Here is a 53,506-nt window from a genome sequence, read left to right as displayed (position 1 = left end):
ATGTCCATCGCCACCACCCGCTGGCGCGGCGCGTCCTTGTTGGTCTGCCAGTAGAAGCGGGTGCCCTGGTTGCCGAGATAGGACCAGTCGTTCTGCGCCTCGCTCACGATCCGCCGCGGCTGCGCGTTCGGCTGGGTGAGGTCGATCAGCGTGATCTCGTAGCGGGCGTCGGTGCCCTCGTTCGAATAGACGATCAGCCAGCGGCCGTCGTCGGTGACCTCGCCATTGTTGCTGAGCCGCGGCCGGTCGGGCTGGGCGAAGACCAGCCGGTCCTCGCTCTGCGGCGTGCCGATGCGGTGGAAGTAGATGGCGTGGTTCTCGTTGGTCGACTGGAACTGCTGGGCGGCGGTCGGCTCGGGGAAGCGCGAATAGTAGAAGCCGCTGCCGTCCCTGGCCCACTCGATTCCGGTGAACTTGGCCCAGCGCACCTCGTCGTCGAGCACCCGGCCGGTCGCCGCGTCGAGCACCCGGATGATGCGCCAGTCGGTGCCGCCTTCCTGCACGCCATAGGCGACGTAGCGGCCATCCTTCGACGGCTCCCATTCGGCCAGCGCGGTGGCGCCGTCCTGGCTCCAGCTATTGGGGTCGATCAGCTGGCGCTGGGCGCCGGTGAGTCCGTCGCGGACATAGAGCACCGACTGGTTCTGGAGGCCGTCATTGCGGGTGTAGAAATAGCGGCTTCCGGCCTTCTGCGGCACGCTGAACCGCTCATAATCGTAGAGCTCGCGCATGCGGGCTCGGAACGCGTCGCGGTGCGGCAGCTGGGCGAGGAAGGCGTTGGTGACCTGGTTCTGGGCGGTCACCCACTGGCGCACCCGAGGGTCCTGGCGGACGTCATTCTCGAGCCAGCGATAGGGATCCTGGACCGCGACCCCGAACTGGGTGTCGACCACATTTTCACGCGCCGTCTCGGGGTAGGCGATCCGGGCCGCGGCGGCGGTCGAGCTCTGCTGGGCGGCGACCGCGAACGGCGAAACGGCAACGGATAGGGCGGTCAGGCACAACAGGGCACGGCGCATCGGCAAGCTCTCTCTCGGTTCTGGTTGTGGGGCGGGGGTCTAGCACCCGCCCCACCCGAGTCAAAGCTTGCGCCGGCCGGGACTTAGCCGAGCCAGCCGCGCCTCCGCGCGATGTGCGCGAACAGGAGAACGCCGCCGCCGACGATGATGATCGCCGCCGCCATCGGCGTGTCCGCCGGTGTCAGCGTGCCCTGCACCGCGGCATAGCCATATTGGAACGCCGCCGCGACCAGCGATAGGAGCAGGAACAGCGTCGCCCAGCTCTTCCTCAGCAGCAGCCCGACCGCGCCGATCAGGCCGGTCCACACCGCCACCGCGAACACGCCCCATTGCCAGCTCGCCATCGCCGCATAGCCGGCCTCGCGCTGGCCTTCCGGAGTCATCGTCTGCATCAGATAGACCGCGCAGCCCATGCCTTCCCACAACAGGGCGAGCCCCGCCACGACCCAATACCAGGCGGGCACCGCGCCCCGCGTCGTCGTCACATCGTCCATGAGAGCCCCTCCTCTTGATCGATCGTTCAACTGTGCGCCCGATCGACAGCGAAGGCAACGAAAAAGGGCCCGCGGTTACCCGCGAGCCCTTTTCAGGTTCGGTGCCGAAGCGGCGCTTACGCGGCCTCGTCGAAATCCTCGTCGCTCTGGACCGGACCGCTGTCTTGGCCCTTGGCCGAGGTGTCGCGGTCGACCAGCTCGATGATCGCGATCGGGGCGGCGTCCGAGGCGCGGATGCCGGCCTTGATGATGCGGGTGTAGCCGCCGTTGCGCTCCGCGTAGCGCGGCGCCAGCGTGTCGAACAGCTTCACCAGCTGGGCGTCGTCGAGCAGCCGGGCATGGGCGAGGCGGCGGTTGGAAAGGCCGCCCTTCTTGGCGAGCGTGATCAGCTTCTCGACATAGGGCCGAAGCTCCTTGGCCTTGGCCACCGTCGTGGTGATCTGCTCGTGCTTGATGAGGGCCGCGGCCATGTTGCGGAACAGGGCCGCGCGATGGCTGGAAGTACGCTGCAGCTTGCGGCCGCCGACGCGATGACGCATGTCTCTTCTCCGTTCGTACGGGCTCCGTGTCAGGTAAGCCCGGCCAGGCCGTCGAAGGGGACGGCCCATACCCATATATGAAAACAGCGGACGCCTGAGGCCCCGCCGGACGCGCGCCCTAGACCCGAAATGCCCGGCAAAGTCAAGGCCGCGGCAGCGTCCTCAGCCCAGCGTCGCCCGCTGCTCGTCCACCCACTGCTTGCCTTCGTCGCCGCCCCACAGCAGCCAGGCGATGAACCCGGCGGACGGGTCCTCGGTCGACCCCCACAGGTGCCGGGTGGTGTTCTTGTCGACCGCGTGGCGGGCGAAATAGCTGTACATCGACTTGATGTCGGCCGGCGCCAGCGCCTCGCGCGCCGCGAGCTGGCGCGCCCGCGCCACGCCGACCTCGGTGCCGCCACGCCCGAACCGCTCGCGCAGCTCCAGCCCGAGCCGCGCATTCTCGGCCATCTTCGCGGTCGGCCTGAAGCCCCCGTTCGGCATCAAGTGTCGCGGCGCGCGCCCAGCCGCTCGAGCAGCTCGGGCTCGCACACGGGGTCCTCGGGGGTGCCGAAGGCGCGCTGGAGGAGCATCCGCGCGCGGTGCATCCGGGTGAAGGCATGGCGCCCGCGAGTCGCCTCGCGCTGGTTGCGGACGCGCTCCCTGCGCATGCCGAAGGCGGCGCGCCAGAACATGTATGCGACCATGCCGAGGACGGCGGCGGGCAAGAGCGCGTAGATCATGCCGTTCGAACGACAGCGCGCCGCGCCGGTTCCGGGCAGCCCTCACAGCGCCCGCACGCCCGGCTCCCGTCGCTCGCCGGGCATCAGCGCGCGAAGCGCCCACACCATCGCGTCGGCGCGGTCCGGCGACCGGGACCCCATCGAAGTACCACTTCGATGGGCACCCGATCGGCCCGGCCCCTGATAGGGCTGGTCGTAGCTCAGCCCGACCAGCTCGTCCTCGAGCGCCGGGAAGGTCCCCGCGAACCGCGCCCGCTTGCCCTCGAACATCGCCGCCACCTCCGCCGCCCGAGCCACCTTGTGCCCGCGCGCATGGACCAGCTTCACGTTGAGGTCCGCCGCCGCCGCGCGAAGCACCGCCGCGATCATGTCCCCGCCATTGTTCGCCTCGGCCACCACCAGCCCCGCGCCCCACGCCGCCGCCGTCCCGGCGACCTTGCGCGCCCACCCCTCCGGCGACAGCCCGCCCGCCGACGCGTCGGCGAGCACATAGCCGACCCCGTCCGCGCCGAGCCCGCACACCACGATCCCGCACGCATCCCCCATCTCCGAAGCCGGCGGATCCACCCCCACGACAATGCGAACGAAAAAATCCTCCCCGGTACGGGCGGAGCCGGCTTCAAGGCTCCGCCGGCGCTCTGGCGCCGGTGGAATGCCGGCGGAGGGTGGGGGACCATGCGAAGCATGGTGGAGGGGGCCCTCCGTCCGAGCGAGTCCCGGGGCCCCCTCCGTCAGGCCTTCGGCCTGCCACCTCCCCGTGCCGGGGAGGATTACCCGCGCCGCCTCGATCCCCTCCCGGGTCCACAGCGCCCCCTTCACCTCGTCGATCAGTTCGCCGTCCAGCTCCTGCCGCTTGAGCCATCCGGTCAGCCGCGCCGCCTGAGCCGCGACCCATCCCTCGGGCAGATGCGGGTTCCTCGCGCTCGCGCCGCCCGTCTGCACGACCCCGTCCTCGCCGAGCAGCGCCGTCAGCGCAGCGCCGCGCCGCGGGGTCGTCGTCACGAGCGCGCGCGGCCGCGCCCCGCGCCGAAGCCCGAGCTGCAGATTGTCCCACGCCTCCTGGGCGTAGCGCCACTTGGCGAGCTCGTCGCACCAGGCGAAGTCATGCTCCGGCCCGCGCAGCCCGTCCGGATGCGCCCCCGAGAACAGCGTCGCCTCCGCCCCGCTCGCGAACAGGATCCGCCGCCGCTGAAACGACCACTCCCGAACCTCCCCCGGCCTCGCGACGGCCAGAATGCCGGAGGGCCCCTCCACCATCACCCGCCGCGCCTCGTCCAGCGAAGCCGCCACCAGCGCGATGCGAACAGCCCCTCTTCCGCTCCATCGCCGCCACCTTGCGCAGCACCTCGGCCCGCACCTCCTCGATGTCCGGCTCGGCCGCGCGCCAGTCATAGCGCTGCAGCGCGCCGCCCTTCACGCTCGCCCGGTGAAGCTTCAGGATGTTGATCGCGTCGCCGACGCTCATCTCGCCCGTCAGCCGCCCCGCTTCGGGCACCGCCGGCGCTCCGCCCAGCACCGCCTTGGCATTCTCGATCAGCAGCGCCTCGACGTCGAGATAGCCGCCCCGCACTGCGGAAGCCCAAGATTCCGCAAACGCCGGCTCCCGCCGCCGCCGCGCGTAGAGCGCGGTCGTCGAGAGGCCCGCCGCCGCCGCCGCGCGGCTGACGTTGGCGCCCTCCTCGAGCGCGGTCAGGAACAAAGCCTCCTTCGCCGCCGACCAGCGCCCCGGCCCCGCCCGCATCACGCACGGCCGCCCGTGGCGCGACGACCGCACGATCTCGTCCCGCGCCAGCGCCGGCGTCTCGCCGCGCACGAGCCTTCCGCGCCCCTCGGCCAGCGCCGCCGCCCATTGCGCGGCAAAGTGAGCATCCCGCTTTCGCGCCTCATAGGCGGTGGTCCGGTCGACCCCGGCGGCCGCCGCCGCGCCCTTCACGCTCCCGCCCCGCGCCAGCGCGGCGAGAAACCCCGCCCGCCACGCCGCTTCCTGTTTCGCCATGTCCGCCCCACAGCAAAAGGGCCGGCGCAACCCGCAAAGGTCGCCCGGCCCACTTGTTCGATCATGTGCGCCTAGTACCAGATCAGCGTGACGATGTCAAGCCAATAGTGCCAATCCGGTTATGAGATGAATCCTCAAATGGCCGTTTCAAGGCCCAGATGCCGAGTGAACGGGTCGAAATCGCGGTCGCTGTAGAGAAGGGGGACTCGATGCTCGATGCACCAGGTCGCAATCAGGGTGTCGATGGTCTTGCGCACTGTGACGGCCTTGGCGCGCAGGCGGCGGAAGTTACGGGCGGCCTCGAGCGCGATGTCCCGACCCCCGATCTCGACCATTGTCAGGGTGTCGAAAAGGCCGAGCGCCGTCCGGAAATCCTGTTCCGCATCGAAGCCTTGCAGAACCTCGGTCAGCACCAGGTCGCCGACGATCAACTCCTGCTGGCCGAGCAACGCGTCGAGGCGGTCTGTCTCCGGCGTCGCGCTGCCGCGGAAATAATCGATCCAGACGCTGGAATCGACGAAGATCACGGGACGCTAGCGGCCGTCGCTGCGCATGGCGTCAAGATCGCCCTGCCAGTCGAGCTTGCCGCGCCAGGCGCGAAAAGCCGTTTGCCGCCTCAGCCGGACCAGCGCCCGGAGCCCCAGCTCGACGGCCTCGCGCTTGGTCGAAGCGCCGCTTGCCTCCATCGCCTCGGTCATCAGTCGGTCGTCGATCACGATATTGGTCCGCATGTGTACGCCTCCTGCTTCCCATACACATAGGCGCAATGCCACCGGGCGCAAGGCATAAGGAAAGGGCCGCCCCTCGCGGGACGGCCCTTGCGCTTTTCGTTACCCGCCCGCTCCGGCCTCGACGGCCGAAGCGTGGTGATCGCCCGGATCAGTGCCCCGCACTGATCCGAACGGCGATCACCCCATCAGCTCCTGCTCGAGCTTCTTGGCCATTTCCTCGATATTCTCGGGCGGCCAGCCGGGGATGTCCATGCCGAGGCGGAGGCCCATCGAGGCAAGGACTTCCTTGATCTCGTTGAGGCTCTTGCGGCCGAAGTTCGGCGTTCGGAGCATCTCGGCCTCGGTCTTCTGGACGAGGTCGCCGATGTAGATGATGTTGTCGTTCTTGAGGCAGTTGGCGCTGCGCACCGACAGCTCCAGCTCGTCGACCTTCTTGAGGAGGTAGCGGTTGAGCTGGTTGGCGTCGGCCTCGGTCTCCATCGCGCCCATGCCGCCGCCGACCATGCCGGAGCTCGGCATGCTGACGGCCATGCCGTCGTCGAAGTGGACGAACAGCTGGAGCTGGTCCTGGAGGATCCGCGCCGCATAGGCGACCGCGTCCTCGGGGCTCACCGTGCCGTCGGTCTCGATGGTCAGCGTGAGCTTGTCATAGTCGAGCTCCTGGCCGACTCGGGTGTTCTCGACCTTGTAGCTGACCTGGCGGACCGGGCTGTACAAAGCGTCGATCGGGATGAGGCCGATCGGCGCGTCGACCGGGCGGTTCGACGCGGCCGGGACATAGCCCTTGCCGGTCTCGGCGGTCAGCTCCATGTTGAGCGTCGCGCCCTCGTCGAGGTGGCAGATGACCAGGTTCGGGTTCATCACCTCGATGTCGCCGGTGGTGGCGATCTGGCCGGCGGTGACTTCGCCCGGACCGGTCGCCGACAGCTGAAGCCGCTTGGGGCCTTCGCCTTCCATCCTCAGCGCGATCTGCTTCACGTTGAGGACGATGTCGGTGACGTCCTCGCGCACTCCGGCGAGCGAGGAGAATTCATGCAGCACGCCCTCGATCTTGATCGCGGTGACGGCGGCGCCCTGAAGCGAGGAAAGCAAGACCCGGCGGAGCGAATTGCCGAGAGTCAGGCCGAAGCCCCGCTCGAGCGGCTCGGCAACGAAGGTCGCCTTGCGGCGGCTGTCGCCAGCGGTCTTCTTCTCGAGCGCGTTGGGCTTCTTCATTTCCTGCCAGTTCTTTGCGTTGACGGCCATGGTGTTCCCTTGGGCTCATGGACGACGGCAGATCCGCCGCCCGAATTTCTAACTTCTTCTGTCTGTCCTCGGCCGAAGTACCACTTCGGCCGAAAAATCAGACGCGGCGGCGCTTGGACGGGCGCACGCCGTTGTGCGGGATCGGGGTCACGTCGCGGATCGACGTGATCGTGAAGCCGACCGCCTGCAGCGCCCGAAGCGCGCTCTCGCGGCCCGAACCCGGGCCCTTCACTTCGACCTCGAGGGTGCGCACGCCGTGCTCGGCGGCCTTGCGGCCGGCGTCCTCGGCGGCGACCTGGGCCGCGTAAGGGGTCGACTTGCGCGAGCCCTTGAAGCCCATCATTCCGGCCGAGCTCCACGCGATGGCGTTGCCCTGGGCGTCGGTGATGGTGATCATGGTGTTGTTGAAGCTGGCGTTCACATGGGCGACGCCGGCGGTGATGTTCTTGCGCTCGCGGCGGCGAAGGCGCTGGGGTGCTTGTGCCATTGGAGATCCTGTTCCTTGCTAAAGAAGGCCGGGAGCCGCTGGTTCCACCCGAAGGCGGGCCGCGGCTCGAACCGGGGCCTTTCTTACTTCTTCTTGCCGGCGATCGGCTTGGCCTTGCCCTTGCGGGTGCGCGCGTTGGTGTGCGTGCGCTGGCCGCGGACCGGGAGGCCGCGACGGTGACGAAGGCCGCGGTAGCAGGCGAGGTCCATCAGGCGCTTGATGTTCATCGCGACTTCGCGGCGAAGGTCGCCCTCGACCTGATAGTCGGCGTCGATCGTCTCGCGGATCTGAAGGACCTCCTGGTCGGTCAGGTCCTGGACCCGGCGCTCGGCCGGGATGTTGAGCTTGGTAACGATCTCCTTGGCCTTGGCCTGGCCAATGCCGTGGATATACTGAAGCGCGATCACCACGCGCTTGTTGGTCGGGATGTTCACACCCGCAATACGTGCCATGTCCTTTTTCTCCTAGCTCCACAGGGGAGGATGGCTCGCTCCCCTATCTCGTCGCGTTGGCCCGAAACAGGCAAAGCCGGCGCGCGCACGAATGCGCTGCCGGGGCACCGGTTAGCGGGATAGCGCGCAGATAGGAGGGGGGAGGGGCGGTGTCAACTACTCCTCCAGCGATCTGTGCCGGGTTTCGGGCAGAAAGACGAGCCCGATCAGCAGCGTGATAGCCGCGATGGCTATCGGATACCACAGCCCGGCATAGATGTCGCCCGTCGCCGCGACGATCGCGAAGCTGGTGGTGGGCAGGAAGCCGCCGAACCAGCCGTTGCCGATATGGTAGGGCAGCGACATCGACGTGTAGCGAATCCGGGTCGGGAAGAGCTCGACCAACAGGGCCGCGATCGGGCCGTAGACCATCGTCACGTAGAGGACGAGGACGAACAGGATCGCCACGACCAGTGGCTTGTCGATGCGGGCTGGATCGGCGCGGGCGGGATAGCCGGCGCGGTCGAGCGACGCCTGGATCGCGGTCCGGAACCCCTGCGGATTCCCGGCATAGTCGATCCGGTCGAGGCCGATGCGGACCTGCGCCGCCCACGCCACGTCGGCGGGAATGGCGAAACGGTGCGGATCGCCCTCCGGCGGCTCGAGCACGGCGATCCCGCCCTGACCGTAGACGCTGCGGTAGCTGATCCCCGCCCGCGCCAGCATCGACTTGGCGATGTCGCAGCCGCTGCTCTCGAACCTGTTGCGGCCGATCGGATCGAACTGGATCGAGCAGCTCGCCGAATCGGCGACGATGATCACGCCGGACCGCTGCTGGGCGGCGGCCAGCGCCGGATTGGCCGCTTCGGTGAGCAGGCCGAACAATGGGAAATAGGTTAGGGCGGCGAGTGCGCAGCCGGCGAGGATGATCGGCTTGCGGCCGATCCGGTCCGACAGCCAGCCGAAGAAGACGAAGAAGGGCGTGGCGAGCGCCAGCGCGATGGCGATCAGGATGTTGGCGGTGGCACCGTCGACCCGGAGCGTCCGCTCGAGGAAGAACAGCGCGTAGAACTGGCCAGCATACCAGACCACCGCCTGGCCGGCGACAGCGCCGAACAGGGCGATCAGGACCAGCTTGAGGTTGGGCCAGCGGCCGAACGCCTCGGTGAGCGGCGCTTTCGATGCTTTACCCTCCTCCTTCATCCGGCGGAAGACCGGACTCTCGTCGAGGGAGAGCCGACTCCACAGCGACACGGCCAGCAGGACGATCGAGACGAGGAAGGGCAGGCGCCAGCCCCAGTCGGCGAATGCTTCCTCGCCGATCCAGGTGCGGATTCCGATGACGACGAGCAGGGCCGCGAACAGGCCGAGAGTCGCCGTGGTCTGGATGAAGCTGGTGTAGAAGCCGCGCTTATGGTCCGGCGCGTGCTCGGCGACATACGTCGCGGCGCCGCCATATTCGCCGCCGAGCGCCAGACCCTGGAGCAGGCGAAGCGTCACCAGGAGGACCGGCGCCGCGACTCCGGCCGAGGCGTAGCTCGGCAGCAGTCCGACCGCGAAGGTCGACAGGCCCATGATCGCCATGGTCACGAGGAAGGTGTTTTTGCGTCCGACGAGGTCGCCGATGCGGCCGAACAGCAGAGCGCCGAACGGGCGCACCGCGAAGCCGACGGCGAAGGCGGCGAGGGCGAAGATGAATCCGGTCGTCTCGTTGACGCCCGAGAAGAACTGGGCGGAGATGATCGCGGCGAGCAGTCCGTAAAGGTAGAAGTCGTACCATTCGAACACGGTGCCGAGCGACGAGGCGAGGATGACGCGTCGCTCGGACTGGGTCGGCTCGTGATGCTTGGGAAGGTCGTCCGCGGCCGTCGCCATTCATTTCCCCCTCGTCGCTCGGCGCCAAGTGAGCGGGAACGGGTGTCGGATGCAAGCTCGGGCTTCGGCGCGGGCCGCCGCCGTGTTCTGGACGAAAAAAAGCGCGAGACTTTTCATGATGTTGAACAAGGAGCTACAAAAGTAGCGGCCGAGGATCGGGGTTCATCCCGCGTTCACCTGAGAAAGCCTTCCATGGCCCGATCAAGCACGAGGGCGACCGCCAAGGGAGGACGTGCGTGAGGAAGCTTTCGATCATCATCCTTGCTGCTACCGCGGCCGTGGCCGCGAGCCCCGCCGCGGCGCAGGACAATCGCCGCCAGGATTCGCGCACCAGCTGCACCGAGCAGAATCCGTGCAGCGAGAGCCGCGGGCGGTTCCTGTGGTTCTATGTCGGCCAGGACGAAGGCCAGCGCCCTACAAGGCGGGTCGTTCGCAGGCTGGCGCTGGACGACTAGACGGCCGGCGGGCGCGGAAGACCGCTAGTGCGGTCTTCCACGCGTCCGCGGCCCTCACACCACTCCGAACGCCAGCATGGCGTCGGCGACCTTCTTGAAGCCGGCGATGTTGGCGCCCTTCACATAGTCGACGTAGTCGTCCGACTTGCGGCCATATTCCAGGCAGCGGTCGTGAATGCCGTCCATGATGTCGCGCAGGAGCTGCTGGAGCTCCGATTCCTTCCACGAGCGGCGCTCGCTATTCTGGCTCATCTCGAGGCCGGACACCGCGACGCCGCCGGCGTTGGAGGCCTTGCCGGGCGCGTAGAGGAGCTGCGCATCCTTGAAGACGTGCACGCCTTCGAGGTCGGTCGGCATGTTGGCGCCTTCCGAGACCGCGAAGCAGCCGTTCTTGACGAGCGTTCGGGCATCCTCGCCGTTGAGCTCGTTCTGGGTCGCGCAGGGCATGGCGACGTCGCAGGGAACCGCCCAGGGACGGGCGCGGTCGCCGTGGAAAGTCGCGCCCTTGAACTCCTCGGCATATTGGCTGATGCGGCCGCGGCGGTGGGTCTTGTGGTCCTTGACCCACTGGATCTTCTCCAGCCCGATGCCATCGGGATCGTGAATGAACCCTTCCGAATCCGACAGGGTGACGACCTTGCCGCCGAGCTGCGTGATCTTCTCCGCCGCATGGGTGGCGACGTTGCCGGAGCCGGAGATCACCGCGGTGACTCCGGCCAGGTCACGGCCGCGGGTCTTGACCATGTTCTCGAGGAAATAGACCGCACCGTAGCCGGTCGCCTCGGGCCGGATCAGCGAGCCGCCATATTCGAGGCCCTTGCCGGTGAGCACGCCTTCCCAAGCATTGGTGATGCGCTTGTACTGGCCGAACATGAAGCCGATCTCGCGCGCGCCAACGCCGATGTCGCCGGCGGGCACGTCGACGTTCGCGCCGATATGGCGGTAGAGCTCGGTCATGAAGCTCTGGCAGAAGCGCATGATCTCGTTGACGCTCTTGCCCTTGGGATTGAAGTTCGCGCCGCCCTTGCCGCCGCCCATGGGCAGGCCGGTGAGCGCGTTCTTGAACGTCTGCTCGAAGGCGAGGAACTTGAGGATCGACTCGTTGACGCTCGGGTGGAAGCGGATGCCGCCCTTGTAGGGGCCGATCGCATTATTGTTCTGGACGCGGTAGCCGCGGTTCACGCGGATGCTGCCGTTGTCGTCCTCCCAGCAGACCCGGAACGAGACGACCCGGTCGGGCTCGGCGATTCGGCGCAGGATCTGCGCTTCGTGATATTCGACCTTGTCCTCGATGAAGTCGAAAATGTCCTCGGCCACCTCGCGGACAGCCTGGATGAACTCGGACTGGCCTGGATTGCGCCGGGCGACGCCCTCCATGAAGCCTTCAAGGTCGACGTGATCGGTAACGCTGGTCCTGTGCATTTGCATGACGCTGCTCCCCCACAGAGCGTGTTGCGGATGGGCACGGCGCCGCGGACGCGGAGTCGCGCTCTAAGTCCTGCATAGCACTTTTTACGGGAATGCCAGTGCGCCGCCGGAGCGGCGGTCGTGCCAGAATGCAGCTTGGTCGCCCGATCACCTCCCGCAAGCGGCAGCGAAGGACCTTAACCCGCCAGTATCGTCTCGATGCCGGCGCTGACTTCGGCGATCGGGGCCATGCCGTCGACCCGCTTCACCAGGCCGCGCGCCTCGTAGAAGGGGAGGATCGGCGCGGTCTTGGCGCGATATTCGGCCATGCGCTGGCGCACCGTCGCCTCATTGTCGTCGGCGCGGCGCTTGAACTGGTCGGAGCCGCATACGTCGCACAGGGTCGGGGTCCTGGGCAGCTTGTAGCGGTCGTGATAGCCCTCGCCGCACTTGGCGCAGGTGAAGCGGCCGGTGATCCGGTCGACCAGTGCGTCCTCGTCGACCTCCAGCTCGATGACGTGGTCAAGCTTGCGGCCGTGCTTGGCGAGCAGCCCTTCGAGCGATTCGGCCTGGGCGGCAGTTCGCGGATAGCCATCGAAGATCACGCCGCGGACCGGGCCGATCTGGGTCAGCTCGTCGTCGATCAGGCGGGTGACGATGTCGTCGGAGACGAGCTCGCCGGCTTCCATCACCGCCTTGGCCTCGAGGCCGACGGGCGTCTCGGCCTTGACCGCGGCACGAAGCATGTCGCCGGTCGACAGCTGGACCATGGCATGGTCCTTGACGAGGCGGCTCGCCTGCGTGCCCTTGCCCGCGCCCGGCGGGCCCAGAAGGATGATGTTCACCTGGAAGCCGTCCCCTGTTGCCCGCCCGGCCTTAGCGCCGGATCGTGCCGCCCTTCAACTTCGCCTTCTTGATGAGGTCGCCATATTGGTGGGCGAGCAGGTGGCTCTGGATCTGGGTCACCGTGTCCATGGTCACGTTGACCACGATCAGCAGGCTGGTGCCGCCGAGGTAGAAGGGGATGCCCGCCCGGGCGATCAGATATTCGGGCACCAGACAGATGATGGTGAGGTAGGCGGCACCGATCACGGTGATCCGGGTCAGCACGTAATCGAGATATTCCTCGGTGCGCTTGCCGGGACGGATGCCGGGGATGAAGCCGCCATGCTTCTTCAGATTGTCCGCCGTCTCCTCGGGATTGAACACCACCGAAACGTAGAAGAAGGTGAAGAAGATGATGCCGGCGCCGTAGAGCAGCATGTAGAGCGGCGCGCCGTGCTGCAGCCACTGGGTGAGCTGGATGACGAAATCGCCCCAGGCGCTCTCGCCGGTCTGCTGAGTGCCCGCGAACTGCGCGATCGTAAGCGGCATCAGCAGCAGCGACGAGGCGAAGATCGGCGGAATGACGTTGGCGGTGTTGACCTTCAAGGGCAGGTGAGAGCGCTCCTGCTGGATCTGGCCGCGCGCGGTCTGGCGCTTGGGATATTGGATCAGGATGCGGCGCTGGGCGCGCTCCACGAAGCAGATGAAGAGCACGAGGCTGGTGGCCAGCGCGATCAGCATGATGATCGTAACCGGCTGGAGGCTGCCCGTGCGGCCGCCTTCGAACAATTGCGCGAGGCTGGTCGGGAAGCTGGCGACGATGCCGGCCATGATGATCAGCGAGATGCCGTTGCCGATGCCGCGGCTGGTGATCTGCTCGCCGAGCCACATCAGGAACATGGTGCCGCCGACCAGGCTGATGACCGCGCTGATGCGGAACATCATGCCGGGATCGACGACCGCCGACTGGCCGCTGCCGGCGCCCCAGCTCTCGAGGCCGACGGCCATGAAATAGCCCTGCACGGCGCACAGCAGCACGGTGCCGTAGCGGGTGTACTGGTTCAGTTTTTTGCGCCCGCTCTCGCCCTCTTTCTTGAGGGCGGCGAGGGTGGGGGACATGCTCGAGGCGAGCTGGATGACGATCGAGGCGGTGATGTAGGGCATCACGCCCAGGGCGATGATCGACATGCGCTCGAGGCTGCCGCCCGAGAACATGTTGAAGAAATCGAGCACTCCACCGCGCGTGGTGTTGAACAGCGTCGTCAGCGCGCGCGGATCGAGGCCGGGCAGCGGGACGTAGCTGAGCAGGCGGAAGACGATCAGCGCGCCGAGGGTGAACCACAGCCTCTTCTTGAGGTCGGTCGCCTTGGCGAAGTTCGCCAGGCTGATGTTGGCGGCCATCTGTTCGGCTGCGGATGCCATGTTCGTCCTACTGCTGATTCACCGGGGCCGGTCGACCGACGCCCCGATATAGTGCTTTTGTCGGCGCTGCGAAGGGCCGCGCGTGGAATGGCTGGTCCCTATTGCAACGAAGCAACCCAACCCCGTTTCGCGAGGATGGATTGCTTCGTGTGTTTCGCAATGTGGGATCCGGCGAGGCCTTAGGCCTCGGCCTTCGCCTTGGCTTGCGAGCGAGCGCCCTTGCGGTGCTTCGCCTTCGCCTTGTCAGCCGCGGCCACCACTTCAATCACCTCGACCGAACCGCCGGCCTTTTCGATCGCCTCGCGGGCGCCGGCGCTGACGCCGGCGACGCGGAACGACAGCTTGGTCTTGAGCTCGCCCTTGCCGAGGATGCGGACGCCGTCCTTGCCGCCGCGGACCAGGCCGGCCTCGCGCAGCGCCGCCTGGTCGAGCGTCGCCTTGGCGTCGAGCTTCTTGGCATCGACCGCCTTCTGGATCGCGCCGATGTTCAGCTCGGCATAGTCCTTGGCGAACGGATTGTTGAAGCCGCGCTTCGGGAGCCGCATGTGGAGCGGCATCTGGCCGCCCTCGAAGCCGTTGATCGAGACGCCCGAGCGGCTGGTCTGGCCCTTCTGACCACGGCCGGCAGTCTTGCCGAGGCCGGAGCCGATGCCGCGGCCGACACGGACGCGGGACTTGCGGGCGCCAGGATTGTCGCGGAGATCGTTGAGTTTCATTGTCTGCACTCGCTTTCGCTTTTGTCGCGCTAAAAGGAAATCCCTCTCCCGCGCGAGCGGGAGAGGGGATTGGGACTTAGCCCTCGACCTGCACCATGTGCTGGACCTTGCGGATCATGCCGCGGACCTCGGGGGTGTCCTCGAGCTCCACCGTGCGGTGGCGCTTGTTGAGGCCGAGGCCGATCAGCGTCTTGCGCTGGCTCGGGTCGCGGCGGATCGGCGATCCGGTCTGGGTGATCTTCACTTTGGCCATGACGCTTACTCCGAAACCGCGAGGGCTTCCGCCTCGGCCGCCTCGGCCGAAGCGCCGCCGCGGCTGAGCAGGTCAGCGACCTTCTTGCCGCGGCGCTGGGCGACGGCCTTCGGGCTCGACTGATCCTTCAGCGCCTCGAAGGTCGCGCGGATCATGTTGTAGGGGTTGGACGTGCCGACCGACTTGGTCACCACGTCGGCGACGCCAAGGCTCTCGAACACGGCGCGCATCGGACCGCCGGCGATGATGCCGGTACCCGCCGGAGCGGTACGGACGTGGACCCTGCCGGCGCCGAAATGGCCGTTGCCGTCGTGATGAAGGGTGCGGCCCTCGCGCAGCGGCACGCGGACCATCGCCTTCTTGGCAGCCGCGGTCGCCTTGGAGATCGCCTCCGGCACTTCGCGCGCCTTGCCATGGCCGAAGCCGACCCGGCCCTTGCCGTCGCCAACGACGACCAAAGCCGCGAAGCCGAAGCGCTTGCCGCCCTTCACGGTCTTGGAGACGCGGTTGATGTGGACGAGCTTCTCGATGAGCTCCTCGCCACCATCGTCGTCGCCGCGTCCGCGCCGGTCGTCGCGCCGGCCACGGTTGCCGTCACGGCCGCCGCGACCGCGATTGTCGCCGCCGCCACCACGTCCGCCACGTCCGCGGCGCTGCTGCTGCTGCGGCTGCTGGTCGGTCGCCGGAGCCTCGGCGGCGGGAGCGCCGGCCTGGACTTCGGTGCCCTGCACTTCGGTATTCTCGTCAGCCATCATCAGAACTCCAGGCCGCCTTCGCGGGCGGCATCGGCGAGCGCCTTGACGCGCCCGTGGAAGAGGAAGCCGCCGCGATCGAAGATCACGCGGCTGACGCCGGCGGCCTTGGCGCGCTCGGCGATTCGCTTGCCGACTTCCTGCGCGGAGGCGACGGTGGCGCCGGGGCCCTTCGCGTCCTTCTCCAGGGTGGAGGCGGCGGCGAGGGTCTTGCCGGCGCGGTCGTCGATGACCTGCGCATAGATGTGGCGGCCGGAACGGTGCACCGACAGGCGCAGGCGGTCGCCGGCGCGCTTGCGAAGCGCGGTGCGGACTCGCTGGCGGCGGCGGTCGAAGAGGGAGAGCTTTGCCATCTTACTTCTTCTTGCCTTCTTTGCGGAAGATATACTCGCCGCGATACTTGATGCCCTTGCCCTTATAGGGCTCCGGCTTGCGCCAGCGGCGGATCTCGGCCGCGATCTGGCCGACACGCTGCTTGTCGATGCCGCTGATCTCGACCGTGGTCGGATCCGGGGTCTTGATGTCGATCCCCTCCGGCACCGGGATGTTCACGTCGTGGCTGTAGCCGAGCTGCAGCTTCAGGTTCTTGCCCTGGGCCGCGGCGCGGTAGCCGACGCCGGTGATCTCCAGCGTCTTGGTGAACCCTTCGGTGACGCCGGTGACGAGGTTCTGCACCAGGGTGCGCTGCATGCCCCAGAAGGCTCGCGCCGCCTTGGTGTCGTTCGCCGGCTTGACGACAATGCCGTCGCCTTCGACCTCGTAGCTGATCTCGTCACGCAGCTGCAGGGAGAGGGTGCCCTTGGGACCCTTCACGCTGAGCTGGCCGCCCTCGATCGTCGCGGTGACGCCGGCCGGGACCGGAATTGGTCGCTTGCCAATGCGGGACATTAGAAGACCTCCGCGAGCACTTCGCCGCCGACATTCTGGGCGCGCGCCTCGGCGTCGCTCAGAACGCCCTTCGGCGTCGACACGATGGTGATGCCCAGGCCGTTGCGGATGCGCGGCAGCTCCTGGGCGCCCGAATAGACCCGGCGGCCGGGCTTCGAGACACGGGAGACGTGCTGGATCGCGGGCTGGCCCTCGAAATATTTCAGCTCGATGCGCAGGCTCTTGTGAGCGCCCTGCTCATCTTCCTGATAGCCGCGGATGTAGCCCTCGCGCTGGAGCACGTCGAGCACGCGGGCGCGCAGCTTCGACGCCGGGCTCACCACGGAGTCCTTGCGCGCCTGCTGGCCGTTGCGGATGCGGGTGAGCATATCACCCAGGGGATCGGTCAATGGCATCGGTCTACCTTACCAGCTCGACTTCGTGAGGCCCGGGATCAGGCCCTTGTTGCCCAGTTCGCGCAGCATGACGCGCGACAGCCGGAACTTGCGATAATAAGCGCGCGGACGGCCCGTGAGCTCGCACCGATTGCGGATGCGGGTCGGGTTGCCGTTGCGCGGCACTTCGGCGAGCTTCAGGCGGGCCATCAGCCGCTCGGTCTCGTCCAGGCTTTCGTCGTTCGCCTGTGCCTTGAGCTTCGAAATGCGGCCGGCATACTTCTTCGCCAGCTTCTTGCGACGCTCGTTCTTGTTGATGGAACTCAGTTTCGCCATGACTTAAGTTCTCTTCCTTCTCGTGGAGCAGGTCCGCTTACGCGGCCTGCTTCTGATCCTGGTCCTGCGGGAACGGGAAGTTGAAGAGGCGCAGCAGCTCGCGCGCTTCCTCGTCCGTCTTCGCGGTGGTGGTGACGATGATGTCCATGCCCCGGACCTTGTCGACCTTGTCGTAGCTGATCTCCGGGAAGACCAGCTGCTCCTTGAGGCCCATGGCGTAGTTGCCACGGCCGTCGAACGACTTCGGGTTGAGGCCGCGGAAGTCGCGGACGCGCGGGAGCGCGATCGTGACCAGGCGGTCCAGGAACTCGTACATGCGCTCGCGGCGCAGCGTGACCTTGCAGCCGATCGCCATGCCTTCGCGCAGCTTGAACTGGGCGATCGACTTTTTGGCCTTGGCGATCACCGGCTTCTGGCCAGCGATCAGCTCCATCTCGGCCGCAGCGGTCTCGACCTTCTTCTTGTCCTGGGTCGCCTCGCCGATGCCCATGTTGAGCACGATCTTGTCGATCCGCGGGATTTCCATCCGGTTCTTGTAACCGAACTTCTCCATCATCGCGGGGGCGATGCGGTCGTCATAGTCCTTGCGCAGGCGCGGGGTGTATTTGTCAGCCATTGATCAGCTCTCCGGACTTCACGGCCACGCGGACCTTCTTGCCGTCGCGCTCCTCGAAGCGGACACGGGTCGGCTTGCCGGTCTTCGGGTCCTCGAGAGCGACCTTGGACACGTGCATCGGCGCTTCCGAGCGCTCGAGGCCGCCCTGCGGGTTGGCCTGGGACGGCTTGCGGTGACGGACGGCGATGTTCACGCCGGCAACCACGACCTTGCCTTCCTTCGGCATCGACTTCACGACTTCGCCGTGCTTGCCCTTGTCCTTGCCGGACAGGACCACGACCTTGTCGCCCTTCTTGATCTTGGCAGCAGCCATCACAGCACCTCGGGCGCGAGCGAAATGATCTTCATGTGCTTCTTCGCGCGCAGTTCGCGGACGACCGGCCCGAAGATACGGGTGCCGATCGGCTCCTGGTTGTTGTTCACGAGCACCGCGGCGTTGGAATCGAACCGGATGGTCGATCCGTCGGCACGGTGGATGTCCTTCGCGGTGCGAACGATGACGGCCTTGTGGACGTCGCCCTTCTTCACGCGGCCGCGCGGCGCGGCTTCCTTGACGGAGACGACGATGATGTCGCCAACGCCGGCGAAGCGCCGTTTGGAGCCGCCCAGCACCTTGATGCACTGGACGCGCTTGGCGCCGCTGTTGTCGGCGACGTCCAGGTTTGACTGCATCTGGATCATAGATCCATTCCTTTCACTTCAACCGGAACGGGTCCGGCGATCAGCTTCAACTCACCCGCTTGCGCGGAACTCAAACGTTGGCGTCGTCCGTGGCTCGGCCGGTGGCGCGGGTTCCGATCCGCTCCACGACCGTCCAAGTCTTCAGCTTCGAGATCGGCTTGGTCTCTTCGATCCGCACCGTCTCGCCCGCGCGGACCTCGTTGGTCTCGTCATGGGCATGATACTTCTTCGACCGGCGAATGATCTTGCCGTACAGCGGGTGCTTCACCCGCCGCTCGACCAGGACCACCACGGTCTTGTCGGTCTTGTCGGACACCACGGTCCCGGTCATGACGCGCTTCGGCATCTGGCGTTCTCCTTAAGCCTGCGCCTGGGCGGCACTGGCGCGCTGCGTCTGCAGCGTCTTGATCTGGGCGATGGAGCGACGCACCTCGCGAACGCGGCTCGGCTTCTCCAGCTGGTTGGTCGCCGCCTGGAAGCGCAGGTTGAACTGCTCACGCTTCAGGTCGGCGAGACGCTGGGCGAGCTCGTCGTCGGTGCGGGTGCGAAGGTCTTTGATGTCGGACATCTTGCTTAACCCTCAATCTGCTCGCCGAGGCGAGCAACGAACTTGACCTTGATCGGCAGCTTTTCAGCGGCACGCTCGAAGGCGACCTTGGCGAGCTCGCCGGGTACGCCGTCCAGCTCGAACAGGATGCGGCCCGGCTTCACGCGGGCGACCCAATATTCGGGCGAGCCCTTACCCTTACCCATGCGGACCTCGGTCGGCTTCGACGAGACCGGCACGTCCGGGAAGATGCGGATCCACAACCGGCCCTGACGGCGGATGTGGCGGGTGATGGCGCGGCGCGCCGCCTCGATCTGGCGGGCGGTGATCCGCTCCGGCTCCATGGCCTTGAGGCCGAAGGCGCCGAAGTTGAGCGCCGTGCCGCCCTTGGCGTCGCCATGGATGCGGCCCTTGAACGCCTTGCGGAATTTGGTGCGCTTTGGTTGCAGCATTTCTCTTATTCCTTAGCGGCGGTCGTCGCGGGCCGGGCGGACTCCGGAGGTCTGAGCCTCCATCATCAGCCGGTCCTGCGCGAGCGGGTCGTGACCGAGGATCTCGCCCTTGAAGATCCACACCTTCACGCCGCACACGCCGTAAGCGGTGTGGGCCGTGGCCTCCGCATAATCGACGTTCGCGCGCAGCGTGTGGAGCGGCACCCGGCCCTCACGGTACCATTCGGTGCGCGCGATCTCCGCGCCGCCGAGCCGGCCGCTACATGTAATACGGATTCCCTCGGCGCCAAGACGCAGCGCCGACTGAACCGCGCGCTTCATCGCGCGGCGGAAGGCGATGCGGCGCTCGAGTTGGTCGGCGACGCCCTGGGCGACGAGCTTGGAGTCGATCTCCGGCTTGCGGATCTCGACGATGTTGAGGCTGACGTCCGACGAGGTGAACTCGCGCAGCTTGCTGCGCAGCTTCTCGATGTCGGCGCCCTTCTTGCCGATGATCACGCCGGGGCGCGCGGCATAGATGGACACGCGGCACAGCTTGGCCGGACGCTCGATGACCACCTTGGAGATCGCCGCCTGCGGCAGCGTCTTCATGATGTACTGCCGCATCTTGAGATCTTCGAGCAGCAGCCGGCCATAATCGTCGCCGCGGGCGAACCAGCGGCTGTCCCAGGTCCGGTTGATCTGCAGGCGCAGACCGATGGGGGAGGTTTTCTGACCCATATGCTTATGCTTCCTGCTGCTCGCGCACGACAATGCGCAGCCGGCTGAACGGCTTGACGATGCGGGTGCCGCGGCCGCGGGCGCGGGCGGCGAAGCGCTTCATGGTGATCGACTTGCCCACGCTCGCCTCGGCAACCACCAGGCTGTCGACGTCGAGATTGTGGTTGTTCTCGGCATTGGCGATCGCGGAGGCGAGCACCTTGCGCGCATCCACCGCCATCGCCTTCGGCGAGAAGGAGAGGATGTTGAGAGCCTCTTCGGCCTTCTTGCCGCGGATCATCTGAGCGACGAGGTTGAGCTTCTGGGCCGAGCCACGGATCATCGTGCCCACGGCCAGCGCCTCGTTCTCCGCCACGCGGCGGGGATTCTTGGCCTGTCCCATTAGCGCTTGCCCTTCTTGTCGGCAGCGTGACCCGGGAAGTAGCGGGTCGGCGCGAACTCGCCGAGCTTCATGCCGACCATCTCCTCGGAGACGGACACGGGCACGAACTTGCGGCCGTTATAAACATTGAAGGTGAGGCCGACGAAGTCGGGCAGGATGGTGGAACGGCGCGACCAGGTCTTGATCGGCGCACGGGCATTGGTCTCCTGCGCGGTCTGAGCCTTTTTCAGCAGGCTCAGCTCGACGAACGGACCTTTCCAGACGGAACGGGCCATGACTTACCTCTTCTTCTTCGCGTGACGTGACCGGATGATCATCTTGTCCGTCGCCTTGTTGGAACGGGTGCGGGCACCCTTGGTCGGCTTGCCCCACGGAGTGACCGGATGACGGCCGCCCGAGGTGCGGCCTTCACCGCCGCCGTGCGGGTGGTCGACCGGGTTCTTAGCGACGCCGCGGGTGAGCGGACGGCGACCCTGCCAGCGGGTGCGGCCGGCCTTGCCGAAATTCTGGTTCTGGTTGTCGGGGTTCGAGACCGCGCCAACCGTGCCCATGCAATCGCTGCGGATGTAGCGCTGCTCACCCGAATTCAGGCGGACGATCACCATTCCGCGGTCGCGGCCGACAACCTGGACATAGGTCCCGGCGGCGCGGGCGATCTGGCCGCCCTTGCCCGGCTTCATCTCCACGTTGTGGACGATGGTGCCGACCGGCATCTGGCCCAGCTCCATCGCGTTGCCCGGCTTCACGTCGACCTTCTTGCCGGCGATCACCTGGTCGCCGACGGCAAGCCGCTGCGGCGCGAGGATGTAGGCGAGCTCGCCGTCCTCGTACTTAACGAGGGCGATGAACGCAGTGCGGTTCGGGTCATATTCCAGACGCTCGACGGTCGCGACCATGTCCCACTTGCGGCGCTTGAAATCGACGTAGCGATAGCGCTGCTTGTGGCCGCCGGCGATTCCGCGCGACGTGACGTGGCCCTTGTTGTTGCGGCCGCCGGTCTTGCGCTTGCCCTCGGTGAGAGCCTTGACCGGCTTGCCCTTCCACAGGGACGACTTGTCGACCAGGATCAGGCCGCGCTGCGACGAGGTGGTCGGATTGTAGGTCTTGAGTGCCATGGTCCGCCTCAGATCCCGGTGGTGATGTCGATCGACTGGCCTTCGGCCAGGGTCACGACAGCCTTCTTGAAGTCAGACCGGCGGTAGGGGGTGCCCTTCCAACGCTTGGTCTTGCCCTTCTGGGTGATGGTGTTCACGCCGGTGACGTTCACGTTGAACAGGGCCTCGACCGCAGCCTTGATCTGCGGCTTGGAGGCACCTCCGGCGACCTTGAACACGACCGCGTTCTGCTCGGAGAGCAGGGTCGCCTTCTCGGTGATGTGCGGCGCGAGGACGACATCATAATGATTGATGTCGACCGCCGCCTGCTTGGTCGGCTTCTTAGCCATTGAAGCGGGCCTCCAGCTTCTCGACCGCGGCGCGGGTCAGCACCAGCGTCTCGTGGTTGAGGATGTCGTAAACGTTGGCGCCGATCGCCGGCAGGAGATTGATCTCCGCCAGGTTCGACGAGGCACGGGCGAAGCCGACGCTGACCGCGTCACCGTCGATCACCAGCGCCTTGCGGCCGAAGCCGAGGCCGGCGAGGTTGCCCTTGAGCACCTTGGTCTTGGCGTCGCTCATGTCGAGATTGTCGAGCACGACCAGCTGGCCGTCGCGGGCCTTGGCCGAGAGCGCCATCTTGAGACCGAGCGCGCGGACCTTCTTGTTCAGCGACGGATTGAAGTCGCGGACCCGCGGGCCGTGCGCCTTGCCGCCGCCGATGAAGATCGGCGCCTTGCGATCGCCGTGACGGGCGGTGCCGCCGCCCTTCTGGCGACCGAACTTCTTGCCGGTGCGGGCGACGTCGGAGCGCTCGCGGGCGGCGCGGGCGGTGCCGCGGCGCTTCTCGAGCTGCCAGGTGACGACACGGTGCAGGATGTCGGCGCGCGGCTCGATGCCGAACACGTCGTCATTGAGCTCGATGACCGAGCCCTTGCCGCCGTCGAGGGTTTTGGTGGTGACCTTCATGGCTTAACCTTCCTGGCCCGCGGTTTCGGCCGGAGCTTCGGCAGCGGGCGCCTCGTTGGCGGCAGCGGCCTGGCGAATGCCGGCAGGGTAGGGGACATTGTCCGGACGCGAGACCTTCACGGCGTCGCGAACGAGCAGCCAGCTGCCCTTGTGACCGGGCACGGAGCCCTTCACGAAGAGGAGGCCGCGCTCGACGTCGGTGCGGACGATCTCGAGATTCTGCTGGGTACGGGTGCGAGCACCCATGTGGCCGGCCATCTTCTTGTTCTTGAAGACCTTGCCGGGATCCTGGCGCTGACCGGTCGAACCGTGCGAACGGTGCGAGACCGAGACGCCGTGGGTGGCGCGAAGACCGCCGAAGCCCCAGCGCTTCATGGCGCCGGCGAAGCCCTTACCCTGGGTGACGCCCTGGACGTCGACCATCTGGCCGGCGATGAAATGGTCGGCCGAAATGGTCGCGCCGACGTCGAGGAGGGCATCCTCGGCGACACGGAATTCGGCCAGACGCGCCTTCGGCTCCACCTCGGCCTTGCCGAAGTGACCGCGCTCGGGCTTGGTCAGGTTCTTGGCCTTGGCGCTGCCAGCGCCAAGCTGGACGGCAACATAGCCATCACGATCGGTTTCGCGACGGGCGACGACCTGGACATTGTCGAGAGCCAGAACGGTTACCGGCACGTGCCGGCCGTCGTCCTGGAACAGACGGGTCATCCCCATTTTCTTCGCGATCACGCCAGTGCGCATGATCCACTCACTCCTATGCATAGGCCCCCGACGACATGCCGGGGGCGTGCAAGCCCGAATGTGATGCGTGCCCCGCCTGGGCTTGTGCCTCGCGTGTGAAGCGAGACGGCGGGGACGCAGGCCGCAGCGTCGCTGCGCGGTATCACCCTAGTCGCGCGCTTCCGATGGAAGCGCTGCCGGCCGTCAGGCCAGCTTGATCTCGACGTCGACGCCGGCGGCCAGATCGAGCTTCATCAGCGCGTCGACCGTCTGCGGCGTGGGCTGCACGATGTCGAGCAGCCGCTTGTAGGTCCGGACCTCGAACTGCTCGCGCGACTTCTTGTCGACGTGCGGCGAACGGTTGACCGTGAACTTCTCGATCAGCGTCGGCAGTGGAATGGGTCCGCGGATGAGCGCGCCGGTGCGGCGGGCGGTGTCGGCGATGTCGCCGGTCGCCTGATCGAGGACGCGATGGTCGAACGCCTTCAGGCGAATGCGGATGTTGTTGGTATCCATTTCCACTTTACCGATGCGAAAGAGCCTGGGCCCGTGACCGGGCCTCTTGCTGTTCAAATTCCAGAAGAAGCGCGCCCCTGCCAGAGGCGTGGTTCGAAATCAACCCCTTTCGAGCCGGATCGGCCCGGCTCGCGGTCGAATTCGGGCCACGCCCGATGTGGGGTGCCTTCATAAAAAGGGAAGGCCCGGCTCCCTTGCGGGAACCGGGCCTCCTGAACCCTTACGAAGTAGCGTGACGCTTACTTCGTGATGGTGCCGACGACGCCGGCGCCAACCGTGCGGCCGCCTTCGCGAATGGCGAAGCGCAGACCCTGGTCCATGGCGATCGGAGCGATCAGCTTCACGGCGAGCGTCACGTTGTCGCCCGGCATGACCATCTCGGTGCCTTCCGGCAGGACCACTTCGCCCGTCACGTCGGTCGTGCGGAAGTAGAACTGCGGACGGTAGTTGGCGAAGAACGGCGTGTGACGGCCGCCCTCGTCCTTCGACAGGACGTACACCTCGGCCGAGAAGTCGGTGTGCGGGGTGATCGAGCCCGGCTTGGCCAGAACCTGGCCACGCTCGACTTCCTCACGGCCGACGCCGCGGATCAGAGCGCCGATGTTGTCGCCGGCCTGGCCCTGGTCGAGCAGCTTGCGGAACATCTCGACGCCGGTGACGACGGTCTTGCGGGTGTCCTTGATGCCGACGATCTCGACTTCCTCGCCAACCTTGACGATTCCGGTCTCGACGCGACCGGTGACGACGGTGCCGCGGCCCGAGATCGAGAACACGTCCTCGATCGGCATCAGGAACGGCTTGTCGAGCGGGCGCTCCGGCTGCGGGATCCACTCGTCGACCGCCTTCATCAGCTCCAGAATCGCGTCCTGGCCGAGCTTCTTGTCCGAACCCGACAGCGCGGCAGTGGCCGAGCCGCGGATGATCGGAATGTTGTCGCCGTCGAAATCGCGCTTGGACAGCTCCTCGCGGATTTCCATCTCGACCAGCTCGAGGATTTCCTCGTCGTCGACCAGGTCGGCCTTGTTCATGAACACGACCATGGTCGGAACGCCGACCTGCTTGGCGAGCAGGATGTGCTCCTTGGTCTGCGGCATCGGACCGTCGGTGGCCGACACGACCAGGATCGCGCCGTCCATTTGCGCCGCGCCGGTGATCATGTTCTTCACATAGTCGGCGTGGCCCGGGCAGTCGACGTGCGCGTAGTGGCGGGCGTCGGTCTCATACTCGACGTGCGCGGTCGAGATGGTGATGCCGCGCTCACGCTCTTCCGGCGCCTTGTCGATGTTGGCGAAGTCGACCGCCGCGTTGCCCGCGACGTTCTCCGACAGCACCTTGGTGATGGCCGCGGTCAGCGAGGTCTTGCCGTGGTCGACGTGACCGATGGTGCCGATGTTGCAGTGCGGCTTGTTCCGCTCAAACTTAGCTTTCGCCATTATGCCAAACCCTTCGTTTTCTTACGTAAAATCAACTCGATAAGCTCGGACGGGCTTACGCCAGCTTCGCCTTGACCTCTTCAGCCACGTTTGCAGGGACCTCGTCATAGTGCGAGAACTGCATCGAGTACTGAGCGCGGCCCTGGGTGAAGGACCGAAGCTCATTAACGTAGCCGAACATATTCGCAAGCGGCACCAGCGCCTCGACGACCTGCGCGTTGCCGCGGCTGTCGGTGCCCTGGATCTGCCCGCGCCGGCTGTTGATGTCGCCGATCACGTCGCCGAGATAGTCCTCGGGGGTCACGACCTCAACCTTCATCACCGGCTCGAGCAGGGTGATTCCCGCCTTCTGGGCCGCTTCGCGCATCGCCGCGCGGGCGGTGATCTCGAATGCCAGCGCCGACGAGTCGACGTCATGATAGGCGCCGTCATAGAGCAGGATCTCGAAGTCGATGATCGGGAAGCCGATCAGCGAACCGGTCGCCGCGGTCTCGCGGAAGCCTTTCTCGATCGCGGGGATATATTCCTTGGGAATATTGCCGCCCTTGATCTCGTCCTTGAAGATGATGCCGGCGCCGCGCTCACCCGGGGTCAGCTTGACCTTGACGCGGCCAAACTGGCCGGTGCCGCCCGACTGCTTCTTGTGGGTGTAGTCGATGTCGACCGGCTTCTTCAGATACTCGCGATAGGCGACCTGAGGAGCGCCGACATTGGCCTCGACCTTGAACTCGCGCTTCATGCGGTCGACCAGGATCTCGAGGTGGAGCTCGCCCATCCCCTTGATGATGGTCTGGCCCGACTCGTGGTCGGTCGACACGCGGAACGAGGGATCCTCGGCGGCCAGGCGGTTGAGGGCGAGGCCCATCTTCTCCTGGTCGGCCTTGGTCTTCGGCTCGACCGACAGCTCGATCACCGGCTCCGGGAACTCCATGCGCTCCAGGATGATCGGCGCGTTCTTGGCGCACAGCGTGTCGCCCGTGGTGGTCTCCTTGAGACCCGCGAGCGCGACGATGTCGCCGGCATAGGCCTCGTCGATGTCCTCACGGCTGTTCGCATGCATCAGGAGCATGCGGCCGATCTTCTCGTCCTTGCCCTTCACCGAGTTCAGGTAAGCGCCCTTGGAGAGCTTGCCCGAATAGATGCGCGCGAAGGTGAGCGAGCCCACGAAGGGATCGTTCATGATCTTGAACGCCAGCGCCGCGAACGGAGCGTCGTCCGACGACGGACGCGAGTCCTCGGTTTCGCCATCGAGCTTGACGCCCTTAATGGCGGGAACGTCGAGCGGGCTCGGAAGATAGTCGACGACGGCGTCGAGCAGGGGCTGGACGCCCTTGTTCTTGAACGCCGAACCGGTGAGGACCGGGACGAACGCCATTTCGAGCGTGCCCTTGCGGATCAGGCGCTTCAGGGTCGCGACGTCGGGCTCGTTGCCCTCGAGATAGGCTTCCATCGCCTCGTCGTCCTGCTCGACGGCAAGCTCGATGAGGTCCTGGCGCGCCTTCGCGGCCTTGTCCTTCATGTCCTCGGGGATGTCCTGATATTCGAACTTCGCGCCGAGGCTCTCCTCGAGCCAGATGATCGCGCGGTTGTTGACCAGGTCGACGAGGCCCTTGAAGTCGCTCTCGATGCCGATCGGCAGATAGAGGACGGCCGGGCGGGCGCCGAGGCGATCGATGATCGACTGGACGCAATATTCGAAGTTCGCGCCGGTGCGGTCCAGCTTGTTGATGAAGCACATCCGCGGCACGCCGTACTTGTCGGCCTGGCGCCACACCGTCTCGGACTGCGGCTCGACGCCGGCAACGCCGTCGAAGCAGGCGACCGCGCCGTCGAGCACGCGCAGCGAACGCTCGACCTCGATGGTGAAGTCGACGTGGCCCGGCGTGTCGATGATGTTGATGCGGTGCTCGGGGCCCTTGCCCTCGTCAGCCGACCAGAAACAGGTCGTCGCGGCCGACGTGATCGTGATCCCGCGCTCCTGCTCCTGCTCCATCCAGTCCATCGTGGCGGTGCCCTCATGGACCTCGCCAATCTTGTAGGACTTACCGGTGTAATAAAGGATGCGCTCGGTCGTCGTCGTCTTGCCGGCATCGATGTGGGCCATGATGCCGATGTTGCGATAGTTCTCGAGCGGATGGCGGCGGGCCATGATCGTCAATTCCTTGAATGTGTGGGGAGCCGGGCGGCCGGCTCCTCACGATATAGGTACGTTTCTTACCAGCGGTAGTGGCTGAACGCGCGGTTGGCCTCGGCCATGCGGTGCGTGTCCTCGCGCTTCTTCACCGCGTTGCCGCGGTTGTTGGAAGCGTCGAGAAGCTCGCCCGACAGGCGGCCCGCCATGGTCTTCTCGCTGCGAGCGCGCGAGGCGGTGATCAGCCAGCGGATGGCGAGCGCCTGGGCGCGCTCGGGGCGCACCTCGACCGGGACCTGGTAGGTCGCACCGCCGACCCGGCGGCTGCGGACCTCGATGCCCGGCTTGATGTTGTTCAGCGCTTCGTGAAAGACGCCGATCGGGTCCTTCTTGGCGCGCGTCTCGACGGTGTCGAGCGCGGTGTAGACGATGCCTTCGGCGACGGACTTCTTGCCGTCCAGCATGACGCTGTTCATGAACTTGGAGAGGACGATGTCCCCGAACTTGGGATCGGGGAGGATCTCGCGCTTCTCTGGGCGACGACGACGGGACATTGAATTATCCTTTCTCTTCAGCCGTGTCCGGAACCTGTCCGGGGCTTACTCGCGTGGTTATTTCGGACGCTTGGCGCCGTACTTGGAGCGGGACTGGCGACGGTCCTTGACACCCTGGGTGTCGAGCACGCCGCGCAGCACGTGGTAGCGCACGCCGGGAAGGTCGCGCACACGGCCGCCGCGGATCAGCACGACGCTGTGCTCCTGCAGGTTGTGGCCTTCGCCCGGGATGTAGCTGATCACTTCGCGCTGGTTGGTCAGGCGGACCTTGGCCACCTTGCGCAGCGCCGAGTTCGGCTTCTTCGGGGTCGTCGTGTAGACACGGGTGCAGACTCCGCGCTTCTGCGGGTTCTGTTCCATCGCAGGGACCTTCGACTTGGCCTTCTGCGGTTCGCGACCCTTGCGGATCAGCTGGTTGATCGTGGGCATGAAGCCTTCACTTCCTTATAAGTTACTCTGTTGCGCCCGATAACCTCGTGCGGAATGCACAAAGGACGAGGTGGCCGAAACGGCCCCCCGGCCCTGTTCCCATGCGCAACAGTGTTCAGCGCTAAATTCGCCGAGGGTGCGTCTGGCCGGTCAGCCACCACCTGCCCTCAGGCGAGGCGCGCATATAGCGGCGAGTCCGGAGAGGGTCAACGGGGGTGGGGCAGGGGAAAGCGGAACCAGACCGGCCACCACGCCTTTGCGCTTGAGTCGCTGTGAAAAGGGGAAAATCGTGACCGATCTGATGGAGCCCACCGAAGCGGGGCGGCGCCGGCGCAGAGCAGTGGCGCTGGCCCTGTGGATTCTGGCGCTCGTCCTTCTCGCGGCCGCCGCCTGGTGGTGGCTCGTGCTGCCCGACGAGGATCCCGGCGAGCCCATCATCAAGGATGTCGCGGAAGAGGCGTCGAAAGTCGGCTAGGGGCCAGAGCGGCCAATGTCCGCTTTCGACCCATTGCGGACATTCGCTGGCGGCTCCATCATGGGAAGCATGAGAAGAGACATGGTCCTTGCTGGGCTGGTGCTCAGCTCCCTCGTAGGCAACATCTACCTCTACACGCGGCTGTCGCAGCTGCGTGCGCAGGAGCCCTTCATGCGGTCCATGGACGAGCCATTTATCGAGCGCAGTATCGCTGATTATACCGTGCGCAGCGGCGATCCACCTGAGCTCGCGATGGTAGGGCGCTTTCCTGTGGTTGCGCGAACGGCAGACGGGCTGTGTGTAAACCTGATGCTTGAGCAGGGCTGGTTGGGTTTCGTCCAGGTCTATTGCTACACCAGAGACGGGCGGCTGACCTACCGAGGGGAGGTCTGAAGCCAACTTTACCCGGTGGAGCAATGTCCGCTTTCCACCCAAAGCGGACACTCAGCTTCGGCGTCCGCTTTCGACCCATTGCGGACATTAGCCCGCGCCGCCAATGTCCGTGCATGCCAAGTCCTGAACTTCATTCGCTCGCAGACGCGCTCGCTCGAACGCGCGGCCTGCTTCAGCAGCTTGGCGATAAGTTTGTTGCCCAGCGTCTAGAGGCGTTGGAAGGCCGCCTGAACAGAGGCGACACGACAGCCATCGGGTCCGGTCTCGGAAGCCACAGGAGGTATGGGGTCACTGAGGGACCGCTATCTCTGCGTCGAGAACGGCGACGCCGTCGCGCCGCAGGAAGTTGCCGCCGTGAACGCTCGGCTCGAGGTCCTTGTTAATGAGGTGGAGCAGCGCGGGCGCGTCGCCGCAGCAGCACACGACATCCAGCTGCTGCGTTAACGTCCGCTTCCAACCAAAGCGGACATTCGCTGAGCAGAGAGAAGCGGGACCCCGGGTCAGGCCCGGGGTGACGGGAAGGGGCGAAAGTCGGCTTTCGACCCATTGCGGACAGTCACCGGCCGTGTGAAACGGCTGCATGGCCGAGCACTGCTGTGAGATGATGCGCTACCATGTTGAGTATGCGTGCGACATTCATCCAGACCGCTTCGACTGTCCCGATTGCCTCGTGGACTACAGCGAAAACCATAATCGCTATGGCCTTATCGTCCTCAATGAAGCGGGCGGAGGTGTGATCTCCATCGCTTACTGCCCGTGGTGCGGCACCAAGCTTCCTGAGCAAAGCGACTGACACGCGACGTCCGCTTTCCAGCCAAAGCGGACATTCATCGAGAAGAAGGAAGCGAGGCCCCGGGTCAAGCCCGGGGTGACGGGGTGGGGACCGCTCCGTTGGCTTCTTCGTCACCCCGGCCTTGAGCCGGGGTCTCGCTTTTCTTCGACGGACTCAGGCGGACGGGGAGTCACATAGCCGCGGCGGGCACGACGGAGCGGGCACCGCGGGTGGTGGCGTTGTGATCTAGGGCTGCGGCGTCAAATTGCGGATGCGGTTGGTGGCGGGGAGGGCCAGCGGGCGGTTGGCGGCGATATAGGCCTCCAGGGCGTCGATGTCCTGCGGGCCGCCGAGCTGGTCGGTGCCGTCCTTGAAGATGGTGAAGCTGTCGCCGCCGCTGGCGAGGAAGCCGTTCATCGTAACCCGGTAGATTTGCTCGTCGCGCAGCGGCTGGCCGTCAAGGCTGGCCTCGACGATGCGCTGGCCGGCGGGGCGGCTGAGGTCGTAGGAATAAGTGAAGCCGGCGGACGGCATCAGCACCATCGGCTGGGCCGGGCTGTTGGGGCCGCTCGCCCATTGCTGCTCGAGCAGCGCCTTGATCTGGGCGCCGGTGAAGCTCTTGACGACGAGCATGTTGCCGAACGGCTGGGTGGCGAAGAGCTGGCCGAAGGTGACGTCGCCATTGGCGGCGGGGACGATCTCGGCGCGCACCCCGCCGGGGTTCATGAAGGCGATCTGGGCGCCGCCATGCTCCGGCGATCGGGTCGCAGCGAGCTGGGCGTCGGCGATGAGGTTGCCGAGGATGGTCTCGCCGACCCCGGAGCGGTTGTGGGTGGCGGGGCCGCTGAGCTGGCCGACGACGCGCGCGGCGCGCGGCTCGGCGGCGGCGGCGTAGCGGGCGACGAGTGCGGCGACCTCGGGATCGGCGGCGTAAAGCGGGTAGAGATCGGTGGTGGCGACGGTGCCGCGCGAGCTCGAGAAGCCCTCGCCCTGGACGATGAGATTGTCGGCCTGGCGCGACACCACGGTGCCGGTCGCCGGGTCGACGTCGAGGCGGATGTGGGTGAGCAGGGTGCCATACTGGCCGGCGCTGGTCAGCAGGAAGCGCCGCTCGGGGTCGATCTCGCCATGGTCGCAGATATAGGCGGCGTGGGTGTGGCCGGAGACGACCACGTCGACCTTTGGCGACAGGCGCGACAGGATCGGCAGCAGGTCGCCGCGAAGGCCCTCGCAGGTCCGGGCGTTGTAGCCGGCGTCGGTGGTCGCGCCTTCATGGACGAGCACGACGATGACGTCGGCGCCCTCGGCCTCGAGCCGGGGGATGAGCGCGTTGACCGTGTCGGCCTCGTCGCGGAAGCTGAGGCCGGCGATTCCGGTCGGAGTGACCACCGCGGGCGTGCCCTCCAGGGTCATGCCGATCAGCGCGACCTTCACCTCGCCGGCGCCGCTGCCGAAGGTGCGGATGCCATAAGCGGGGAGCAAGGGCTGGCCGGTCTCGGTGATGACGTTGGCGGCGAGATAGGTGAAGCGGGCGCCGGGGAAATCGGGGTCGAGCGCGCACGGCTCGCGCTGGGTATTCCTCTCGCAGCCGCCTTTGGCGATGCGCAGCAGCTCGGCGCGGCCGCGGTCGAATTCGTGGTTGCCGACCGCGTTATAGTCGAGGCCGATCAGGTTCATCGCATGGATGGTCGGCTCGTCGAGGAACAGCGCCGAGACCAGCGGCGAGGCGCTGATCAGGTCGCCGGCCGACACGACCAGGCTGTTCGGGTTGGACTCGCGCAGCGTGCGGATCGCCGTGGCGAGATAGGCCGCGCCTCCGGCCGGAACCTGAACGTCGGAGCCCGCGGCGCCCGGAGCGGCGATCGCCTGACGCGGCGGCTGCAGATTGCCGTGGAAATCGTTGAAGGCGATGAGATTGATCCGCACCGGCGCCACCGCCGGGCCGGCCGGCGTGCGCTCGACCGGCACCGTTGCGCAGCCGCCGAGCAGCGCCACCAATCCAATCGCCGCCAGCCTTGCCCGCATCTTTCGCCTCACCCCTCGAATCTCTCGGGCAGCGCGTGGCATAGCGACCCGGCTCCTGTCACCCCCGATTGCCGATGCGGGACAAGTCATGGTTAACGCCGCCTTGACTCTCCCGGAGCGATCCGACCCAATGCCGCCTCCTGTCCACGCGCGGTCGAGTCGGGGTCTGGCGAGCCGTGCCTGTGCGCTTCCATAGCGGCACCAGACGCTCACAGGGGGGATCAGCATGAGCAGACCTGCGTCGAAAGCGACCGTCATCCTGTCGAACGGCAACCTGCACTTCACGCAGGGCGGCGTCTACACGATCGACTATCTTCCGTCGGGCAACGTCCAGATCAAGCTGGACGGTGGCAAGGCGACGGTCCTCAAGCCCGCCGACTATGCGTCGATCACGTCGTTCAGCTTCGCGCCCGGAGCGACGCTGGGCAGCCCGATCCATATCAACGGCGTGACCTTCACCGAAGCGGGCCCCGGCGGGCCGTTCGAGATCAACCTCAACCTCGACAGCCTGATCGGCCATTTGATCACCACCAACGGGATCGAGTGGACGGTCGCCAACCTGGTCATCAACGGCAGCCAGGCCGACACGTTCAAGACCCTGTGGGACTATCTCGACGACGCCTATGTCGCCGGCGGCAATCCGTTCAACGTCGCATTGAACGAGACCTTCGTCCGGCTCGGCGTCGAATATGTCTCCTATATCGAGGGGGGCGGCGACCCGTTCACCGACGTCACCGCCAAGTTCGCCGCGGACACCAACGCCAACGGCATTCCCCAGCGCGAGCAGTCGATGCACGACAATCTGCTCGGCAACCTCACCATCGGAGCGATCAACGCCCGCTTCGGCGGCGACCCCGTCCTCAAGGCCGAGCTGCTCGACCTCATCCCCGACGACTATGAGGCGCGGCTGCTCTACGAGGGGTTGGAGAGCCAGGTCGGCGGCCCGCGCCACGACAATGTCCGGGCGTTCGATTACGACAAGGGCTGGGACCGGCCGGACTATCTCGACCGAAGCTACAACGCGCTGGTCGATCCGCTCGCCCGCGACGGCAGCGAGATGTATTATGGCGACGGCAACACGGTCGACGACTGGAACGTCGTCCGCCACGAGGGGGCCGGAGTCGAGCTCGCGCTCAAGATCAAGCACCGCGGCGGCGACGAGTATCCGGAAGGCACGATCGACGCGAACGGCGTCGCCCATTATCGCGTCCTCGACGGGGCGCAGCCCGGCAATCCCAACCGCGCCGAATGGAATTTCGACTTCGCCGCGACCGACTTCAGCCCGGACGACGACTTCACCTACACGGTCGAGATCGACGTGGACCCGGGCGCGGGCGTGTCGTGGCTGACGGTCTATTCGTCGGCCAATCCGCTCGACACCGACACCGGCCTCGGCTCGACCTTCCAGAATTCGTCCAACTACGCCTTCTACCGGACGTTCATCGACACCGACCCGGTCGCGCCGGGGGTGCAGCCCTATGCGTTCGGCGAAGGCACGTTCAACATCCGGCTGAGCGCGTTCGATGCCGATAGCGGCCTGCTGGTCGCGTCCAACGAAGTGGTCGTCCACGTCGACCCGCTGCTGATCTGACACGGCGGCGCCCGGCTCTCCTGGGAGTCGGGTGCACCCGCCGAACATTCTGCCGCCGAACAGAACTTTCTCGTTGCTGGTGCCCTCTTAAAGGAAGCACCAAAAGAGGGAGCTTTCCACGGCGAGTGGCAGGGACCGCCTCGACGGGCGCGGACTCGAGGCTGTGGAGGTCTACGAAGCGAGGGGAAGCTCACCGGCCGCGCAGCGTTTGAGCCGCCTCAAGCTTACGGGAGGTCACCTCGACCGCTCGGCCGCAGACCGACAGGGCCTGCTCCAGCTGCGCCACGGTGCTGGCATGACGAAGATCGAGCAGACGGTCGATCTGCCGGGGATTGAGACCCATGGCGCGCGCCAGGTCAGCCTTGCGCCAGGCGCGAGCGCGCATCGCACGATACACCTCGAGCTTCAGTGCACCGAGCAAGGTAGGGGACACCGCGGGGCGACCGCGCGCCGGAGAAGGGCCGGGTACATCCTTTCGATCGGCGATGTAGGCCGAGATGATGGTCTCCAATGCGTCGACCGCATTGGCGAGCGCATCGGCCTCGTCCTCACCGAAGCTGACCGCTTCGGGAAAGTCGATAAAGGTGACCATGACAGTGTGATTGTCGTCCGGGATGAGTTCGACTGGATAGTTCATCGGGGGGCTGAACCTCGTTACATTGGCCCTGGGGGCGAGGGCCGGGATTCCGTTACCGATGGGGCTGCCTCCTATAGCCCCAAATCCTTCTTGATCTTGTTCACGAGGCCGGTCCCGAGCTGCTTCTTGCCGCCGTGCTGAGGAAGGACCGACATTTTCCCCGCACGGCGAACGATCAGGTGGCCGCCCTTGCCGGGCTCAAAGGTGCAGCCCTGCTTGGCGAGGAAGCGGCGGAACTGACTGCTGTTCACCGCCGTCCTTATAGACATTTATGTCCATAATGACAATGTCAAAGGCGACAGATGTGTCTATTTTTCTTGGCGGCGGGCGGTTAGGGGCTTTCGACCATGCCGCGCCCGAGGAGACGCCGGGTGGACGCCCGCTCCGGCACGATGACTCCCTGGGAGTGCGACGGTCAGGCCGCGTTTCCATTCGTGGCGGAGATGTGCCGAGATCGCCGGAGTGCTCGAAGCGCCGATTGGCACGGTCAAATCGCGCCTCGCTCGCGGCCTCGCACGGCTCTCCGGGGAGCGGGGCAGCAGCGTCGTCACAGCGGCGTATATTTCCGCCGCCGAACCGAACCTTTTGCGTTGCCGCCGGCCTCTTTGGGGCAGGATCAAGCGAGGGAGGGTTCGATGGCCGATGGTAATGACAGGCTCGACCAGGCGCGGGGGCATGTGCTCGACCGCATGGAGAGCGGCGACCGCATGTTCAATGTTGCGATGAGCGCGGGGGCCGTGCTGGAGCTGGCGATGCTGGCGGCGTGCATTCTGCTGGTCGACTGGGGCGACCGCACCCAGGTGCTGTTGTTCGTGATCTTCATCCTCAGCTACTTCATCCTGGTGCTGTGCATGGTCGCGCTCGCCGGCCACGTCACCCGCTCGACGGCGCGGGTGCTGGCGGTGATCGAGGCGCTGCGGGACGAGCGGCGCTGAGCGCGCCCGCCGCCCCCGACGCGGCGGCGCTGGCACTTCGGGTGGCGCTGGCGCAGAGCGGCGACCGGCGGGCGCTCGACCGGCTGCTCCGCGACGTGCAGGCGCCGCTCTACCGCCATGCCTGCACGATCGTCGGCGATCCAGACCTCGCGCTGGACGCGCTTCAGGCGAGCCTGCTGCTGGTGGCGCGGCGCCTGAAGTCCCTTCGCGACCCGCGCTGGTTCCGCGCCTGGGCCTACCGGATCACCACCCGCGAGAGCCTGCGCGTGGCGCGGCGGCGCGGGCGGGACCGGCAATTGTTCGACGACGGGATCGCCGTCGAGACCCTGGACCATGCCGCGCCCGAGGATGCGGGCGGGCCGCCGCCGCTGTGGACCGAGCGCCTGGACGAGCTTCCGGCCGGAGCGCAGATCGTGCTTCGCCTCCACTTCCTCGAGGAGATGCGGCTGGCCGAGATCAGCGAGGCGCTCGAAGTGCCGCTCGGCACCGTCAAGTCGCGGCTGGCCTATGGGCTTGCGCGGCTAAGGGAGCGGGGCGCGGTGTCCGCGTGACGCGCTCAGGGGAGAATCCAGAAGGTCGCCATAGAAGATGGGACGCTCAGTCAATGTGGGGTGTGGCGAATAGCCGGCATGCCAGCGCTTAGGTTCGATACTGTCCCGTGCGATGCTCATGCTGAAGAGTCGCCGAGGATGTGGCGACCGGTTGTCGGGGCCTGCGTGGAGCAAATCGCTCAGATAGAGAATGACCGTGCCCTTCCGCGGCGCCGTCTGTACCAGGTGAAACAGACTGCCGAGGGCCTTGCGGTGGCGATAAAGCTTCCACAACGTGCGCGGACTGAGCATGCGAAGACTGAATTGGGAATTCTTTCCTAACACAAAGCGCAGCAGATTTGGCTGATGCTCATCCCACTTGCTCGAAAACACCCGGTCAAGAAATTCGCCAGGTGCCAGAGGCGCGGCTCTGTCTTTCCGCATGCGCCATAGTTTTTTCAGATTATAGACGAGGATGCGACAGTTGCATCTAATTCGAAACAGCTCCATCAACGCATAGGCGTTACCGCTATGCTTCCTCTCGGCGCCGTCGTACATATGTGTACTTGGGACGAACACCGTCCCGCCCTGTTGCTCCGATACATCTTCCACCGCAGCAAAGATGCTGATCACGCCGCCTGGGTCTCGGTGAATATATTGATGCGATGAACCGAGATAGCTGGTCAGTGTCGTGACTTCGAGAAGCGGATGTGACCGGTCGCAATATCTGGCGAGAATCCCCTCGAGGCGCTGGCACAATCCGGCAGCGAAGCTCGTTACGAGCGGCGTCGAAGGCAGGGAGCAAAAGTCGCGGCGCATATAGTGATTGTCCGTCTCGCTGGCGAAGGCGCCGCGTTTGCGATCCGGATCGTCGATGGTTTGGCGTATCAGCTCCGCGCCGACATCCGCCTGTTCCTCCGACAGCAGATCGGTCAAAACAACCAGCCCGTGAGCATCCATGACCGTCAGCGCTTTTCGGACGCAATCATCCGTGAGCCTGCCTTTTCCATCCAGGGCCGCAGGCACTTCAAGCACCGACGTGTCATTGGAAACCTCGAGCTGGTTCATGCCAATCTACCTTGCGATGACCCGACGTTCCCCGAGCTGCCGGCCGTTTGTCGTCACATTAATGCGTGGCAGCGTAGGAGGAGTCGAAGCCGATCCACGGGCGCGACCGGCACGCCGACGGAGAGCACGAATGTTCGGAGCGAGACCGTCTTCACCGTCGCTCTCCTGCACCTCGCAGGTTAAATCACGGTGCACATCCGTTTCCGCAATGGACGAATGTCGGCACCCAGCCTGCCAGGATGGGCCACCGGGCTCGATCCGGCATCCGCCTGGCTGCGACGTCCGCGATGGGTAGAAAGCAGACGCTGAGGTCAGTTCTGTATCAGGCGCACGAGCGTTCCGTCTGGATCGATCAGGGCTGCGATTGTGAGACCGCTATCTTCTTGCTGCGGCGGTTGGAGGCGGGGGTGACCCCAACACCGTTCTGGCACCCCGACCTCCAGGCAGGTCGAATAGAAGGCGGCCAGATCGTCGAGCCGCAAGCAGCAGCTGAACCAGCTTTCCGACGGGTTCAGGTCCGGGTGGGGGAAGAACTCCAAGGTCAAGCCGCCACGCTTCAGGATCATCCAGCCATCATCCCGCCAGCCCCGCTCGAAGCCCAGCTGCGTGTAAAAGCGGGACGTGACCTCGAAATCCTTCGACGGCAGGTTAGGTGTGGCGTGATCCATCGGGCGTCCCCTCGTCCCCCTCATGTAGCCGAGGGCGAACGTCCGCAATGGGTTGCCGATTCAAGCGGACGTTCGTCGGCGCGCTCAGCCTTCCCGCCGCCACCCCGAGCTCTCACGGTGCTCAAGGTTAGAGCGCGGCCGGAATTGTGGGTCCGACCGCGCCGCGTCGAGCTCGTCTTCATTCAAGGGCAGCCAGCGTCTCAGCACGTTGTAATAGTCTCCGCCGCCAGAGCCCCAGTCGCTGACCTCGGACTGTGCGCACCAATAAGATGTCCCGCAGGTCTGGCAGCGGTGAACGTCGAACGTGCTGTCCCGGTAGGTGTGAAGATGCTCCAGATGGACCAGTGCAGCCGGATGTGGGCGGCGACCACCAGTGCACTCCCAGGAGACGTCAATCAGCTGCGTGAGGCTCACCCGTTGCAAGTCGCATCCTTCCAGAGCACGCGTCAATGTCTGCAATGGGTCGTAAGCTGACGCCCGCCCCGGGTAACTGGTGGAAGGCGGGCGTAGGCGGCTTCAATCGAAACCGGCTTCCAGCCATACGGTCGCTCGACCTGTCGAGGGGACCAGCAGTAGCTTGACGTTCATCTGCCGCTCGACGCTCTCCCACTGTCCAGCGTCGGAATTTAGGGTCGGGCTGGGCTCCCACCAACTTGGGGCCCGGTCGCCTCCGTTACTTGGCCCGCTGCCCCCTTGTGTCGGAGGTGCTCGCAAAATCTCAGTTGCGAAACGTCGTGCCTCGCTCTCCTTACTCTCGAAAGTCATAAAGAGGTGAGTGTCTACGAAGTGCGAGGTGAAGACGCGCACATTAGCCGCACTAGGCGGCAACCGAACATCTGCCAGCCGAAAACTTGCGATCTCGTTCTGCCGGAGCGTTCGGTCATCTTCGTCAGCAGCGAGGCAAGACGCGAGACACATGAGTGCTGCCATCAAGAACGACGACTTGATTCCACTGGTTCGACGATTGCCGGGCATGATGAGTTGATAGCGCTTGGTACGAGGTCCGCAATGGGTCGAAAGCGGGCGCTCTGTGGAGTGACTGGAATGGTTGGAAAGCGGTCATTCTTGAGTGATCGGGGTGAAGATTCTCGCAGCGGCATCCGCGCGTTCGGTGATCACCAACGGTTGTGGTTCCTCGAGGGGCAGGAGGAAGGGCCGGCCCTCCGGCGTGTAGGTTAGGTGGATATATTGCCCGTCTCCGCTACCGCGGAAAACCGAACAGTAAGTATGGCGATCATCTCGCGTTGCGCGAGCCATACCGAACGCCATGACCCTGGTTTCAGGCGACCAGCTGCGCCACAGTTCTCGAGAGACCAATTCAACCCCCTGCGTAGATCGGCAGATGGCGTTGCCGATGCGGGTACCACTTCCGTAAGTGTGGATCACGAGGTCGGGGCTGATCCTAAAATAAGCATGGTGATCGATCGGCCCTGAATAGGCTCGCACGATGTAGCGGTTCCACCCGGTGGGCACATTGAGAGGGTGATCGCCAGCGACGGTCACGCCATGGCCACCCTTCTCCCATTCCCCGAGCACGTGCTGCAAAACGCTGCCATTCGCCCCCTCGATCACCGCGGCCGCCGACGTGCCTGAAGTAGCCCAGCCTGGTTCGACCGGGCCCAAGCGGGCAATGTCTTCTTCGGCCTCGGCCTGGTAGTCCCTTAGGCGCGAAAATGCTGCCTCCAACTCCGCCATCGCCGCGTCTATCGGCAGCGTCTCGGGAGGATCACCGAGGCCCAGTATCGCCAATATAAGGACTGCTACCATCTCACCGCTCGCCTAATTTGCCCACATCCGCCGCATGATGAGGGACTGCGCAACGGTCCGCAACGGGTCGAAAGCGGCCGCGCCGAGCTGCGGAAACCCTCCGATCGTCATGCCGGGCTTGATCCGGCATCCACCTGCCTTCCATTCACCGCTTGAAGAAGGTGGACCCCGGATCAAGTTCGGGGTGACGATCTCCTCGCGCTCACGCCTTCGAGATTTTCTCGCCGGCCTCGGCCTTGTCGGCAAGGAGCTTCGACAACTTGAAGTCGGGGCCGAGGCGGCCCTGTTGGCGCTTGAGGCCTTCGACGATCCTGGGGAGGCCCTCGGTGTCGGCCCAGAACATCGGGCCGCCGCGATAGACCGGCCAGCCATAGCCGTAGACCCACACCACATCGATGTCGCTGGCGCGCTGGGCGAAGCCGCCTTCGAGGATCAGGGCGCCCTCGTTGACCATGGTGTAGAGGGTGCGTTCGATGATCTCCTGGTCGCTGATCTCGCGCGGCTGGACGCCCGCCTTGGCGCGGAAATCCTCGATGATCTCCTGGACCTTGGGCGACGGTGAGGGGCGGCGCTTCTCGTCATAATCGTAGAAGCCGGCGCCCTTCTTCTGGCCCCAGCGGTCGACGGCGCAGAGCGCGTCGCGGATGTTCTCGATTCGGCTGGGGTCGCGGTGCCAGCCGATGTCGACCCCGGCGAGGTCGGCCATCTGGAACGGGCCCATCGGCATCCCGAAGTCGACATGGACCTTGTCGATCTGGGCCGGGGTGGCGCCTTCGAGAAGGAGCTTGGTCGCCTCGACCTGGCGTGGGATCAGCATTCGGTTGCCGATGAAGCCGTAGCAGACGCCCGCCACCACCGCGACCTTGCGGATCTTCTTGGCGAGCTGCATCGCGGTGACGAGCACGTCGGGCGCGGTCTTGGCGCCGCGCACCACCTCGAGCAGCTTCATGACGTTGGCCGGCGAGAAGAAGTGGAGGCCGACGACGTCCTGGGGCCGCGAGGTCGCCGCGGCGATCTCGTCGATGTTCAGGTACGACGTGTTGGAGGCGAGGATCGCGCCCGGCTTGGCGATCTTGTCCAGCTTGCCGAAGATGTCCTTCTTCACTTCCATATTCTCGAACACCGCCTCGATGATGAGGTCGCAGTCGGCGAGGTCTTCGAGCTTGAGGGTGGGTGTGAGCAGGCCCATCGCCTGGCCGACCTGCTCGGCGGTCATCTTCCCCTTGGACGCGGTCGCCTGGTAGTTCTTCAGCATCACGCCGGTGCCGCGGTCGAGCGCTTCCTGCTGCATCTCGACGATGGTGACCGGAATTCCGGCGCTGAGGAAGTTCATCGAGATTCCGCCGCCCATCGTGCCGGCGCCGATCACGCCGACCTTGCGGATGTCGCGCGGGCGGGTGCCCTCGGGGACACCGTCGATCTTCGAGGCCTTGCGCTCGGCGAAGAAGAAATATTGCTGGGCGCGCGCCTGGGTGCCGCTCATCAGCTCGAGGAACAGCTTGCGCTCTTCGAGCACGCCCTCGGCATAGGGCTTCTCGGCCGCCGTCTGGATCGCGCGGATGTTGTATTCCGGCGCGTCGAAGCCGCGGAACTTGCGGGCGTTGGCCGCGCGGAACTCGTCGAACAGGGCGGGATTGTCGCGCGCCTCTGCAAGCTTCTCGTCGCGCTCGCTCGACCTGGGCAGCGGCCGCGCGTCCTTCACGTCCTCGGCGAAGGCGACGGCATGCTGGAGCAGGTCGCCTTCGATGAGCTTGTCGAGAAGCCCGCATTCATATGCCTCCTTCGCGCCGATCGGGTTGCCGGTCGCGGCCATTTCGAGGGCCTTCTTGACGCCGGCAACTCGCGGCAGCCGCTGGGTGCCGCCGGCGCCCGGCAGCAGGCCGAGCTTCACTTCCGGAACGCCGAGCTTCGCCGACGGGACGGCCACCCGGTAATGGGAGGCGAGCGCGACCTCGAGGCCGCCGCCGAACGCGGTGCCGTGGATCGCCGCGACGACCGGCTTGGTGCAATTCTCGATGATGTCGACGACCTGCGGGAGCGCGGGATATTCGAACGACTTGGGCGTTCCGAACTCGCTGATGTCGGCGCCGGCGAAGAAGGTCTGCCCTTCCGCGATGATGACGACCGCCTTCACCGCGTCGTCGCGGTCCGCTTCCTCGATGCCCTTGACGATGCCCTCGCGCACCGCGTGGCCGAGCGCGTTCACCGGCGGGTTGTTGGAGGTGATGATCAGGACGTCGCCGTGGCGGGTGGTGGTGATCGGGCTCATGTTCGAATCCTCAGGTCAGAAAGCGGTCGCGCCATAAGCGAGGCGGCGGCAGGGGTGGGAGGCGGAGAGGCCGCCGTCGACCACCAAGGCGTGGCCGTTGACGTAGCTGCTCTCCTCGGTCGCGAGGAACAGGGCGGCGCGGGCGATCTCGACCGGTTCGCCGCCGCGCTGGAGCGGGTTCAGCTGGCCGATCTTGTCCGACGTGCCCGCCTGCTTCGCCCAGTCGTAGATCGGTGCGGTCATTCCTGTCTCGATGAGGCCCGGACAGATGGCGTTGACCCGGATGTTCGAGCCGACGAGCTGGGCGCAGGCCGTCTCGATCAGGCTGATCACGCCGGCCTTCGACGCCGAATAAGCGGGGCCGCCGGCGCCGGCGCGCAGGCCCGCGACGGACGCGGTGCAGATGATCGAGCCGCCGCCGCGCTCCTTCATCACCGGCGCGGCATGCTTCACCGCGAGCCACGGGCCGATGAGGTTGACGCGCAATATCTCCTGCCAGTCCTCGGGGGTCTGGTCGAAGATGCCCTTGAGGCCGCCCGAGATGCCGGCATTGGCGAAGAAGATGTCGAGCCCGCCGAAATGCTCCTGCGCCTGGCGGACGAGGCGGCGGACGCTGTCCTCCTCGGCGGCGTCGGCGGTGTAGCCGCGGGCGGCCGCGCCGATCTCGGCCGCGGTCTCGTCGGCATTGTCGAGATCGGCGGCGATGACCTTCGCGCCCTCGTCCGCGAACAATTTGGCGGTCGCGCGGCCGATTCCGGAGCCGGCGCCGGTGATGATGGCGACCTTGCCTTCGAGCCTGCCGCTCATAGTCCCGCTCCCGTGGTGCTGCCGCCGTCGACGACGATCGTCTGGCCGGTCATGAAGGTTGAGGCCGGGGAGGCGAGGAACACCGCGGCGCCGGCGATCTCGTGCGGCTCGCCGATCCGGCGAAGCGGCGTGTGGCGGGTGACCGCCTTCAGCGTGTCGGGATTCTCCCACAGGGCGCGGGCGAAATCGGTCCGGACGAGGCCGGGGGCGATGCAGTTCACGCGGACGCCCGACGGGCCGAACTCGGCGGCGAGGTTGCGGGCGAGCTGGAAGTCCGCGGCCTTGGAGATGTTGTAGGCGCCGATCACGGTCGAGCTGGTGAGGCCTCCGATCGAGCTGACGATGATGATCGAGCCGTCCTTCCGCTCGACCATCTCCGGAGCGACCATCGAGATCAGCCAGTGATTGGCGATGACGTTGTTCTCCAGAATCTTGCGGAACTGGTCGTCGCTGATCCCGGCCATCGGGCCGTAATAGGGATTGGACGCGGCGTTGCAGACGAGGATGTCGATTCGGCCGAGCTGGCGGCGGGTCTCGTCGACCAGGTTCTGCAGGTCGTCCTTCGACGAAATGTTGGCGGGGACGACGATCGCCGCGCCCGGGTGTTTGGCATTGATCGCGTCGGCGGCCTCGGCGCAGGCCTCGGCCTTGCGGCTGGAGATCACCACCCTGGCGCCCTGATCCGCCATCGCCTCGGCGATCGCCCGGCCGATGCCGCGCGAGGAGCCGGTGATGATGGCGACTTTGCCGGTGAGGTCGAACAGGTTCATCTGCCTTCCCCCGGCTCTGCCGCATGGCGGGCATATTCCATTTTGGCGATGGCGCGGGCGTGGACCTCGTCGGGGCCGTCGGCGAGGCGGAGGGTGCGGATTCCGGCCCAGCTCGAGGCGAGGTCGAAATCCTGGCTGACGCCCGCGCCGCCATGGGCCTGGATCGCGTCGTCGATGATCCTGAGCGCCATGTTGGGGGCGTGGATCTTGATCATCGCGATCTCTTGGGCTGCGGCCTTGTTGCCGGCCTTGTCCATTATGTCGGCGGCCTTGAGGCAGAGCAGGCGGGATGCCTCGATGTCGATGCGCGCGGCGGCGATGCGCTGCTCCCAGACGCTGTGCGAGGAGAGCGGCTTGCCGAAGGCGACCCGGCTCTGGAGGCGGCGCGCCATCGCGGCGATCGCTTCCTCGGCGGCGCCGACGGTGCGCATGCAATGGTGGATCCGGCCGGGGCCGAGCCGGCCCTGCGCGATCTCGAAGCCGCGGCCCTCGCCGAGAAGGAGGTTCTCGGCGGGGACTCGAACATCCTTCAGCTCAATTTCCATGTGGCCGTGCGGCGCGTCGTCATAGCCGAACACGGTGAGCGCCCGCTCGACGGTGATTCCGGGGGCGTCGATCGGCACCAGGATCATCGACTGCTGCTGGTGGCGCGGGCCTTCGGGGTCGGTCTTGCCCATCAGGATCGCGACCTTGCAGCGCGGATCGCCGGCGCCGGAGGACCACCATTTGCGGCCGTTGATGACATAGTCGTCGCCGTCGCGGCGGATCTCGCACTGGATGTTGGTCGCGTCGGACGAGGCGACCGCGGGCTCGGTCATCAGGAAGGCGGAGCGGATCTCGCCGTTCATGAGCGGCTTCAGCCACTTCTCCTTCTGCTCGCGCGTTCCGTAGCGGTGGAGCACCTCCATATTGCCGGTGTCGGGCGCGGAGCAGTTGAACACCTCGGCCGACCAAAGGATTCGGCCCATCTCCTCGGCGCACAAGGCATATTCGAGATTGGTGAGCTGGGTGCCCTCGAACTGGAAGCTCTCGTCGACATGGCGGAGCGCCTGGCCGGGCGGCATGAACAGGTTCCACAGGCCCGCCTGTTTCGCGAGCGGCTTCAGCTCCTCGATCACCTCGATCGGCTGCCAGCGGTCGCCGGTTGCGAGCTGCTTCTTATAGTCCGCTTTCCGCGGGCGAATCCGAGTCTCGACGAAGTCGCGGACCCGGTCGCGGTAGTGCGCCTCGCGTTCCGTAAGGGAAAAGTCCACCGTCTCGCTCCCGCTGCTTTACGTTCACGTAAACCCGCCATTTGCGGCTATCGCGCCAGGGCGGGGGACGCAAGGGGCGGGGATTTCGCCGTGGCAATCGCGCGGGGCTGTTGATAACCAGCGGCCCGGGAGGACCTGTCTTGTCCATGCGCGTAACCCTGTTCGCCACGATCGCCGCGCTCGGCCTTGCCGGCTGCGCGTCCGGCTATATCGCCGACCGCTTCATCGACGAGGAGCAGATCATTGCCCCGCAGCTCGCCCGCTACGGCTTCTCGCCGGACCAGACGAGCTGCGTCAGCCGCGATCTCGCCCGGCGCCTCGACCATGGGGCCATGCGCGCCTTCGAGATGCGGGCGAGCGCGCTCCGGCGCGGCCTGTCCAACCCCTCGGGCATCACCCCGCGCGACATCCTGATCGTCGCCGACGGCGCGCGCGAGCGGGCGATCCCGACCGCGCTGCGCAACGCGCTCGCGAGCTGTTCGATCGACTTCAATCCGGTCGCGGTCGCAGCGGCCCAGCCCGGTGCGCCCGCGGCCACCGCCACGGTCGCGGTGCCGACGACCGAGGCGCCGGCCGCGGACAGCGCGCCGACCTGGCTCAATCTCGGCGCCGCGCCGTCGGGCCAGTCGATCGCGGTCGACGCGACCTCGGTCCAGCGCGACGGCAGCGCGCGAATCGCCTGGTTCCGAATGACCGATCCGGAAACCGGCCAGCAGACCCTCAACTCCTATCGCCTGCGCCTCGACTGCTCGAACCGCATGTATGCGCCGCTCGCTTGGCGGCGCTACGACGAGGCCGGCGCGATCGTCGACTCGCGCGATTACACGTCCGATGTCGCGCCGCCGACCGAGGTCGAGGGCGGCACCGTCACCGAGATCGCGTTCCTGTCGCTCTGCACTTAGGTGGCGTTGACTCCGTTGCGCAGGCGCGGCAGTTGACGTTTACGTAAAGGAGAAGCGGAATGGCGGACCTGGAGGCGTTCCGGAGCGAAACTCGCGCGTGGCTGGAGGCGAACTGCCCGGCCGAGATGCGCGAGCCGATGCGCGACGAGAGCGACTATTGCTGGGGCGGCCGCAATCCCACCTTCAAGAACGACGCGCAGAAACGCTGGATGGACGCGATGGCCGAGCGCGGCTGGACCGTGCCCGATTGGCCGCGCGAATATGGCGGCGGCGGCCTCTCCCCCGCCGAGACCAAGATCCTCAAGCAGGAAATGGCGCGGATCGGCGCGCGCAATCCGCTGATGAGCTTCGGCATCTCGATGCTCGGCCCGGCTTTGCTGAAATACGGCAACGAGGAGCAGAAGAGGCGCTTTCTTCCCGAGATCGCGCGCGGCGAGATCCGCTGGTGCCAGGGCTATTCGGAGCCGGGCGCGGGCTCCGACCTCGCAGGGCTTCAGACTTCAGCGGAGGACAAGGGCGATCATTTCCTGGTCAACGGTCAGAAGGTGTGGACCTCCTATGCCGACAAGGCCGACTGGATCTTCTGCCTCGTCCGCACCTCGAAAGAATCGAAGCATGGCGGCATCAGCTTCCTGCTGTTCGACATGGCGAGCGAGGGCGTCTCGACCAAGCCGATCCTGCTCATCTCCGGCTCCTCGCCCTTCTGCGAGACCTTCTTCGACGATGTGAAGGTGCCCAAGGACCAGCTCGTCGGCGAGCTCAACAAGGGCTGGGACGTCGCGAAATATCTGCTCGGCCACGAGCGCGAGATGATCAGCGGAATGGGCTTGTCGGGCGGCTCAAGCGAGGCGCTTGGGACCGCGCTCCGCGACCTCCTCGCCGACGAGCCGATGCTGCGCACCGACGTCGCCCGCTTCGACGTCGACGCCATCGCCTTCCGGGCGATGAGCGAGCGCTTCATCGACGAGCTGAAGGCGGGGCGGGCGCATCCCGCCCAGCCGAGCATGATGAAATATGCCGGGACCGAGCTGAACAAGCGCCGCCACGAGCTGGTCATGGCGGCCGGCGGCGCCTCCGCGCTGGAGTGGGAAAGCGAGCGGTCGAAGGGCGGCAAGGCCGCGCGCGAGTGGCTGCGCACCAAGGCCAATTCGATCGAGGGCGGCACCAGCGAAATCCAGCTCGGAATCGTCGCCAAGCGCATATTGAACCTGCCGGGGACCTGATCGCATGCCGCTGTACCTCACCGACGACCAGGCGATGCTTCGCGACACGGCGCGCGAGTTCATGGCCGAGCAGGGTTCGATCAAGGCGCAGCTCAGGCACTGGCGCGACCGTGGCTGCAAGGACGGGTTCGGGCACGGGCTGTGGAAGCAGTTCGCCGAGATGGGCTTCACCGGGATACTGGTGCCGGAGGCTGACGGAGGTCTCGGCCTCGGCCATGTCGAGGCGGGGATCGTGCTCGAGGAGATCGGCCGCAATCTGACGCCGTCGCCCTTCCTGGTCAGCGCGGTCGCCTTCGTCGAGGGCGTGAAGGGCAGCGCCGCGCGCGAGCGCTGGCTGCCGGGCATCCTCAGCGGCGACATTGTGGCCGCGGTGGCGATCGACGAAGGCCGCAAGCACCGTCCGGAAGCGACGGCGATGCGCGCCGAGCGCTCGGGCAACGGCTTCCGCCTCAATGGCGCCAAGAGCTTCGTCGTCCAGGGCGGCTCGGCCGACGTGATCCTCGTCGCCGCCCGCACCGGCGGATCGGCCGGCGAGACCGACGGCCTCACCCTGTTCGCAGTCGACAAGGAAGCGAGCGGATTCGGCGCGGCGTCCGAGCGATTGGCCGACAGCTCGATGGCGGCGCGGCTGACCTTCGAGAATGTCGAGGTCGACGCCGACGCGGTCGTCGGCGAGGTCGACCAGGGCTGGGCGGTGCTCACCCGCCTGCTTGACGCCGGACGCACCGGCATCGCGGCAGAACAGGTCGGCGTCGCCTCGGGCGCGATGGACATGACCGTCGATTATCTGAAGCAGCGCACCCAGTTCGGCCGGCCGATCGGCGAGTTCCAGGCGCTCCAGCACCGCGCGGCGCATCTCTATTCGGAGATCGAGATCGCGCGCGCAGCGACTCTCAAGGCGCAGCAGCTGCTCGACGAGGGCGATTCCAAGGCCGAGCTCATGGTCTCGGTCGCCAAGGCCAAGGCCGGGCGCACCGCCACTCTCGCGGTTCAGGAAGGCGTGCAGATGCATGGCGGCATCGGCATGACCGACGAGCACGACATCGGCCTGTTCATGAAGCGCGACCGCGCGCTCAACGAGCTGTGGGGCGACGCCAATTATCACGCCGAGCGCGTGGCGCAGCTGTCGGGATACTGATAGCCTCGCGACGAGAGATTGAAGACAGGGGGTGTCATGAAGAAGTTGCTGTTGGCGGCTGCGAGCCTTGCCGCTTTCGCCGCTCCGATCCAGGCCCAGCAGAACGACCTCCGCACCGCAGTGGCCGAGGATTATCGCGAGAATCTCGCCGAGCTGTTCGATCATTTCCACCGCAACCCGGAGCTGTCCGGACGCGAGACCCGCACCGCGGCGCGGATGGCGCAGGAGCTGCGCCTGCTCGGCTATGACGTGACCACCGGTGTGGGCGGCACCGGAGTCGTCGCGGTGATGCGCAACGGTGCTGGCCCTACCGTGCTGATGCGCGCCGACATGGACGGCCTGCCGCTTCAGGAGCGCTCGGGACTCGCCAACGCGTCGACGGTGCGCCAGACTGACATGGCCGGAGTCGAGCAGCCGGTCATGCACGCCTGCGGCCACGACGTCCACATCACCGCCCTGGTCGGCACGGCACGGCAGATGCGGGCGCGACGGGCCAACTGGTCGGGCACCCTGGTGCTGATCGCGCAGCCGGCGGAGGAGACCATCTCCGGCGCGCGGGCGATGATCCAGGACGGCCTCTACACCCGCTTCCCCAAGCCCGATTACGCGCTCGCCTTCCATGTCGACGCGCAGGGGCCGGCGGGCCGGATCGAGGTCGCCGACACGATCGTCGCGTCGAGCTCCGACACGGTGACGATCCGGGTCAACGGCGTCGGCACGCATGGCGCCTACCCGCATCTCGGAATCGACCCGGTGCTGGTCGCCTCGCAGATCGTGGTGTCGCTCCAGTCGATCGTCAGCCGGAGCATCAACCCGCTCGAAGGCGCGGTGGTCACCGTCGGAATGATCCATGGCGGGGTGAAGGCCAACATCATCCCCGAGCATGTCGACCTCGCTTTGACGGTGCGGTCCGACAACCAGGCGGTGCGCGACGAGCTGCTCGCCGACATCGCCCGCGTGGCGCGCGGCACCGCCCTGGCGCACGGCGTGCCGGAGGGCCGGCTGCCGGTGGTGACCCCGTCGCCGACCGAGACGACTCCGCCGACGATCAACGACCCCGCGACGGCGCGCCGGGTGCGCGACGCGATCGCTGAGCGGATGGGCGCCGACCGGTTGTTCGAGATGCCGCGGACCGGCATGGGCGCGGAGGACTTCGCCTATTTCGTCACGCCCGACACCGGGGTGAGGGGCGTCTATATGGGCGTCGGCGGCACGGCGCCGGCGGAGCTAGCGACCGCGGCCGGCCACCATTCGCCGCTGTTCCGGATCCAGCCCGAGCCGTCGGTGACGGCCGGTGTGGAGGCGATGGTCGTCGCCGCCGAAGCGCTGATGCCGCGCGGCTAGCCCCGCCGAACGAGCAGGTTGAGCTGGGCGGAGGCGATCGGGCGGGCGGGGTCGTCCTGCCAGGCATGGGCCTCGACATTGACGACCCGGTTGCCGAGCCGGGTGACGGTAGCGCTCGCATAGGTGTCCCGATCGGTGCCGCCGCGCATGAAGCTCACCGTCATGTTGATCGGCTTCACCGTCGCCGCCTCGTCGTCGATCGCCCGGATCGCGGTGCCGATCGCGGCGAGCTCCAGAAGGCCGGAAATGGCGCCGCCATGGAGGTAGCCGGGGCGGCCGAGGACGTTGTCGCCGAACGGCATGCGGTAGCGGCGCTCGCCGTCGGCGCCGTCCTCGACGCTGATCGACAATGTGTGGGCATAGGGCGGCAGGGTCATCGCCACGCCCCTATGCCTGCTCCAGCGGATCGGCAACGCCGCGCCGGCCGCCGAGCCGCCTCGACAGCCAACGGCCGGCGATCGGCATCACGCTCAACAGCACGAGCGACGCGATCAGCCGCGCCGACAGGATGTCCGACGGCTGCTCGATCCGCGCCAGCTCGGTCCCGGCGATGGCGTAGACGAAGCTCGCCGGGAGCAGGCCGACCAGGCTCACCAGGGTGAAGGTCGTCGCGCGCATCCGAGTCAGCCCCATCGCGAAATTGATCAGGAAGAAGGGGATGAGCGGGTTGAAGCGCAAAGCGAGCAGATAGACGATGCCGTCGCGCTCCAGCCCGCGATTGATGACCGCCGCCTGGCGCTCGAAACGGTGCTCGACCCAGTGGCGCATCAGATAGCGCGAGGCGAGGAAGCCGATCACCGCGCCGAGCAGGGTCCCGCCGAGCGCGACCGCCATTCCGCCCCACAGGCCGAACAGGGCGCCGGCGGCGACCTTCAGGACGGCGGCGCCTGGCATCACCGCCGCGACGATTCCGAACATCAGCAGGAAGCCCGCGGTGAAGGCCACCGGCTGCGCTCGGATCACCGCCTGAAGCTCCAGCTGCCGCCGCTTCAATTCGCCGAGCGTCAGCAGGTCGCCGCTCAACCACACGAGCAGGATCGCGGCGAGCACCAACACAGGTAAGGCAAAAAGAGCCAGTTTCCGGCCACGCGGGGACATGTTGCCGGGACCCTTAAGCGGTTTCGCCCATTTGTCGAAGGCGCTTCGGCGTCGCACCCCCATCGATTGGAGACCATCGTGAGCCGCATCCTCGTCCTCTATTATTCGTCCTACGGCCGTATCGAGCGGATGGCGGAGGCCGTCGCCGAGGGCGCGCGCGCCACCGGCGCCACCGTCGACATCAAGCGGGTGCCGGAGCTGGTCCCGGACGAGGTCGCGAAGAGCTCAGGCTACAAGATGGACCAGGCGGCGCCGGTCGCGACCGTCGACGAGCTCGAGGGCTACGACGCGATCATCATCGGAGTCGGCACGCGCTACGGACGGATGGCGTCGCAGATGGCGAACTTCCTCGACCAGACCGGCGGCCTGTGGGCGCGCGGCGCCCTCAACGGCAAGGTCGGCAGCGCCTTCACCTCCACCGCCACCCAGCATGGCGGGCAGGAGACGACGCTGATGGCGATCCACACCAACCTCTTCCATTTCGGAATGGTGCTGGTCGGCCTGCCCTATAGCTGGGGCGGGCAGATGATCCTTCACGAAGTGACCGGCGGGTCGCCCTACGGAATCACCACCATCGCCGGCAGCGACGGATCGCGCCAGCCGAGCGACAACGAGCTCGACGGCGCCCGCACCCAGGGCCGGCTGGTCGCCGAGGTTGCCAACAAGCTGTTCGGCTAACCGTCCTGCTGTCATCCCCGCGAAAGCGGGAATCCAGCGCCTTCCGGCACCGATAGTGCAGAAAGGAAGCTGGATTCCCGCTTTCGCGGGAATGACATAAGAGGGGCGCGTGAACCGCGCTGCTGCCATCAGGACATCGCTCCGCATCCTGCGCCGCACGTTGCTGGTGCTGGTCGCGATCCCTTTGCTCTACTTCGTCGCGCTGGTCGTGCTCGGCCTCATCCCGGCCAATTGGGGGTGGCGCGAGGCCGACCGCGGGGTGACGGTGTTTGTCAACACCAACGGCGTCCATACCGGCATCGGAATGCCGCTGGTCAACGAATTGATGGACTGGCGGCCCTATGTTCCGGCCGAGCATCTGCGCGTGCCGGCGCGCGGCAATTACATCATCGTCGGCTACGGCCACCGCGACTTCTACCTCAACACGCCGAGCTGGGCCGAGCTGTCGCTGGCGACCGCGTTCAACGCCGCGACCGGGCTCGGCAGCACCCTGGTCCATGTCGATCACCTCCAGGATCCGCGCGAGGGCAGCGAGCAGAAGGCGATCACCCTGACCGCCGAGGAATATCGCCGACTGGTCGACTATATCCGGCCGCGCTTCCAACTCGACGCGCAGGGGCGGACGATCCCGGTCCCTGGCCGCGGCTACAACAGCAACGATGCCTTCTACGAGGCCAATGGCGGCTACAGCGCGATCATGACGTGCAACGAATGGACCGGCCGGGCGCTGCGTGCGGCGGGTGTGCGCATGGGCCTGTGGACCCCGATCGAGCAGAGCGTGATGTGGCGCCTGCCGTGATTCCGGCGCGCTGAACCGGCCCCGTCGCCGGGCGAGGCGACCAATTTCCACGTCCCGGGGATACTTTTGAGACAAAGCGGATTTACCGCGGCGCTCACATGAAGTGCCGGCGTCAGGGGAGCCGGATCGTAAAAAGGGTTCCTCGTGTCTTTTTCCCGTCCACTGATCGCCGCTTTGCTTTGCTCCGTCCCGACCGCCGCTTTCGCCCAGGAAGCGGCCGCGCCGGCGCCCGTGCCCGAGGAGATCCCGGCCGAGGCCGCGGCTGCCCAGCCCGAGGCAGAGGATGAAACCGACCTCGTCTTCGAGGAGGACAGCGAGAACGAGATCGTCGTCACCGGCCAGCGCCCGCGCGGCTCGGTGCTCGGCGACATTCCGGCCGAGGTCACCCTGAACCCGGCCGAGATCCGCTCCTATGGCGCGAGCAACGTCAACGAGCTGCTCGACGCGCTCGCCCCGCAGACCGGTAGCGGCCGCGGCCGCGGCGGAGGCCGCCCCGTGGTGCTGGTCAACGGCCGGCGCATCTCAAGCTTCTCCGAGGTGCGCGACATCCCGCCCGAGGCGATCGCGCGGGTCGAGATCTTCCCCGAGGAAGTGGCGCTTCGCTACGGCTACCGCGCCGACCAGCGAGTCGTGAACCTGGTGCTTCGCCGCCGCTTCGACGCGACCACGGTCGAGCTCGAAGGCGGCATGGCGACCGCCGGCGGCCGCGGCGTCGCCGAGGCCGATCTCGACTATCTCCAGATCGCCGGCCCGACCCGCACCCAGCTCGGCATCGAATATCAAAGCCAGGCGGCGCTGCTCGAAAGCGAGCGCGACATCATCCAGGCGATCGAGGGCAACGCCACCGACCTGGGCGACTTCCGCACCTTGCTCGGCGAGAGCGAGAGCATCCAGCTCAACGGCACGCACAGCCGCAACCTGTTCGGAAACGCCGCGGCGACGGTGGACGCGCGCTTCACCCATTCGCGCAGCGACAGCCTGCTCGGCCTGCCGTCCAACGATCCCGACAGCCGGACGCCGCTGACCCGCCAGGGCGAGACCTGGAACAACCATCTCGGCCTCGGCCTCAACGGCGACATCGCGCCGTGGCGGTGGAACTTCACCGCCAATTACGACCGGGTCGAGAATGACAGCGAAACCGAGCGGCTCGCCGGCGCCGCGCCCGACGTCGCCGAGTCCGTCAACCAGTCGGCGGACGCGCAGTTGGTGCTCAACGGTCCGGTGGTCAGCCTGCCGGCCGGCCGCGTCAACGCCAGCATCCGGCTCGGCGGCGAGCTGCGCACCTTCGACAGCCAGTCGACCCGCGCCGGCACCTTCCAGGAGACATCGCTGTCGCGCGAGCGGCTCGACGGCCAGGCGAGCTTCGATATTCCGATCGCCAGCCGCCGCGCCGAGGTGCTCGACGCGATCGGTGACCTGTCGGTCAACGTCAATGTCGGCGCCGAGGAGCTTTCGGACTTCGGCACGCTCACCACGCTCGGCTACGGCTTCAACTGGCGGCCGACCGGCACGCTGAGCCTGATCGGCTCGGTCACCCACGAGGAAGGCGCGCCGAGCATCACCCAGCTCGGCGACCCGGTGATCGCCACGCCCAACAGCCGCGTGTTCGACTTCGTGCGCGGCGAGAGCGTCGACATCACCCGAATCGACGGCGGCAATCCGAACCTCAACGCCGACAGCCGCCGGGTAATCAACCTCGGCGTCAACTGGCGGCCGCTGCAGGGCAACCCCGACCTGTCGTTCCGCGCCAATTATGTCGACAGCGTCATCGACAACCCGATCAGCGAATTCCCCGCCGCCACGGCGGAAGTGGAAGCGGCATTCCCCGAGCGCTTCGTGCGCGATGCGGACGGCCGCCTGATCAGCCTCGACACGCGGCCGATCAACTTCGCCCGCGCCGAGCGGCGCGAGGTCCGCTGGGGCGTCGACTTCTCCACCCCCTGGGGCCCGCAGCCGCAACGGCGGCAGGGGCCGTTTGGCGGCGGCGCCCGGGGCGAAGGCCGGCAAGGCGGCGAGGGCGGCGAGCGTGCCGGCCGGGGTCCGCGCGGGCCGGGCGGCGGCGGGCGCGGCGGATTCGGTGGCGGCGGCCGCTTTGGCGGCGGTGGCGGCCAGGGCCCAATCCAGCTCGGCCTGTTCCTCACCTGGCTGCTTCA

67 protein-coding genes (1 of these 67 cut by a window edge) are annotated in these 53,506 nt (G+C 66.6%); 15 read left to right on the top strand and 52 right to left on the bottom strand.

Going from position 1 to position 53,506, the window contains the following annotated elements:
* From G7B71_RS07740 to G7B71_RS07685, 12 genes are all read right to left on the bottom strand, one after another.
* On the bottom strand, window positions 1–1,019 hold the 5' end (the start) of the coding sequence (locus tag G7B71_RS07740; protein ID WP_166039575.1) for a prolyl oligopeptidase family serine peptidase. The gene continues 1,153 nt to the left of window position 1, outside the view; only the first 1,019 of its 2,172 coding nucleotides appear in the window; its start codon is at window positions 1,017–1,019; the stop codon falls past the left edge of the window.
* 83 nt (window positions 1,020–1,102) lie between these two features.
* Window positions 1,103–1,513, bottom strand: coding sequence for a hypothetical protein (locus tag G7B71_RS07735; protein WP_166039573.1), 411 nt, complete (start codon window positions 1,511–1,513; stop codon window positions 1,103–1,105).
* A 116-nt stretch (window positions 1,514–1,629) separates the two neighbouring features.
* Window positions 1,630–2,052: a 50S ribosomal protein L17 gene (rplQ, locus tag G7B71_RS07730; RefSeq protein WP_166039571.1), complete on the bottom strand. Its 423-nt coding sequence runs from the start codon at window positions 2,050–2,052 to the stop codon at window positions 1,630–1,632.
* Window positions 2,053–2,214: 162 nt separating this feature from the next.
* Window positions 2,215–2,535, bottom strand: coding sequence for a hypothetical protein (locus G7B71_RS07725; protein WP_166039569.1), 321 nt, complete (start codon window positions 2,533–2,535; stop codon window positions 2,215–2,217).
* Window positions 2,535–2,774, bottom strand: a complete 240-nt coding sequence (locus tag G7B71_RS07720) for a hypothetical protein (protein ID WP_166039568.1) — start codon at window positions 2,772–2,774, stop codon at window positions 2,535–2,537. The genes G7B71_RS07725 and G7B71_RS07720 overlap by 1 nt, the downstream gene beginning before the upstream one ends.
* A 42-nt stretch (window positions 2,775–2,816) precedes the next feature.
* The gene (locus tag G7B71_RS07715; RefSeq protein ID WP_243406154.1) at window positions 2,817–4,031 is read right to left on the bottom strand and encodes a terminase family protein; all 1,215 of its coding nucleotides are present in this window, start codon (window positions 4,029–4,031) and stop codon (window positions 2,817–2,819) included.
* Window positions 4,032–4,904: 873 nt separating this feature from the next.
* On the bottom strand, window positions 4,905–5,297 hold the full coding sequence (locus tag G7B71_RS07710; RefSeq protein ID WP_166039564.1) for a PIN domain nuclease: 393 nt from the start codon (window positions 5,295–5,297) through the stop codon (window positions 4,905–4,907).
* A 6-nt stretch (window positions 5,298–5,303) separates the two neighbouring features.
* Window positions 5,304–5,501, bottom strand: a complete 198-nt coding sequence (locus G7B71_RS07705) for a type II toxin-antitoxin system VapB family antitoxin (protein WP_166039563.1) — start codon at window positions 5,499–5,501, stop codon at window positions 5,304–5,306.
* Between the two features lie 177 nt (window positions 5,502–5,678).
* Window positions 5,679–6,746, bottom strand: a complete 1,068-nt coding sequence (locus G7B71_RS07700) for a DNA-directed RNA polymerase subunit alpha (protein WP_166039561.1) — start codon at window positions 6,744–6,746, stop codon at window positions 5,679–5,681.
* Between the two features lie 97 nt (window positions 6,747–6,843).
* On the bottom strand, window positions 6,844–7,233 hold the full coding sequence (rpsK, locus tag G7B71_RS07695; protein ID WP_166039558.1) for a 30S ribosomal protein S11: 390 nt from the start codon (window positions 7,231–7,233) through the stop codon (window positions 6,844–6,846).
* 83 nt (window positions 7,234–7,316) lie between these two features.
* On the bottom strand, window positions 7,317–7,685 hold the full coding sequence (gene rpsM / locus G7B71_RS07690; protein WP_166039556.1) for a 30S ribosomal protein S13: 369 nt from the start codon (window positions 7,683–7,685) through the stop codon (window positions 7,317–7,319).
* Window positions 7,686–7,841: 156 nt separating this feature from the next.
* On the bottom strand, window positions 7,842–9,539 hold the full coding sequence (locus G7B71_RS07685; RefSeq protein ID WP_166039554.1) for an MFS transporter: 1,698 nt from the start codon (window positions 9,537–9,539) through the stop codon (window positions 7,842–7,844).
* A gap of 236 nt (window positions 9,540–9,775) precedes the next feature.
* Here G7B71_RS07685 and G7B71_RS07680 point away from each other — a divergent pair, with 236 nt between their 5' ends.
* Window positions 9,776–9,994, top strand: coding sequence for a hypothetical protein (locus G7B71_RS07680; RefSeq protein WP_166039551.1), 219 nt, complete (start codon window positions 9,776–9,778; stop codon window positions 9,992–9,994).
* 54 nt (window positions 9,995–10,048) lie between these two features.
* Here G7B71_RS07680 and gdhA read toward each other — a convergent pair whose 3' ends face one another.
* The 28 genes from gdhA to rpsL all read right to left on the bottom strand — a co-directional run bounded on the left by gdhA (window position 10,049) and on the right by rpsL (window position 28,211).
* Window positions 10,049–11,422, bottom strand: coding sequence for an NADP-specific glutamate dehydrogenase (gene gdhA, locus G7B71_RS07675; RefSeq protein WP_347708443.1), 1,374 nt, complete (start codon window positions 11,420–11,422; stop codon window positions 10,049–10,051).
* A gap of 176 nt (window positions 11,423–11,598) precedes the next feature.
* Entirely contained in the window at window positions 11,599–12,246 is a 648-nt protein-coding gene (locus G7B71_RS07670) for an adenylate kinase (protein WP_166039549.1), read from the bottom strand.
* A gap of 31 nt (window positions 12,247–12,277) precedes the next feature.
* Window positions 12,278–13,648 (bottom strand): preprotein translocase subunit SecY, encoded by a 1,371-nt coding sequence (secY, locus tag G7B71_RS07665; protein WP_166039547.1) that lies wholly within the window; start codon window positions 13,646–13,648, stop codon window positions 12,278–12,280.
* A gap of 179 nt (window positions 13,649–13,827) precedes the next feature.
* Window positions 13,828–14,364, bottom strand: a complete 537-nt coding sequence (gene rplO / locus G7B71_RS07660; RefSeq protein WP_166039582.1) for a 50S ribosomal protein L15 — start codon at window positions 14,362–14,364, stop codon at window positions 13,828–13,830.
* A 76-nt stretch (window positions 14,365–14,440) separates the two neighbouring features.
* Complete coding sequence (gene rpmD, locus G7B71_RS07655; RefSeq protein WP_166039545.1) at window positions 14,441–14,617, bottom strand: 50S ribosomal protein L30; 177 nt, start codon at window positions 14,615–14,617, stop codon at window positions 14,441–14,443.
* 5 nt (window positions 14,618–14,622) lie between these two features.
* Window positions 14,623–15,369: a 30S ribosomal protein S5 gene (rpsE, locus tag G7B71_RS07650; protein ID WP_166039543.1), complete on the bottom strand. Its 747-nt coding sequence runs from the start codon at window positions 15,367–15,369 to the stop codon at window positions 14,623–14,625.
* A gap of 2 nt (window positions 15,370–15,371) precedes the next feature.
* Window positions 15,372–15,722 carry a 50S ribosomal protein L18 gene (rplR, locus tag G7B71_RS07645; RefSeq protein ID WP_166039541.1) on the bottom strand — a complete coding sequence of 117 codons (351 nt, stop codon included), beginning with the start codon at window positions 15,720–15,722 and terminating at the stop codon, window positions 15,372–15,374.
* A gap of 1 nt (window position 15,723) precedes the next feature.
* Entirely contained in the window at window positions 15,724–16,257 is a 534-nt protein-coding gene (gene rplF, locus G7B71_RS07640; protein ID WP_166039539.1) for a 50S ribosomal protein L6, read from the bottom strand.
* Window positions 16,257–16,652 (bottom strand): 30S ribosomal protein S8, encoded by a 396-nt coding sequence (gene rpsH / locus G7B71_RS07635; RefSeq protein WP_166039537.1) that lies wholly within the window; start codon window positions 16,650–16,652, stop codon window positions 16,257–16,259. The genes rplF and rpsH overlap by 1 nt, the downstream gene beginning before the upstream one ends.
* A 9-nt stretch (window positions 16,653–16,661) precedes the next feature.
* Entirely contained in the window at window positions 16,662–16,967 is a 306-nt protein-coding gene (gene rpsN, locus G7B71_RS07630) for a 30S ribosomal protein S14 (protein WP_166039535.1), read from the bottom strand.
* A 37-nt stretch (window positions 16,968–17,004) separates the two neighbouring features.
* Window positions 17,005–17,583 (bottom strand): 50S ribosomal protein L5, encoded by a 579-nt coding sequence (gene rplE, locus G7B71_RS07625; RefSeq protein ID WP_166039533.1) that lies wholly within the window; start codon window positions 17,581–17,583, stop codon window positions 17,005–17,007.
* The gene (gene rplX, locus G7B71_RS07620) at window positions 17,576–17,896 is read right to left on the bottom strand and encodes a 50S ribosomal protein L24 (RefSeq protein WP_166039532.1); all 321 of its coding nucleotides are present in this window, start codon (window positions 17,894–17,896) and stop codon (window positions 17,576–17,578) included. Before rplX ends, rplE begins: the two co-directional genes overlap by 8 nt.
* Window positions 17,896–18,264 (bottom strand): 50S ribosomal protein L14, encoded by a 369-nt coding sequence (gene rplN / locus G7B71_RS07615; RefSeq protein WP_166039530.1) that lies wholly within the window; start codon window positions 18,262–18,264, stop codon window positions 17,896–17,898. The genes rplX and rplN overlap by 1 nt, the downstream gene beginning before the upstream one ends.
* Window positions 18,265–18,334: 70 nt before the next feature.
* Window positions 18,335–18,610: a 30S ribosomal protein S17 gene (rpsQ, locus tag G7B71_RS07610; RefSeq protein ID WP_166039528.1), complete on the bottom strand. Its 276-nt coding sequence runs from the start codon at window positions 18,608–18,610 to the stop codon at window positions 18,335–18,337.
* A 12-nt stretch (window positions 18,611–18,622) separates the two neighbouring features.
* Entirely contained in the window at window positions 18,623–18,832 is a 210-nt protein-coding gene (gene rpmC, locus G7B71_RS07605; protein WP_166039526.1) for a 50S ribosomal protein L29, read from the bottom strand.
* A 5-nt stretch (window positions 18,833–18,837) separates the two neighbouring features.
* On the bottom strand, window positions 18,838–19,263 hold the full coding sequence (rplP, locus tag G7B71_RS07600; RefSeq protein ID WP_166039524.1) for a 50S ribosomal protein L16: 426 nt from the start codon (window positions 19,261–19,263) through the stop codon (window positions 18,838–18,840).
* 12 nt (window positions 19,264–19,275) lie between these two features.
* Window positions 19,276–19,983, bottom strand: coding sequence for a 30S ribosomal protein S3 (gene rpsC, locus G7B71_RS07595; protein ID WP_166039522.1), 708 nt, complete (start codon window positions 19,981–19,983; stop codon window positions 19,276–19,278).
* A gap of 4 nt (window positions 19,984–19,987) precedes the next feature.
* A complete protein-coding gene (gene rplV, locus G7B71_RS07590) occupies window positions 19,988–20,365 on the bottom strand; it encodes a 50S ribosomal protein L22 (RefSeq protein ID WP_166039520.1) in 378 nt (125 codons plus the stop codon).
* On the bottom strand, window positions 20,365–20,640 hold the full coding sequence (rpsS, locus tag G7B71_RS07585) for a 30S ribosomal protein S19 (RefSeq protein ID WP_166039517.1): 276 nt from the start codon (window positions 20,638–20,640) through the stop codon (window positions 20,365–20,367). The genes rplV and rpsS overlap by 1 nt, the downstream gene beginning before the upstream one ends.
* A gap of 3 nt (window positions 20,641–20,643) precedes the next feature.
* Window positions 20,644–21,480, bottom strand: coding sequence for a 50S ribosomal protein L2 (gene rplB, locus G7B71_RS07580; RefSeq protein WP_166039515.1), 837 nt, complete (start codon window positions 21,478–21,480; stop codon window positions 20,644–20,646).
* Between the two features lie 8 nt (window positions 21,481–21,488).
* Window positions 21,489–21,809, bottom strand: coding sequence for a 50S ribosomal protein L23 (locus G7B71_RS07575; protein ID WP_166039513.1), 321 nt, complete (start codon window positions 21,807–21,809; stop codon window positions 21,489–21,491).
* Window positions 21,802–22,428 (bottom strand): 50S ribosomal protein L4, encoded by a 627-nt coding sequence (gene rplD, locus G7B71_RS07570; RefSeq protein ID WP_166039511.1) that lies wholly within the window; start codon window positions 22,426–22,428, stop codon window positions 21,802–21,804. The genes G7B71_RS07575 and rplD overlap by 8 nt, the downstream gene beginning before the upstream one ends.
* Before the next feature lie 3 nt (window positions 22,429–22,431).
* Window positions 22,432–23,169, bottom strand: a complete 738-nt coding sequence (gene rplC, locus G7B71_RS07565) for a 50S ribosomal protein L3 (RefSeq protein WP_166039509.1) — start codon at window positions 23,167–23,169, stop codon at window positions 22,432–22,434.
* Window positions 23,170–23,352: 183 nt separating this feature from the next.
* The gene (rpsJ, locus tag G7B71_RS07560) at window positions 23,353–23,664 is read right to left on the bottom strand and encodes a 30S ribosomal protein S10 (protein ID WP_166039507.1); all 312 of its coding nucleotides are present in this window, start codon (window positions 23,662–23,664) and stop codon (window positions 23,353–23,355) included.
* 239 nt (window positions 23,665–23,903) lie between these two features.
* Window positions 23,904–25,097: an elongation factor Tu gene (gene tuf / locus G7B71_RS07555; protein WP_166039505.1), complete on the bottom strand. Its 1,194-nt coding sequence runs from the start codon at window positions 25,095–25,097 to the stop codon at window positions 23,904–23,906.
* 55 nt (window positions 25,098–25,152) lie between these two features.
* On the bottom strand, window positions 25,153–27,246 hold the full coding sequence (gene fusA, locus G7B71_RS07550; RefSeq protein WP_166039503.1) for an elongation factor G: 2,094 nt from the start codon (window positions 27,244–27,246) through the stop codon (window positions 25,153–25,155).
* Between the two features lie 65 nt (window positions 27,247–27,311).
* Window positions 27,312–27,782, bottom strand: coding sequence for a 30S ribosomal protein S7 (gene rpsG, locus G7B71_RS07545; RefSeq protein ID WP_166039501.1), 471 nt, complete (start codon window positions 27,780–27,782; stop codon window positions 27,312–27,314).
* Between the two features lie 57 nt (window positions 27,783–27,839).
* Window positions 27,840–28,211 carry a 30S ribosomal protein S12 gene (rpsL, locus tag G7B71_RS07540; RefSeq protein WP_028969180.1) on the bottom strand — a complete coding sequence of 124 codons (372 nt, stop codon included), beginning with the start codon at window positions 28,209–28,211 and terminating at the stop codon, window positions 27,840–27,842.
* 289 nt (window positions 28,212–28,500) lie between these two features.
* Here rpsL and G7B71_RS07535 point away from each other — a divergent pair, with 289 nt between their 5' ends.
* From G7B71_RS07535 to G7B71_RS07520, 4 genes are all read left to right on the top strand, one after another.
* Window positions 28,501–28,686 (top strand): hypothetical protein, encoded by a 186-nt coding sequence (locus G7B71_RS07535; protein WP_166039499.1) that lies wholly within the window; start codon window positions 28,501–28,503, stop codon window positions 28,684–28,686.
* A gap of 15 nt (window positions 28,687–28,701) precedes the next feature.
* On the top strand, window positions 28,702–29,079 hold the full coding sequence (locus tag G7B71_RS07530; protein WP_166039497.1) for a hypothetical protein: 378 nt from the start codon (window positions 28,702–28,704) through the stop codon (window positions 29,077–29,079).
* A 282-nt stretch (window positions 29,080–29,361) separates the two neighbouring features.
* A complete protein-coding gene (locus tag G7B71_RS07525) occupies window positions 29,362–29,523 on the top strand; it encodes a hypothetical protein (RefSeq protein WP_166039495.1) in 162 nt (53 codons plus the stop codon).
* Between the two features lie 136 nt (window positions 29,524–29,659).
* The gene (locus tag G7B71_RS07520; RefSeq protein WP_166039493.1) at window positions 29,660–29,872 is read left to right on the top strand and encodes a hypothetical protein; all 213 of its coding nucleotides are present in this window, start codon (window positions 29,660–29,662) and stop codon (window positions 29,870–29,872) included.
* A gap of 225 nt (window positions 29,873–30,097) precedes the next feature.
* On the opposite strand, the gene G7B71_RS07515 is transcribed toward G7B71_RS07520, so the two are convergent.
* Window positions 30,098–31,876 (bottom strand): bifunctional metallophosphatase/5'-nucleotidase, encoded by a 1,779-nt coding sequence (locus G7B71_RS07515; protein ID WP_207774736.1) that lies wholly within the window; start codon window positions 31,874–31,876, stop codon window positions 30,098–30,100.
* 226 nt (window positions 31,877–32,102) lie between these two features.
* On the opposite strand from G7B71_RS07515, the gene G7B71_RS07510 reads away from it, so the two are divergent.
* The gene (locus G7B71_RS07510) at window positions 32,103–33,467 is read left to right on the top strand and encodes a hypothetical protein (RefSeq protein ID WP_166039489.1); all 1,365 of its coding nucleotides are present in this window, start codon (window positions 32,103–32,105) and stop codon (window positions 33,465–33,467) included.
* Window positions 33,468–33,657: 190 nt separating this feature from the next.
* Here the strand turns inward: G7B71_RS07510 and G7B71_RS07505 are convergent, their stop codons facing one another.
* Both G7B71_RS07505 and G7B71_RS07500 read right to left on the bottom strand, forming a co-directional pair.
* Window positions 33,658–34,104 (bottom strand): type II toxin-antitoxin system HicB family antitoxin, encoded by a 447-nt coding sequence (locus G7B71_RS07505; RefSeq protein ID WP_166039488.1) that lies wholly within the window; start codon window positions 34,102–34,104, stop codon window positions 33,658–33,660.
* Between the two features lie 71 nt (window positions 34,105–34,175).
* A complete protein-coding gene (locus tag G7B71_RS07500; protein WP_166039486.1) occupies window positions 34,176–34,355 on the bottom strand; it encodes a type II toxin-antitoxin system HicA family toxin in 180 nt (59 codons plus the stop codon).
* 384 nt (window positions 34,356–34,739) lie between these two features.
* Between G7B71_RS07500 and G7B71_RS07495 the strand changes: the two genes are divergently transcribed.
* Window positions 34,740–35,039 (top strand): hypothetical protein, encoded by a 300-nt coding sequence (locus G7B71_RS07495; RefSeq protein ID WP_166039484.1) that lies wholly within the window; start codon window positions 34,740–34,742, stop codon window positions 35,037–35,039.
* A gap of 41 nt (window positions 35,040–35,080) precedes the next feature.
* Window positions 35,081–35,590 carry an RNA polymerase sigma factor gene (locus G7B71_RS07490; RefSeq protein ID WP_166039482.1) on the top strand — a complete coding sequence of 170 codons (510 nt, stop codon included), beginning with the start codon at window positions 35,081–35,083 and terminating at the stop codon, window positions 35,588–35,590.
* Here the strand turns inward: G7B71_RS07490 and G7B71_RS07485 are convergent.
* From G7B71_RS07485 to G7B71_RS07455, 7 genes are all read right to left on the bottom strand, one after another.
* The gene (locus G7B71_RS07485; protein WP_166039480.1) at window positions 35,561–36,637 is read right to left on the bottom strand and encodes a hypothetical protein; all 1,077 of its coding nucleotides are present in this window, start codon (window positions 36,635–36,637) and stop codon (window positions 35,561–35,563) included. The genes G7B71_RS07490 and G7B71_RS07485 overlap by 30 nt on opposite strands.
* A 311-nt stretch (window positions 36,638–36,948) precedes the next feature.
* Entirely contained in the window at window positions 36,949–37,305 is a 357-nt protein-coding gene (locus G7B71_RS07480) for a bleomycin resistance protein (RefSeq protein ID WP_166039478.1), read from the bottom strand.
* Window positions 37,306–38,364: 1,059 nt separating this feature from the next.
* Window positions 38,365–39,054, bottom strand: a complete 690-nt coding sequence (locus G7B71_RS07475; protein WP_166039476.1) for a hypothetical protein — start codon at window positions 39,052–39,054, stop codon at window positions 38,365–38,367.
* A gap of 220 nt (window positions 39,055–39,274) precedes the next feature.
* The gene (locus G7B71_RS07470; RefSeq protein WP_166039474.1) at window positions 39,275–41,341 is read right to left on the bottom strand and encodes a 3-hydroxyacyl-CoA dehydrogenase NAD-binding domain-containing protein; all 2,067 of its coding nucleotides are present in this window, start codon (window positions 41,339–41,341) and stop codon (window positions 39,275–39,277) included.
* A gap of 15 nt (window positions 41,342–41,356) precedes the next feature.
* Window positions 41,357–42,148, bottom strand: a complete 792-nt coding sequence (locus tag G7B71_RS07465) for an SDR family oxidoreductase (RefSeq protein ID WP_166039472.1) — start codon at window positions 42,146–42,148, stop codon at window positions 41,357–41,359.
* Window positions 42,145–42,918, bottom strand: a complete 774-nt coding sequence (locus G7B71_RS07460) for an SDR family oxidoreductase (RefSeq protein WP_166039470.1) — start codon at window positions 42,916–42,918, stop codon at window positions 42,145–42,147. Before G7B71_RS07460 ends, G7B71_RS07465 begins: the two co-directional genes overlap by 4 nt.
* On the bottom strand, window positions 42,915–44,171 hold the full coding sequence (locus tag G7B71_RS07455) for an acyl-CoA dehydrogenase family protein (protein WP_166039468.1): 1,257 nt from the start codon (window positions 44,169–44,171) through the stop codon (window positions 42,915–42,917). Before G7B71_RS07455 ends, G7B71_RS07460 begins: the two co-directional genes overlap by 4 nt.
* Window positions 44,172–44,317: 146 nt before the next feature.
* Between G7B71_RS07455 and G7B71_RS07450 the strand changes: the two genes are divergently transcribed.
* Genes G7B71_RS07450 through G7B71_RS07435 form a run of 4 tightly spaced genes read left to right on the top strand, consistent with a single transcriptional unit; the run spans window position 44,318 to window position 48,778 of the window.
* Complete coding sequence (locus G7B71_RS07450; protein WP_347708444.1) at window positions 44,318–45,073, top strand: surface-adhesin E family protein; 756 nt, start codon at window positions 44,318–44,320, stop codon at window positions 45,071–45,073.
* A 59-nt stretch (window positions 45,074–45,132) separates the two neighbouring features.
* The gene (locus G7B71_RS07445; protein WP_166039464.1) at window positions 45,133–46,296 is read left to right on the top strand and encodes an acyl-CoA dehydrogenase family protein; all 1,164 of its coding nucleotides are present in this window, start codon (window positions 45,133–45,135) and stop codon (window positions 46,294–46,296) included.
* 4 nt (window positions 46,297–46,300) lie between these two features.
* On the top strand, window positions 46,301–47,434 hold the full coding sequence (locus G7B71_RS07440; RefSeq protein WP_166039462.1) for an acyl-CoA dehydrogenase family protein: 1,134 nt from the start codon (window positions 46,301–46,303) through the stop codon (window positions 47,432–47,434).
* 36 nt (window positions 47,435–47,470) lie between these two features.
* Window positions 47,471–48,778: an amidohydrolase gene (locus G7B71_RS07435; RefSeq protein WP_166039460.1), complete on the top strand. Its 1,308-nt coding sequence runs from the start codon at window positions 47,471–47,473 to the stop codon at window positions 48,776–48,778.
* Here the strand turns inward: G7B71_RS07435 and G7B71_RS07430 are convergent.
* Complete coding sequence (locus tag G7B71_RS07430) at window positions 48,775–49,155, bottom strand: PaaI family thioesterase (RefSeq protein WP_166039458.1); 381 nt, start codon at window positions 49,153–49,155, stop codon at window positions 48,775–48,777. The two genes, G7B71_RS07435 and G7B71_RS07430, sit on opposite strands and share 4 nt — an antisense overlap.
* Window positions 49,156–49,165: 10 nt before the next feature.
* A complete protein-coding gene (locus G7B71_RS07425) occupies window positions 49,166–49,834 on the bottom strand; it encodes a VTT domain-containing protein (protein WP_166039456.1) in 669 nt (222 codons plus the stop codon).
* Between the two features lie 120 nt (window positions 49,835–49,954).
* Here G7B71_RS07425 and wrbA point away from each other — a divergent pair, with 120 nt between their 5' ends.
* The 3 genes from wrbA to G7B71_RS07410 all read left to right on the top strand — a co-directional run.
* Complete coding sequence (gene wrbA, locus G7B71_RS07420) at window positions 49,955–50,554, top strand: NAD(P)H:quinone oxidoreductase (protein WP_166039454.1); 600 nt, start codon at window positions 49,955–49,957, stop codon at window positions 50,552–50,554.
* A gap of 109 nt (window positions 50,555–50,663) precedes the next feature.
* Window positions 50,664–51,353 (top strand): TIGR02117 family protein, encoded by a 690-nt coding sequence (locus G7B71_RS07415; RefSeq protein WP_166039452.1) that lies wholly within the window; start codon window positions 50,664–50,666, stop codon window positions 51,351–51,353.
* A gap of 144 nt (window positions 51,354–51,497) precedes the next feature.
* On the top strand, window positions 51,498–53,506 hold a 2,009-nt coding region (locus G7B71_RS07410; protein ID WP_166039450.1), incomplete at its 3' end, for a TonB-dependent receptor plug domain-containing protein.

Origin of the sequence: Sphingosinicella sp. YJ22, assembly GCF_011320075.1 — a bacterium.
Lineage (GTDB): Bacteria > Pseudomonadota > Alphaproteobacteria > Sphingomonadales > Sphingomonadaceae > Allosphingosinicella.
Note: the sequence above shows the minus strand (reverse complement) of the source record. Positions and strands in the feature narration are given on the sequence as shown.

Excerpts from the sequence above, each read along its gene's own strand:
- G7B71_RS07735 (WP_166039573.1), bottom strand. The coding sequence starts at position 1,513 with ATGGACGATGTGACGACGACGCGGGGCGCGGTGCCCGCCTGGTATTGG.
- rplQ (WP_166039571.1), bottom strand. The coding sequence starts at position 2,052 with ATGCGTCATCGCGTCGGCGGCCGCAAGCTGCAGCGTACTTCCAGCCAT.
- G7B71_RS07725 (WP_166039569.1), bottom strand. The coding sequence starts at position 2,535 with ATGCCGAACGGGGGCTTCAGGCCGACCGCGAAGATGGCCGAGAATGCG.
- G7B71_RS07720 (WP_166039568.1), bottom strand. The coding sequence starts at position 2,774 with ATGATCTACGCGCTCTTGCCCGCCGCCGTCCTCGGCATGGTCGCATAC.
- G7B71_RS07715 (WP_243406154.1), bottom strand. The coding sequence starts at position 4,031 with ATGGTGGAGGGGCCCTCCGGCATTCTGGCCGTCGCGAGGCCGGGGGAG.
- G7B71_RS07705 (WP_166039563.1), bottom strand. The coding sequence starts at position 5,501 with ATGCGGACCAATATCGTGATCGACGACCGACTGATGACCGAGGCGATG.
- G7B71_RS07700 (WP_166039561.1), bottom strand. The coding sequence starts at position 6,746 with ATGGCCGTCAACGCAAAGAACTGGCAGGAAATGAAGAAGCCCAACGCG.
- rpsK (WP_166039558.1), bottom strand. The coding sequence starts at position 7,233 with ATGGCACAAGCACCCCAGCGCCTTCGCCGCCGCGAGCGCAAGAACATC.
- rpsM (WP_166039556.1), bottom strand. The coding sequence starts at position 7,685 with ATGGCACGTATTGCGGGTGTGAACATCCCGACCAACAAGCGCGTGGTG.
- G7B71_RS07685 (WP_166039554.1), bottom strand. The coding sequence starts at position 9,539 with ATGGCGACGGCCGCGGACGACCTTCCCAAGCATCACGAGCCGACCCAG.
- gdhA (WP_347708443.1), bottom strand. The coding sequence starts at position 11,422 with ATGCAAATGCACAGGACCAGCGTTACCGATCACGTCGACCTTGAAGGC.
- secY (WP_166039547.1), bottom strand. The coding sequence starts at position 13,648 with ATGGCATCCGCAGCCGAACAGATGGCCGCCAACATCAGCCTGGCGAAC.
- rplO (WP_166039582.1), bottom strand. The coding sequence starts at position 14,364 with ATGAAACTCAACGATCTCCGCGACAATCCTGGCGCCCGCAAGTCCCGC.
- rpmD (WP_166039545.1), bottom strand. The coding sequence starts at position 14,617 with ATGGCCAAAGTGAAGATCACCCAGACCGGATCGCCGATCCGCCGCGAC.
- rpsE (WP_166039543.1), bottom strand. The coding sequence starts at position 15,369 with ATGGCTGACGAGAATACCGAAGTGCAGGGCACCGAAGTCCAGGCCGGC.
- rplR (WP_166039541.1), bottom strand. The coding sequence starts at position 15,722 with ATGGCAAAGCTCTCCCTCTTCGACCGCCGCCGCCAGCGAGTCCGCACC.
- rplF (WP_166039539.1), bottom strand. The coding sequence starts at position 16,257 with ATGTCCCGCATTGGCAAGCGACCAATTCCGGTCCCGGCCGGCGTCACC.
- rpsH (WP_166039537.1), bottom strand. The coding sequence starts at position 16,652 with ATGCCATTGACCGATCCCCTGGGTGATATGCTCACCCGCATCCGCAAC.
- rpsN (WP_166039535.1), bottom strand. The coding sequence starts at position 16,967 with ATGGCGAAACTGAGTTCCATCAACAAGAACGAGCGTCGCAAGAAGCTG.
- rplE (WP_166039533.1), bottom strand. The coding sequence starts at position 17,583 with ATGGCTGACAAATACACCCCGCGCCTGCGCAAGGACTATGACGACCGC.
- rplX (WP_166039532.1), bottom strand. The coding sequence starts at position 17,896 with ATGGCTGCTGCCAAGATCAAGAAGGGCGACAAGGTCGTGGTCCTGTCC.
- rplN (WP_166039530.1), bottom strand. The coding sequence starts at position 18,264 with ATGATCCAGATGCAGTCAAACCTGGACGTCGCCGACAACAGCGGCGCC.
- rpsQ (WP_166039528.1), bottom strand. The coding sequence starts at position 18,610 with ATGCCGAAGCGCGTCATGACCGGGACCGTGGTGTCCGACAAGACCGAC.
- rpmC (WP_166039526.1), bottom strand. The coding sequence starts at position 18,832 with ATGTCCGACATCAAAGACCTTCGCACCCGCACCGACGACGAGCTCGCC.
- rplP (WP_166039524.1), bottom strand. The coding sequence starts at position 19,263 with ATGCTGCAACCAAAGCGCACCAAATTCCGCAAGGCGTTCAAGGGCCGC.
- rpsC (WP_166039522.1), bottom strand. The coding sequence starts at position 19,983 with ATGGGTCAGAAAACCTCCCCCATCGGTCTGCGCCTGCAGATCAACCGG.
- rplV (WP_166039520.1), bottom strand. The coding sequence starts at position 20,365 with ATGGGACAGGCCAAGAATCCCCGCCGCGTGGCGGAGAACGAGGCGCTG.
- rpsS (WP_166039517.1), bottom strand. The coding sequence starts at position 20,640 with ATGGCCCGTTCCGTCTGGAAAGGTCCGTTCGTCGAGCTGAGCCTGCTG.
- rplB (WP_166039515.1), bottom strand. The coding sequence starts at position 21,480 with ATGGCACTCAAGACCTACAATCCGACCACCTCGTCGCAGCGCGGCCTG.
- G7B71_RS07575 (WP_166039513.1), bottom strand. The coding sequence starts at position 21,809 with ATGGCTAAGAAGCCGACCAAGCAGGCGGCGGTCGACATCAATCATTAT.
- rplD (WP_166039511.1), bottom strand. The coding sequence starts at position 22,428 with ATGAAGGTCACCACCAAAACCCTCGACGGCGGCAAGGGCTCGGTCATC.
- rplC (WP_166039509.1), bottom strand. The coding sequence starts at position 23,169 with ATGCGCACTGGCGTGATCGCGAAGAAAATGGGGATGACCCGTCTGTTC.
- rpsJ (WP_166039507.1), bottom strand. The coding sequence starts at position 23,664 with ATGGATACCAACAACATCCGCATTCGCCTGAAGGCGTTCGACCATCGC.
- tuf (WP_166039505.1), bottom strand. The coding sequence starts at position 25,097 with ATGGCGAAAGCTAAGTTTGAGCGGAACAAGCCGCACTGCAACATCGGC.
- fusA (WP_166039503.1), bottom strand. The coding sequence starts at position 27,246 with ATGGCCCGCCGCCATCCGCTCGAGAACTATCGCAACATCGGCATCATG.
- rpsG (WP_166039501.1), bottom strand. The coding sequence starts at position 27,782 with ATGTCCCGTCGTCGTCGCCCAGAGAAGCGCGAGATCCTCCCCGATCCC.
- rpsL (WP_028969180.1), bottom strand. The coding sequence starts at position 28,211 with ATGCCCACGATCAACCAGCTGATCCGCAAGGGTCGCGAACCGCAGAAG.
- G7B71_RS07530 (WP_166039497.1), top strand. The coding sequence starts at position 28,702 with ATGTCCGCTTTCGACCCATTGCGGACATTCGCTGGCGGCTCCATCATG.
- G7B71_RS07525 (WP_166039495.1), top strand. The coding sequence starts at position 29,362 with ATGGGGTCACTGAGGGACCGCTATCTCTGCGTCGAGAACGGCGACGCC.
- G7B71_RS07520 (WP_166039493.1), top strand. The coding sequence starts at position 29,660 with ATGGCCGAGCACTGCTGTGAGATGATGCGCTACCATGTTGAGTATGCG.
- G7B71_RS07515 (WP_207774736.1), bottom strand. The coding sequence starts at position 31,876 with ATGCGGGCAAGGCTGGCGGCGATTGGATTGGTGGCGCTGCTCGGCGGC.
- G7B71_RS07510 (WP_166039489.1), top strand. The coding sequence starts at position 32,103 with ATGAGCAGACCTGCGTCGAAAGCGACCGTCATCCTGTCGAACGGCAAC.
- G7B71_RS07505 (WP_166039488.1), bottom strand. The coding sequence starts at position 34,104 with ATGAACTATCCAGTCGAACTCATCCCGGACGACAATCACACTGTCATG.
- G7B71_RS07495 (WP_166039484.1), top strand. The coding sequence starts at position 34,740 with ATGGCCGATGGTAATGACAGGCTCGACCAGGCGCGGGGGCATGTGCTC.
- G7B71_RS07485 (WP_166039480.1), bottom strand. The coding sequence starts at position 36,637 with ATGAACCAGCTCGAGGTTTCCAATGACACGTCGGTGCTTGAAGTGCCT.
- G7B71_RS07480 (WP_166039478.1), bottom strand. The coding sequence starts at position 37,305 with ATGGATCACGCCACACCTAACCTGCCGTCGAAGGATTTCGAGGTCACG.
- G7B71_RS07470 (WP_166039474.1), bottom strand. The coding sequence starts at position 41,341 with ATGAGCCCGATCACCACCACCCGCCACGGCGACGTCCTGATCATCACC.
- G7B71_RS07465 (WP_166039472.1), bottom strand. The coding sequence starts at position 42,148 with ATGAGCGGCAGGCTCGAAGGCAAGGTCGCCATCATCACCGGCGCCGGC.
- G7B71_RS07460 (WP_166039470.1), bottom strand. The coding sequence starts at position 42,918 with ATGAACCTGTTCGACCTCACCGGCAAAGTCGCCATCATCACCGGCTCC.
- G7B71_RS07450 (WP_347708444.1), top strand. The coding sequence starts at position 44,318 with ATGCGCGTAACCCTGTTCGCCACGATCGCCGCGCTCGGCCTTGCCGGC.
- G7B71_RS07445 (WP_166039464.1), top strand. The coding sequence starts at position 45,133 with ATGGCGGACCTGGAGGCGTTCCGGAGCGAAACTCGCGCGTGGCTGGAG.
- G7B71_RS07440 (WP_166039462.1), top strand. The coding sequence starts at position 46,301 with ATGCCGCTGTACCTCACCGACGACCAGGCGATGCTTCGCGACACGGCG.
- G7B71_RS07435 (WP_166039460.1), top strand. The coding sequence starts at position 47,471 with ATGAAGAAGTTGCTGTTGGCGGCTGCGAGCCTTGCCGCTTTCGCCGCT.
- G7B71_RS07430 (WP_166039458.1), bottom strand. The coding sequence starts at position 49,155 with ATGACCCTGCCGCCCTATGCCCACACATTGTCGATCAGCGTCGAGGAC.